This is a genomic window from Klebsiella sp. C360 (assembly GCF_048822415.1).
GTDB lineage: Bacteria > Pseudomonadota > Gammaproteobacteria > Enterobacterales > Enterobacteriaceae > Klebsiella > Klebsiella quasipneumoniae.
In genome coordinates this window covers 57,207-113,279 of the sequence record NZ_JBMEZZ010000001.1, presented here as the reverse complement: position 1 = coordinate 113,279, position 56,073 = coordinate 57,207, and the positions used below count along the sequence as shown (strand labels likewise).

Genomic DNA, 56,073 nt, shown 5'->3' with positions numbered 1-56,073 from the left:
TGCATGGATATTCTGCAGGAAGGGCGCAGCGGAATTTTACGCTTTTACGATACCCGGGTATTTCCGCTGTTGTTTACGCACATTCTCAGTGAAGAGCAGCAAGAGCCATTGATGCGTCCGGCCCTGTTCTGGGCGTGGCAGGATCTTGACGGGCAGGCGAAAGGCATCAAAGGCAGTGGTCTCCCACCGGAACGCGATGAAAAGGCGCCAAAAATAGAACTCAGCGATCGCCAGCTTGAGCATCTGATGTGTATCAGCGATGTCATCGTCCTGTTGTCACACTGTGCTCCGCCTGCGGGCATATTTGATTCAAGACAGTCGCTGTTTTCGGCCTGTTATCAGGGCATGGTGGAGGCGACACGCCAGGGCATTCTTCTGGATGACGCCCGTGAAGACTGGGTAATGAAAAAGTGGCTTGCCGACGTAAAAACCAGTGAGAGACCTTCGGAATGAAAAGCCTGGTCTGGCTGAGTTCATCCCTCTTTTCATTACCCTCAACCCGACAGGGAGAGTCCGATGCAATCTGCATTAATCAGCCCGCTGCTGGCGGGGCTGCTGCTGTTAACCGGCTGCGCACAGCCTGCCGCCCGGGCCGGAGGCGGAACAATAAAAGCCATCAACCATACAAAGTGGGCGATCAACCACTTCAGCGTCAACGGCCAGTCGGGCATCGACATTATAGGCCCGTTCCAGGGAGGCGGTGGCGGCTGCTGCTTCAGCGTGCCCGCCCGCTGGACGCCGGGTATGACGGTGCGCATTGACTGGGAAAGTGGGGAGGCATCGACTGAAGGTTTTCCTGGATTTGCTGATTACGAAAAATATAAAGCCTGGGAGAAAAAAATGAGCTCTCAGAATCGGCAGCACAGTAAAACCGTCCCGCTGCCCGACTATAACGGCCAGGAGGTGTGCGGTATTACGGTGCACTTTTTACCCTGCGATGACGTGAAGGTAACCACCAGCTGCTGGTCACCGAGAAATGCGAACTACCCGATAAAAGAGCCCGTCAGGATGAAGGAGCCGGCCGTCTGCCCGAAGTAGCTCGCCTTCGTTTCCCCGGGATGGCATCACCATTCCTTAATCACCCTCAAACCGACAGGGAGAGTCCGATGAAATCTGCATTAATCAGCCCGCTGCTGGCGGGGCTGCTGCTGTTAACCGGCTGCGCACAGCCTGCCGCCCGGGCCGGAGGCGGTGGCGGCGGCACCATTGACGCCATCAACCACACAAAGTGGGCAGTTAATCACTTCAGCGTCAACGGCCAGTCGGGCATCGATTCAATAGGCCCGTTTCAGGGGGGCGGTGGCGGCTGCTGCTTCAGCGTGCCCGTCCGCTGGACGCCGGGTATGACGGTGCGCGTTGACTGGGAAACTGGGGTGGGGTACTCCATGGACTTTCCGGGGTATCAGGATAGGCAAAAATACCTTGCCTGGAAAAAAGGAATTGATGCCCAAAAGAGGCAGCACAGCAAAACCGTCCCGCTGCCCGACTATAACGGCCAGGAGGTGTGCGGTATTACTGTGCACTTTTTACCCTGCGATGACGTGAAGGTAACCACCAGCTGCTGGTCACCGAGAAATGCGAACTACCCGATAAAAGAGCCCGTCAGGATGAAGGAGCCCCCCGTATGTCCGAAATAACCGAAACCCATGCCGCCTGGGTCCCGCCGTCGTTTCCACCGCAGGGACGTCTGCCGGGCCGGGCGCTGGAGGTTGGTCAGAACTACTATCAACAGAACAGCGACGAGCGGCGCTATCATCAGGAGCTGTGCCTGGCTGCCGGACGGCGCGTGGAGCCGCCGTGCTGCAAGACGCTTCATATCAGCCTGTTTTTCGACGGTACCGGCAATAACTTAAATCATGACTTTTTTATCGCGAACCCGAAACATCCGACCAATATCGCCCGGCTGTTTCGGGCGACTATTGGAACGGGTACGGCTGGCGGGGTGCCGTCTGATGATCAGAGCAAGCTGTTTGATGGAGACGGCGAGGGAGACGGGAAATATTTTAAATTCTATATGCCCGGCGTGGGCACCCCCTTCCCGGAAGTGAATGACCCCGACTATTCCACCATGGGTCTGGTGGGGGCAGTTAAGGGGGAGGACCGGATTAACTGGGCGCTGCTGCGCATAATCGATGTGCTGATGTTTAGTGCCACCGAAAAATGGCTGACCACCACAGAGAGTCGTCGTTCACTGAAAGAAATGAGCACCAACTGGAACCTGCTGGGGTTTGGCGGCAGCCATAACCGCTATGAAGAGTTCACTCGTTTGCTGAATGGTCTTGCCCCGAAACTGATGCCGATGCTGATTCAGCCTGAGCCGGGCAAGCCGAAACTGACAGGCATCAAACTGTATGTCTATGGTTTTTCCCGCGGCGCGGCAGCGGCGCGCACCTTTGTGCGCTGGCTGAGCGAACTGCTGCCCCCGCCGGCGGCGGAGGGTGAAAAACCGCCGCAGTGCCTGCAGACAGGCGGGATGCAGCTGCCCGTCAGCGTGGAGTTTCTCGGGCTGCTGGATACGGTGGCCTCCGTCGGGGTGGCGCATGTTGTGCCGGTTGCCGACGGGCATATGTCCTGGGCAGACGGCACGATGGAGCTGCCGGATGATGAAACCTATGGCGGGCTGATAAAAAAATGTGTTCACCTGGTCTCCGGGTATGAGCAGCGTCTCTGCTTTCCGCTGGACTCGGTGCGCCGGGCAAACGGCAAGTACCCGCCCTGTGCCACTGAGGTGGTTTACCCGGGGATGCACTCGGATATTGGTGGAGGATATCCGCCGGGGGATCAGGGGAAAGCGAATGGTGAGGATGATGCACTGTTACTCTCACAGGTAGTTTTGCATGACTTATATGCTTCGGCATTTGCTTTTGGTGCGCCACTTAAAGTCCCACCGACCACATTACCGCGAGATCTAAACCGGCAGCTTTGGCGAGCCATGTCGCCAGATTTGCAGGAAGAATTTGTAATTGATACACCACTAGTCAACCGCTTCAACGCCTGGCGCGAACTCACTCTGGGCCAAACCTCGCCGAAAACGTTCGATCCCGAAGCAGCCTCTCACTACGAACCACTTGCCGCCGGCGGCAGCCTGGAAACCGCCGTTGCTGAGCAGATGGCCTGGATCACCGCCTGGCGCATCGACCGCTATGCCAGAGGCTCGATGCTGAAAACGCCATTCTATCAGCGCGCCACGAATACCGAAGCGCTACCTGCCGCGCGGAAGGCGGCAGAAGAGATTCGTGATGAAAAACAGGCGGCGGTGCTCAGGGCTCGCCAGAACCAGATAGCAAACCAGCCTCCTGACAGGATGGATGAGCTGGTTCTGCAGCCGGGCGTGAAGGATTTTGACCCAAAGATGGATCAAACCCAACTGTTCGACGCGGCGAAGGAGTTCGGAAAGGATTACCACGACGGTTACCGTATCCCGGAGAACCTGGCGCAGCTGGTGCTGGATACCGTGCTGCAGCCGGTGATTTTCATTCTGAATACCGATGATGAAGCGCAGGAATACCGGCGCATGAAGCGTGACGGAGAGGCCCGGGTGGCCGTCCTGTTCCCCGCGGCCGGGGAGGCCAGCAACGCGGAGCAGCCTGCCGGGCTGGTGAGGGCGCTGTTTGATGACCAGGTGCATGACTCACGCGCCTGGTTTATGTATGCCGTGCTCGGCACGCGCGAGATGTGGACCGGCTACTTCCGCTACCGGATGATTTACTTCGGCGAGCGCTGCAGTAAGCCGCTCTCGCCGCTGGTGCTCGCCGGAGACCTGGTGGGTTTTGCGACCGTGACTGCGGGCGTCGTGCTCAGTTTCCGGCAAAAGTCCCTTACCGGCAAGCTGGCCGGGCTGGCCGCTACAGGCGCCGTGCGCTCGCTGGAGGTGGCGGTGCTGGACAAGATAACCGGGGAAGCGCTCCCAGAGCTGCCCGGAGGGGAGCAGTTGCGGGCCTTTACCCACGAGCCTGGGACCGTTGTCGCACAGCAAAAGGCGCGGAAAGCGGAACAGCAGATGGCGCGGGGGCAAGCCGCGCTGCCGGCCAACTGGCTTGAGGACGTTCTGACGACAACGGTCTGAACGCGGATAAGGAGGATCCGATGAATAAAGTCATCCGCAAAGGAGATACCCTGCGGGAGTATGGTGGCAGGGTGCTGATGGGGCATTATCAGTGTTTTGGTCTGGGATTCGCCTGCAAGGGCGACCCGGTCAAGTGTAACAAACACGGTATGACGACCATCGCTGAAGGCAGCGCGCGAACCACTATTGATGGCCAGCCGGTTGCGCTCCACGGTCATCGCTGCGCCTGCGGCTGCACGCTGGTCAGCTCTAACCCAGACTGCGGGGTTGATCAGTGAGGCCGGTACCGGAGTATCCCCCGTACAAAGACGCGCGACCGCCTGGTACGGCCAGGTGGCTATCGGTTTCGGCCCTGCTGGTTCTGCTTAGCGGCGGGATCAGCGCTTTACTTCCCTCGTCAGAAGGAAAAAGCGCCCTGGCCGGCACCGGGATCCTGTTGGCCCTGGCGCTGGCAGGTACCGGCTGGTTGATCCGGCTGCTGTACTACCGCATGAGCGTGCATAACGCCAGGTTCTATGACCAACTGGTGGCATACGAACAACAGCAATGGTGGGCGGAGCATCGGCAGCCGATCGGGTTACAGGACGGTCTGCTGCTGGGCCCCGCGGGCAAAACGACCACTGACTGGCTGCGGGTGCTAAGCCGTCACGAGCGTCCGCCAGAGGAAGAGAACGAGGGCGGCGGCAGGGCGCTGCGAGCACCATACCTTTCAGTTTCTGAGGCTATCGCCCGCGAAAAACGGCTGGCGGAACTACTGGTGATGGAATGGCAACGACAGCGCAGTGAAAGAACGATTACTCCGCCGCTGCGTTGCTACTGGCAGGGAACGGAACTCGCCTGGCAGGCGTTTCGTGCACAGATGACCCTCACTGTTGCGCAGATGACACTACCATCCCGCCCGCATACCTGGTGTGGGGAGGCCAGCCTCGCGGAGATAGCACACACTCTGGCCGAAGCTGACCCCCACGACACTGTGCTTATCGCCGGATGTCAGGTGGTTGTCGCCCAGACGGGGGCGGTGCAACCCGCCGGAGAGTCTGCGGTACTGTGGCTCGCCGGACGGGACGGTCCGGTGCACCTGACCAGGGGGGAAACCTATTGCGCAGAAAAAGGGGAGGCCCTGACTGCTGTAGCCGCTCGTGTGCTGGAGCAGAACGAACTGAGCGGCCCCCCGGAAGCCTGTGCGCTGTTTTTTCAGCCGGGACTGGAAGCGCTGGCGCACAGCGGTTGGGATATCAACCTGTATCGCCAGGATGCCTGTTGGGGGGACATCGGCGAGATGGAAGGCTTGACCGTTCTGTCGCTGGCGGCGATCTACGCCGCGCACTACCAACAACCGTGTGGCTGGATAGCCCGCGATCCCTTGAATACCCTCGCAATTGGAATTGTAAAACCTGATGGACAACGTCAATAAACCTGCAGCTATCTCTGTGGCGGCTACGGTTATCGTCAGTATTGCTGCGGTCACGCTTCTGGTGCTCCTGGGCGGGCTGGCATGGTGGCTGTGGGCGATGGATCATGCCACGCAGTGGGAAACGCTGCGCCCGTTTATCGCCATGGGCTTTATTATCTGGGGGATGGCGCTCAGCCTGCTGGTACTGGGGTTTATGGCCTTTCGACTGCTGATAAAAGATAAGGTTAAGCCTTCAGCAGCGCCTGTGCGGCAACCCGCCAGGCCCGATGGGCGCGAAGCCCTTTATGCCCCGCTGAAAAAGCACCTTCACGCACGTTACCGCCTGCGCTGGCGCCGCAAAGTCCGCCTGCTTTTAGTCACCGGCGACGATGCAGCAATCGAACAACTGGTTCCCGGCCTACAACGGCAGCGCTGGCTTGAAGGCAACCGCACCGTACTGATTTACGGCGGCAGCCTTGCATCGGAGCCTGACCGAGAAAAATACAACGCGCTACGCAAGCTGCGCCGCGGCCGTCCTCTGGACGGGATTGTGCGGGTGATGCCATCGTCTCTCACCCTGACGCCGCAGATAAGCGAAAACGACCTGCGCGGGCTGGAAAAAATTAGCGAACTGCTGGGCTATGCCGCCCCGGTCTGGCTGTGGAAACTGTGCGACAGTGAGTGGTCGCAGTCTGACCGCGCGGTGCAGGCGGTAGGGGTTAGCTTCCCGTTACGCGCTACCGAGGACGATGTCGCCCGTCAGCTTGCGCAGATGCTGCCCACGCTGCGGGAGCAGGGGATGCGCCAGATCGCGGAGGAGACCCGCCACGACTTCCTGCTGCGTCTGGGGCAGCAGTTTCTCGACGGGGGGATCGCGCAATGGCGCTGGCAGCTGGCGCCATGGCTGACCGCCTCGCGGCAGCGGTTTGCGCTGCGAGGCCTGATGTTTAGCCTGCCGGCGCCTCGTACCGTAGATCCTTATCAGGAGGCTGATACCTCGCCTGCGGGCCAGCCTCATCTCCTGACGCTGCCCGCCACCTGGCAGGGAATCGTCGATGACTGCCGCCGTTTACGCGGGCATCACGTGGGAATGGCGTGGGAGCGGGGCCTGGCGTGCGGTCTGATGGCCATCCTCGGCCTGTGGGCGGCGGGACTGCTGCTCTCCTTTACCCTTAATTACAGCCAGATTGTTTCGGTAGCGGGAAAAGCCCGTGACCTGGTGACCCACCCCTCTGTTTCTGACTATCAACTGACGGCCCTCCATGCCCTGCGCAATGAGGCCGGCCGTCTCGTGCACGATGGGCAGAAGGGAGCGCCCTGGTATCGGCGCTTTGGTCTGGACCATCATCAGCAACTATTAGACGCCGTCCTGCCCTGGTACGGCGTGGCAAACAACCGCCTGATACGTGACCCGGCCAATGTCGCGCTGCAGCAGGCGCTCAGCGCGCTGGTCAACTCCGCACCCAATAGCGACCAGCGAGCCCTGCTGGCGAAACCGGGCTATGACCAGCTGAAAGCCTGGCTGATGATGGCTCGTCCGGATAAAGCCGATGGCGCCTTTTTCGCGCAGACCATGAAAACGGTCCAGCCAACGCGAAAGGGGATCTCGACCGGACTGTGGCAAAGTCTGGCGCCGGATCTGTGGGCCTTTTATCTCTCCCTGCTACCCGAGCGGCCAGAGTGGAAGATCATCCCGGATGCGCAACGAGTCAGTCAGAGCCGTCAGGTTCTGTTGCAGCAGATAGGTCGCCGCAATGCCGAAAGCACCTTGTATGAGAACATGCTCAAATCCGTGCGTCGTAATTTTGCCGATGTATCTCTGGAAGACATGACCAGTGGCACCGATGCGCGCCGCCTGTTTACCACCGATGAAGTGGTCCCGGGGATGTTTACCCGCCAGGCATGGGAAGGCGGCATTCAGCATGCCATTGATAAGGCAGCCAGCTCGCGCCGGGAGGAAATCGACTGGGTGCTGAGCGATTCGCGCAAAACGGTGTCGACAGACCTGTCGCCGGAGGCGCTGAAAGCGCGTCTGACCCGACGCTACTTCACCGATTTCGCCGGCAGCTGGCTGAATTTTCTTAACAGTCTACGACTTAATCCGGCGACCAATATCGCCGATGTTACCGACCAGCTCACGCTGATAAGCGATGTCCGCCAGTCGCCGCTGATTGCCCTGATGAATACCCTTGCCTGGCAGGGGCAGGCGGGGCAACAAAGGGAGGGGCTGTCGGACAGCCTTATTAAATCGGCCAAAGATCTGGTGGGCGGAAAAGACAAGCCGGTCATCGACCAGTCGGCAGCCGGGCCGCAGGGGCCTCTGGATGACACGTTCGGCCCACTGCTCCAGCTAATGGGGAAAAACACGGGCAACAACGTCATGTCGGCCGACAGCACCCTGAGCCTGCAAACCTATCTGACCCGCATCACCCGCGTGCGCCTGCGTCTGCAGCAGGTTGCGAATGCCTCCGATCCGCAGGAGATGATGCAGACCCTGGCGCAGACCGTCTTCCAGGGGAAAAGCGTCGACCTGACCGACACGCAACAATATGGCAGTCTGATTTCGGCAAGCCTTGGCGAAGAGTGGAGTGGCTTCGGTAACACTCTGTTTGTGCAGCCGCTGACTCAGGCCTGGGAAACCGTGCTTCTGCCGTCGGCGGCCAGTCTGAATGATAAATGGCGCCGATCGGTAGTCGCCAACTGGCACACTGCCTTTGACGGCCGCTTTCCGTTTGCCGCCAGCAAAAGCGACGCCTCTCTGCCGATGCTGGCTGAGTTTGTGCGCAAAGACAGCGGGCGAATCGAACGTTTTCTTACGACGGAGCTGAACGGTGTCCTGCATAAAGAAGGCAGTCAGTGGGTGCCGGATAAGGTCAACAGCCACGGCCTGGTCTTTAATCCAGCCTTTCTGCGCGCCATCAACCAGCTAAGCCAGCTGTCCGACATTCTTTTCACCGATGGCAGCCAGGGCATCAGCTTCGAATTGCAGGCCAGGCCTGTTGCAGAGGTCGTGGAGACACAGCTGACGATAGACGGCCAAAAACTGCGCTATTTCAATCAGATGGCCGACTGGCAGACTTTTCGCTGGCCGGGGGAAACGTATAAACCCGGCGCTCTGCTGACCTGGACCACCGTCAATGCGGGCACGCGTCTGTTTGGTGACTACAGCGGAACCTGGGGTTTTATTCGCTGGCTGGAGCAGGGTAAACGCCAGCAGCTCGAACGCAGCCAGTGGATGATGAGCTTCACCGCTCCGGATGGCCGCACCCTGCAGTGGGTACTGCGCTCCCAGCTTGGGAGCGGCCCGCTGGTGCTTCTGGCGCTGCGCGGATTGACCCTGCCGGATCAGATTTTCACTGTCGATGCGGCTGAGAGCGCACAGGCCCTGACGGCGGGGGTAGGGAATAGTGACATGGATGAGATGGAAAAATGAGTATTTTACAAAATCTGGTTGCCGCCAGTCAGTTGGATGAAAGCGTACTGCGCCAGCAGGCCCGGTCACGCCAGGAAAACTGGCAGTCATGGCTTGCGCCAATCAGTGATAGCCAGCCCACCGGCAGCGAGCCGGGCTATGACGATGATTTTCAGCGTATCCGCGAGGAGGTCAATAAGATCTCCGGCGTTGATACCGAACTGATTTGCCAGCTGGCTGGACAGTTACTGGCAACAACAAAAGATATCCGGATTGTCACCTATTACTGCTGGGCCCGTTTACACCAGGACGGGGAAGCTGGCTTGGCCGATGGGCTGGAGCTGCTGGCAGGATTGCTGCAACAATATGGCATGCAGCTTCATCCGCAGCGCGACCGTAGCCGCAAAGCAGCCCTCGAGTGGTTGGGCGGTACACGTATGTTGGACAGTCTTTCACTTTTTCCAGAAGTTGTCCGGGAGGACGCAAGGCGGTCCATCGGCGCGCTGCTTCTCATTGATGATTGTCTGACGTCAGAACCCGAAACATCACGGCCAGATCTGCAAGCGCTCTGGGGCGCACTGGAGTCGCGCCTGATAAAGAGCGGGGGAGTCGAAGCGGTGGTGCCTCAGAACGTCGGAAATCGGGGGCTGGCTCAAACTGCTTCCCGCACGGCTGAATATGAAGCGCCAGTTCTCAGCAACATCTCTTCCGGTCAGGATCTGCTGGCCCAGGCGCGAGCCCTGACCGCATATCTGCGTGTTCAACCCGATGGCTGGCTTGCCGCGCATCGGCTAATGAAAAGCCTTCGTCATGACACCCTGACAATCATCCCAGCGCCTGATGCTGATGGAAAAACGCGTATCGAGCCTCCCAGAGCAGATCAGCGTGCCATGCTCAAGCGACTGTATCTTCAACAGAGCTGGTCGGAGATACTGGAACAGGCAGACAGCAACTTCTCACGTGGCGCTAATCATCTCTGGCTTGACCTGCAATGGTATATCCATCAGGCGCTGATGAAGTCGGGTCAGGATGTGCTGGCCGATATTATCATTGCCGATCTGAAAGGATTGCTGCGCCGTCTGACCGGGCTTGAAACACTGGCCTTTAACGATGGCACGCCGTTTGCCGATGAGGTCACGCTGAGCTGGATAAATCAGAATGTACTCGACGATATGTCCATCTGGCGGGATGAGCCAGTATCGGCTGCCAGCGGCGCTGATAACGACATTCTGGCCCTCGAACCTGAAGCACTTGAGAAGGCTGACACAGACGGTCTCGATGCCGCACTCCACTGGCTTCAGACTCGCCCGGGCACGGAATCCATTAAAGATAAATGGCTGTTGCGCCTGCTGATGGCCCGCGTGGCCGAACAGAAGGGGAAGAATGACCTCGCGCTCTATCTGCTGCAAGAACTTGACGATACGGCAGGATCTATCACCCTCACGCAGTGGATCCCAGCCCTGTTATTCGAGATTAAATCGCGACGGCTCAGGCTGCTGCGCATGAAAGCCACTCGCAGCGAGAGTGAAAAGTTACGGTTGCAACCGGAGATGGATCAGTTGCTGGCGCGGCTGATTGCGCTCGATCCAGCCAGTAGCGCGGTGCTTTGCGGTTAACTGAACGGAAACTGACGCCAAGGAGAACCTATGACAACTAAAGGATTTTATCTGGTGCAGGGAGACAGAACGACCTGTGGCGGAAGAATAACAACGGGCGCTGAAGATCACACTCTGTTTGATAAACCTGTTGCCCGGGAGCAGGACAGCGTCACTTGCGGAAAGCACCCGGGTCGATACAAGATTGCCGGTGGCATCGACAACGATACCATTCACGGCCGGCGAATGGCTGGAAGCCTCGACAGCTGTAGTACTTGCCCCTGTAAGGCGAAGTTTATTCCATCAATGATAAATGATACTTATGAGAAAGGAGGTGAGTGCATAACTACTTTATTTTCACTCGATGGGCTTAAGGCATCTTTACAGGATCCCGATAAGAATCTTCATCCAGAAAATAAGACTGAACGGCAATGTACTCACACAGATGGGGCGATTAAAGTTGCAGAATATATACTAAGTGAAATCAAGGCGAATGTCAGAAGCGATACGGCAGAAACAATACGATATTTAATTGACGAAGATTATCTAATAAAAAGGCTTACTGAATGGAATAAACTTCCTTTTTATGCAAAGCTGGGTCCGCCCCCTAAAAGGGATTTACTTTCTGCAATGGCTATTTGGTATCAGACCGTGAAAACAGGTTCAATCTGGGATCATAAACCGAAGATTCGCGATCGGTTTTCATCCGTTGCAGTAGCACGACCACTTCCCAGGAAAGGAAAATCATCAAAGTCTTATTACCATAAATTCAAACAGTATGATTATTTTTATGATGTGTGGTCAAACATACATTATGGTTATGTTGGACTTAGTGTCGGCTTTTCTGAAGCAATTCTCCTGAAAGGATCTACTTGGGAACAAAACATGACGCCAGGTGCAATGGGGGATGATACCCTGGATGATATTACTAGCATGAAAATAGGGTTTAATCTTTTTCATGAACATGGGAAATTTGCAGAGACGTTGACGGCAGATAATATTCTTTGCGTTTTAGAAAAAACACCTGATGCGCGCCTTCCACACTCAAGAGAAAATCATTGGTGCTGGAATACAGATAATCCAGAAAAAAGTGACGAATCATTTTGAAAAAAATAAAAACGTTAACAGCTATTGCATTATTTATGGCAGTGTCATTCATTGTTGTTCATTTTATTCCGATAAGGCCAGTCGTAGTTATTATAAATAACACCAATGAAACTATATTCGTGTATGCAGGTGAGAGTATATATAATGTCGAACCTGAGCCTGACGAAGTCGCGCGTATAGTACGATCAAAGCCTGAAATTATAGCGCCTGGAAAAAGAGTTAAAATTAAAGTTTCTTTTATATCTCTGTTTAGGAAAGATGCAGCACTCGATATTGGTTGGAGGATTGGCGGTCAATACGAATATAACGCTGCAGGTGGCGGCGGTCAAAATTTTATTCTTTCCACAAAAGAGGGCGTGTGCTACGCGTCGATTTATATAAAAGATGATTTTGTTAAAGGCATGATTAAAAATAGTCCTGGCAATAAATGTTTTAAAAAAATAAAGGCATTTAATTATAAATATTAATTCAGGTGTTATAAAGATTATTTTTTTAGTAGACAATTTCAAAATCTGATAACTGAAAGGAAATCAATATAAATATATGGACGATTTAACCCTGCGTTATTACGACGCTGAAATGCGCTACCTGCTGGAAGCGGGTGAAGAGTTTGCCCGCGCTCATCCTGAGCAGGCGGCAATGCTCAATCTTGACAAAGCGGGCGCACGCGACCCCTTTGTCGAGCGTCTGTTTGAAGGTTTTGCCTTCCTGATGGGCCGCATGCGCCAGAAGCTTGATGACGACCTGCCCGAACTCACCGAAGGCGTGGTCAGTCTGCTGTGGCCACATTATTTACGTACCATTCCTTCCCTGTCGGTCGTGGAATTCACCCCCGACTGGCAGGAAATGAAAGAGCCGATGACGATGGCCAAAGGCTTTGAAGTGCTTTCCCGGCCGATCGGTGAAAAGGGCACGCGCTGTCGGTACACCACCACCAAAGCGATCGCTCTGCAGCCGTTGTCCCTGGAGCACGCTCAGCTGACCACCGATACGGATGGCCGGTCGGTGATCACGCTGCGCTTTAACTGCAGCAGCCTGACGGACTGGCGCCGGATCGATCTCAGCCATATCCCGCTCTACTGCAACGCTGATGCGCCGCTGGCCTGCGCCATGCACGAGGCTTTGACCCTCAATGTGGCCAGGATGTGGCTGCGCGTACCCGGTGAGGAGGACAGAAAGCCGCTGGACGGGTATTTCAGCGCGCTGGGATTTGGCGAGGATGACGGCCTCTGGCCCGAAGATAGCCGCAGTTTTCGCGGCTACCAGCTGCTGCTGGAGTATTTTACCTTCCGTGAAAAGTTCATGTTCATCGACCTGCGCGGGCTGGAGACGGTGGCTTTCCCGGCCGGGATGGCGTGGTTTGAGATCGACGTCGTGCTGGCGGAACGCTGGGAACATGACTTCCGCTTCAGCGAAAAGCAGCTGCGCCTGCACTGCGTACCGGCGATCAACCTGTTCCCGCTGGAGTCCGATCCGCTGACCATCAATTCCCTGCAGACAGAATACCTGCTGCGCCCACTGCGCGTGCAGGACGGCCACACTGAAATTTACACCGTCGATTCCGTGATCTCCTCGAGCCAACAGGCTTACGCGCCGTTCTCAAGCTTTCGTCACAAAGGCGGCATGATGCGTCATGACGCGCCTGATTATTACTATCATACCCGGGTGCGCCGTGGCCCCTCCGGGTTGCATAACACCTGGCTTATCGTCGGCGGGGAAGCCTTTGACAAGCATACCGTACCGGAAGATGAAAGCCTGTCGCTCACCCTTACCGGAACCAACGGCCAGCTTCCGCGTCGTGCGCTGCAGAGCACCGTGCTCGATACGGTGATGAAAACCACCTCGGCCAGCGTCGCGGTTCGTAACCTCTGCGCGCCGACGCTCCCGTGCTATCCCCCTGCCCAGGATCGTTTTCACTGGCGGGTGCTGAGCCATCTGGGCAGCAGTTTTCTTTCCCTGATGGACAACGCTGAAGTCCTGCGCGGCACCCTGGCGCTGTATGAATGGACCGACAGCGAGATGAATCGTCGGCGTCTGGAAGCCATCCTCGAGGTGAAGCACCGCGCAACAGAGCGCTTTGCACAGGGCCATCTGGTGCGCGGCGTGCAAATTGAAGTCACCCTCGACAGCCACGGCTTTGCCGGACGAGGCGATATATGCCTGTTTGGCGAGATGCTCAGCCGCTTCTTTGCGCTCTACACCGATATCTACTTGTTCAACCGCCTGATTATCATTCTGCAACCAACCGGAGAACGACTGGAATGGGAAGAGAAGCACAGCCGACGCATTCCCGGCTGATGCCGCGTCTGGAGGCCGACCTGCCGCGGATCAATTTTTACCGCTTTTGTCAGCTTCTGGAACGACAGCACCCCGATAAGCCGCTGATGGGGGCGACCAGCCATCCGGCTGACGATCCGGTACGTTTTCATCCGCATCCGGGGATGGGATTCCCCGCCAGCGAACTCCGAGCCGTGGAATACGATGAGGCCAATGACAGCGGGCCGCCGGTCATTCGCACCACCTTTATGGGCTTGTACGGTGTCGATTCGCCGCTCCCGACGGCCTGGCTCGATGATATCGCCCAGCGCAGGGAAGGGCATGAAGCGCAGCAGGGGGTGCTGGATATCTTCAGTCACCGGATTATCACGCAGTATTACCGCATCTGGCGGAAATACTGCTGGCCCGCCACCTTTGAGCCCGGCGGTACCGACCGCCTGTCACAGTCGCTGCTGGGTCTGGCGGGGCTGGGCATCCCCGGCACGACGCGGCATATCGCCTCGCCAGCGTCGCGCTTTCTGGCGCTGACTGGCGTGCTGCGTCAGCCGGGCAAAACTCAGCAGGGGATCCAGGCGCTGGTCACGCTGCTGGCCCCGAAGACCACCGTCAGGGTGAGCCCTTACTGCCTGCGTCCGGTGGCGGTCAGCCAGCCGCTGGGCTTTTACGGCGATGATGACTTCTTACTGGACGGCAATACCCCGCTGGGTGACGAAGTGAGGGACAGCAGTAGCCAGCTCCTCGTCGCCCTTATCACCGATAATCCCGAGGAGGCGCAGGGCTGGAAGCCTGATGGCCCGCTGTTTCGGGACTTTCTCATCCTGCTGCGGGTGTATCTGGGCTGGCGATTCCGGGCCAGAATCACCCTGACCGCGCCGACCCGACTGCTGGCTGTCCCGCCGCTGGGGGACGGACCGTTCTGGCTCGGTATGAACGGCGTGCTGGGCGCTGGAGAGGGTGAGAGTCAGGATGATATCCCGCAGACATTTACCACCGAACTGGGCGCCTATACCGGCCTGCAGCCTGCCACCTCATCGCAAGGAAACCGACGTGTTACGTATAAGTTTAATTAAAACCGCCTGCCTGCTGTCCCTGCTAGCGCTTTGCCTGAGCGGATGCGGGCTCACCCAGCGCGTCTCGGAGGGAACAAAATCCGCCTTCAACGCCGTTTTTTATAAGCAAATTAATACGCTGCATCTGGATTTTACGGCGCGCGAAGCGCTCAACACTGATGCCAGAGAGAATCACTCGCTCTCCGAACCGGTGATGGTGCGCATCTATCAGCTTAAAGATCGCCGGACCTTTGACCGGCTGGTTTACCAGCAGCTGCTGGAGGAGGGGGATATTCTGCTCGCCGCCGATCTCCTCGCCAGTCGCGACGTAGTGATCAACCCCGGAGGGGACGCCAGTCTCAATATGCCGCTGGAAACGCAGGCGAAGTTCGTGGCGGTTGTCGGCCTGTTCCGCCATCCGGATACAGAAAGAAATACCTGGAAGCAGGTGCTGGCGCGTGAGGAATTGGATCCTGACAAGCCACGTATTTATACCGCCGAAACTAACCAGCTAAGGCTCAGGCCTGAAGCGGCGAAGTAACGTCGAAAACAAATTTCTGCGGCGGGTCCATCGTGGCGATTGGCCCGTAATCTTCGTTAACCAGCGAACTGGCGGTAACCATCCTCATCCAGCCTCACCGGTTTCATCACAGCACAGGGAGATAACGTGACAGCGAGGGAGCGTTTTTTTAAGAAACTGCAGCACCAGCAAAATCCGCCGCGGACAACCACCTTCGATGGGGCGGCGGCCGCGGATATTGCCATGTTTCGCCAGCAGATGGCGGCGCTCGCCCGGCAGGTGAATCAGTGGTTTGACGGAACGGGCATCGAGGTGGTGGTTTCGACCCGCCACCTCCACGATCTGAGCACCCTTGGCTACAGCCTCAATAGCGGCATCTGCCGCTACGATATCCCCACTCTCCGCCTGCAAAACGGCGAGCGCAGCGTCAATATCGTGCCGCAGCAGCTGTGGGATGGCGTGGAAAAGGGGGTCGTGACCCTGAGCCTTGAGACACCTGGCGGGGCGGGCTCCCGGGAGGTGTTTTATCTGAGCCTGGCCCCGGACGGCGGCTGGTTGATCCGTCAGGCGCGCCAGTCCCCGGAGGCGCGACAGATTCTCACCGAAGACCACTTTTTTATGGCGATCGACAGCCTGGCCTGACTGGTCAGATGGTTTGTCCGCCCGATACCTCGATCCGCTGGGCGGTCACCCAGCGGTTATCGTCGCGCAGCAGGCTAGCGATCATCGGCCCAATATCCTCGGGAACGCCCACCCGTCCCAGCGCCGTCATCGCGGCAAACTGCGCGTTAACCCCCGCGTCGTCCCGCACCAGTCCGCCGCCAAAGTCGGTGGCGATAGCGCCGGGGGCGACGGTATTGACGGTGATGCCGCGCCCGCCCAGCTCGCGGGCCATGTATACGCTCAGCATCTCCACAGCCGCTTTGGCCGCGGCGTAGGCGGAGAAGCCAGGATAAGAGATGCGGGTCAGTCCGGAGGAGAAGTTAACGATCCGTCCGCCGTCAGCCAGCAGCGGCAGCAGGGTTTGAACGAGGAAAAACACCCCCTTAACGTGGACGTTAAACAGCCCGTCGAACTGCGCCTCGCGCGTTTCGGCCAGCGGGGCAAATTCGCCGTGTCCCGCGTTATTGATCAGATGGTCGAAGGTGTCCCGTCCCCAGACGCTGCCAAGCGCAGCGCGCAGGCTGTCTGCGAAGGCCGGAAAGCTGGCGGTCTGCGCCATATCCAGCGGCAGGGCGATGGCCTTGCGGCCGAGGGCGTGAATGTCGGCCACCACCGCTTCCGCCTGTTCAATATTGCCGCGGCAGGTGACGATGACGTCCCCACCCTGGCGGGCGATATCCAGTGCGGTCTGACGGCCAAGGCCGCGGTTGGCGCCGGTGATAAGTGCAATCTTAGTCATGTTCGATCCTCTCTGGTGTGTGGAGTCCTTACAATAGGTGGTGGCTACCAGACCGGGTTGCCCAATCCTTGTTATTTTTTGCCCATTCCTCTCAATACCCTCTCTTCTGGTGGGAAATAGCGCATACTGAGGCTTTAAAACTTGCCTGAAAGGATCTTATGCGCGACGAACTCTTCGCTCTCTGCCGCCGGTATGCCGATGCTCATGTCGATAGCAGCGGGGTGGCGGTTACCCCGGTTCCCGGCATCACTCTGGTGCGGGCCCTGCACCCCGGCGACCTGCAGGCGGCCATCGCCAGGCCGCTGGTGGCCATGCTGCTGCAGGGGCGCAAAAGCGTGACCACCGGCCTGGCAAGTTTCGACTATGGTCCGGGGGAGGCGATGGTGATCGCCGCGGATGTCCCCACCACCAGCCAGATCACCGAGGCCAGTCAGCGTTTTCCCTATTACGCGCTGGTGCTGGAGCTGGATCTGGCTATCCTGCGCGAGCTGCAGGAGGTGGGACCGTCAGGGGCGGATGAGGCGCCCCGCGTCGGTATCGAACCGATGAATGCCGACGTGACGGACGCCGCTTACCGGCTGGCAAGACTGTTTGATCAACCGGGGGTGCTGGCGGTGTTAGGCGAAGGGCTGCGGCGGGAGCTGCATTACTGGCTGTTGCAGAGTGTTCACGGGGCGGCCATCCGGGCGCTGGGCGTCGCAGACAGCCATTCGGCGCGGATCCGCCGGGCGGTGGCGGTGCTGCGCCGGGATTTTATGCAGCCAGTCAGCGTCGACGCGCTGGCCGACGCCGCCGGGATGAGCGTTTCGGTCTTTCACCGTCATTTCCGCGCCATGACCACCTTATCGCCGCTGCAGTTTCAGAAGCAGTTGCGCCTGATCCACGCCCGCCGCCTGATGCTGGCGGAAGGGATGAGCATTGCGCAGGCGGCCGGCGAAGTGGGCTATATCAGCGTGTCGCAGTTCACCCGGGAATACGCTCGCCTGTACGGCGCGCCGCCGGGCCGCGACCGTCGACGGGAAAGAATGAGCGCCTGATCTGGCGCGCGGGCTGGCGGCGGCTCCTCCCTGAGCCGGATAGCGATGGTTCAGTTATCGAGTGTCGCCGTGATGTGCACTTTGTTACCCATTCGCGCCTCAATGATCCGATAGGCGGTTGCGCCCTCGCGGGTGGCCTGCTGGCGAATTTTACTTTCCGCGTGGTCCAGGGTATCGCCGGTGGCGGTGAGGGTCCTGGCGTTGACCGCCAGCGGCAGCAGGCAACTCAATACGATCAGTGGAATCAGCTTGTTCATCGTCATTCTGTCCTGTGAGAGAAAATCAGCGCGCGGCCTGCAGCCAGCCGGCAATGTCCTGGGTCGGCAGATGGTGGCGGGTATTCCAGGTGTCGCCCATCGGCCACCACACGCCATCCCCCCGGGCGAAGGCGGCGCGATAGCGCAGCATGGCGTTATCCGGGTCTGTCCGCAGCTGGTCCAGCAGGGCGGGCAGGGTGTGAACGGCTTTGCTGAACGTCTGCTGCGTCACGCGCTCCACGGTGTCCGCCAGCTGCTGGTAAGAGGTCGTTTCGCCGGCAACAAACGTCACCTCGTTGACGATCCGCGGCTGATGCAGATAAATCGCGGTGGTCAGGCGGCCAATATCCGCCGGCGAGGTGACGGTCACCTGGGTGTCCCAGCTGCCAAGGGCGTGAAGGGTTCGGGTGGATAAATTCACCACATCGAAGTCTGGCTCGAAGAGAAAGCTGGTAAACATGCCGGTGGAGATAATGACCCACTCCGTGGCCTGCTGCGCGCGCAGCAGGGTCCGGACATCATACTGCTCGTCCCAGACCGGCTGGCCGCTGCCTTTGCCGACCACATCGTAATTGACGCCAAACTGCCAGGGAAAATAGCGAGGCACTCCGGCGGCCAGCACCGCGCGGGTAATTTTCAGCTGCGTCCCCGGACCGGCGACAAAGCCCATGCAGTTAATCACGGTGCTGTACCCGCGAAACGCCCCGGTCAGGGTCTCCAGTGAATTACCGGCGATGTCGACGGCGAGAAAGGCGGCCCCGGCGTCGGCCAGCGCCCGGTGGCTTGCCGAACGCAGCTGGCCGGTTTCATCCCAGGCCGCCGGCGAGACGATCACCGAGACCGCGCCCTGGCGCTGGATCACCGCTGGCACCAGCGCATCCAGTACGGCGGCTCCCAGTTGTCCCGCTCCCAGAACTAATACCTTTTCCTCAAGATGAATATCATCAGTTTTCATTTTAACTCCTTGCTCAGTTAAGCCTTGTATTCACTGGCTACAGGCTCAGTGTAGGGGGGAGGGCATCATTCGATAAGAACAGGATTTCGGGTTAGACTGTTCGTCATAATGGGATAATAACCGTCGGGGGAGCACCAAATGGACAGACTGGATGCCATGCAGTTGTATGTTGCGGTTGTGGATGCCCACAGCTTCGCCCGGGCGGCGGAGGCGCTGGGGCAGCCGCGCTCAACGGTGTCGCGGGTAGTGAAGGAGCTGGAAGCCTGGCTTGGGGCGCAGCTTCTTCAGCGCACCACCCGCAAGCTCAGCGTGACGGCGGAGGGGCGTCGGTATTACGAAGAGTGTAAACGGCTGCTGGCCGAAATGACGGCGATGGAAGCCTCCTTTCCCGGCCGCTCGGCGCAGCCCGCCGGGCGGTTCAAGGTGGGGATGCCGCAATCTCTCGCCCGGCACTGCGTTTTGCCGAGGATCGGCGAGTTTCTGCAGCAGTATCCCGACCTGGAGCTGATCCTCTGCTCAAGCGACAACGTGGAAGATATTATCCAGGAGGGATTCGACTGCGTGATCCGTACCGGGCAAATCGAAGATTCCACCACCCTGGTGGCGCGCCCTCTGGCCCGCTACCGCTGGATGGTCCTCGCCTCGCCGGCCTGGATAGCGGCCCACGGCCGGCCGCAAAGCATCGACGATCTGCACCAGCACCGGGCGGTGGGATACCTGAACCACCGTACCGGGCGGACCATCGACTGGCTTTTCTCCCTCGATGACGGCGACTGCGCGATCCGCATGCAGGAGACGCTGGTGGTCGACGATACCGATGCCTATATCCAGGCCGGCGTTCAGGGGCTGGGCCTGATCCGCGTCGCCAGCTATCTGGCGCAACCCTGGCTGCAGAGCGGCGCGCTGGTCGCCTGTCTGGAGCAGGTCGCGTCTGATCTTCCCCTGTCGCTGGTCTATCCGCAAAACCGCTATCTGCCGCCGGCGGTGCGCGCGTTTTACGACTGGAGCAGGCGCGTTCTGCAACCCCCGCGCAGCGAGGCCTGATGACGGTGGTATTCGCTACCGCTATGGTCCGCGCATGGCCTGTTTTATCCTCGCTATCAGCCAGTTCAGCGCCGGATCCTGCGCCCGGCGTTTGTGGCGCAGTATACACAGGGTAAATTCCGGGTAGGCCACCGGCGGGGCGTCCGCGCGCAGCGCATACTGCGCCTGCCAGCGTTGCGCCAGCCCCTGGGGGACGGTGGCGAAGAGCGGCAGGGTGGTCAGCAGGAGGGGAAAGGTGGAGAAATTCTGCGTGGCGAAGCGCACGCGCCGCGCGAGTCCCTGACTGGCGAGCTGGCGATCTATTTCCCCGTGGCCGGTTTCGCGATAGGCCACCATCACATGTTCCCAGGCGACGAAATCGCCCACCGACAACGGCCCGCGGCAGGGGATCTGCTGCGGCGACCACAGGGTGGTCACCCCCATGCTCATCACCGGTTCGCTGACGATCTCCCCGCGGCTCTGCTTGTTGAGGGACACCGCGACATCAATGCGATCCGCCTCCAGCAGCTGGCGTACCTGGAAGGGGTCGGCGGCGAGTGTCTGGAGCGACACCCCGGGCGCCTCCTGCATCAGTCCGGGTAACAGCTGGGGCATCAGCCAGTGTTCGCTCCAGTCGCTGAGGCCGACGCGGAAAAGCTGCTGCGCGCTGGCGGGGGAAAACTCCCCGGCGCCAAACATTGCCGAATGCAGGTGTTCCATCAGCGGCTGCAGCTCGGTCATCAGCGCTTGCGCCCGCGGGGTCGGCAGCATGCCTCTGGCGCTGCGCACGAACAGCGGATCGTCAAACATCTCGCGCAGCCGTTTCAGCGCCCCGCTGATGGCGGGTTGGCCAAGATGCAGCGCCTCTGCGGTGCGGGTAACGCTGGCTTCGCGGTACAGCACCATCAAGACCGTCAACAAATTCAGATCGATACGACTAAAATCATTTTCAATGATTTGCTTCATTATGATAATCAATTTGAATGTGGGTTATCCCGGCAGCATAGTGAATATCACCCCGGTAAATCAACCAGCGCAATGCGCGCGGAGGGAGTGATGCAAACTTACCAGACAGGCGACAGCCTGATATTCAAAGTGCCGGAGCGCGAGATTAGCCTGCAGCCGGCGGCGCTCTATCCTGCGGCGTTCCCTGTGACGGAGGCGGACGCCGATAATCAGCCAATCGCGCTGTCAATCCACAGCTGGGTGGTACAGACTCCCCACGATCTGATCGTTATCGATACCGCCACCGGCAATGGTCGGGAGCGCGGCGGCAATCCGCTCTATCATCAACTTAATACGCCCTATCTGGAGAATCTCCGCGCCGCGGGAGTGAACCCGGAGGAGGTGACCCTGGTGTTACTGACCCACCTGCATACCGACCATGTCGGATGGAATACCGTCTGGCGGGACGATCGCTGGGCGCCGCTGTTTCCCAACGCGCGCTACCTGTGTTCGGCAAAAGAGCTCACGCGGGTGAAGAACAGCGAACGCTACCGGGCGCTGTGGCTCGACAGCCTGCTGCCGGTGATCGAGGCTGGCCAGCTGGAGACCGTGGATGTGGCGGCCAGGCCGCTGGTCGGTGGACGGATCGCCTTTATCCCTACCCCCGGCCACAGTCCGGACCATGCCGCGCTGATCCTCTCCTCTGGCGATGACTACGCCTGTTTCTCAGGCGATCTTCTTCATTCCCCGCGCCAGTTTACCCATCCGCACTGGAGCTCGGCGTTCTGCGGCGATCCCCGGCAGGCGGAACGCTCGCGACGCGAGATGATGGCGTGGTGCGCAAGCCATCATGCCCAATGGTTCACCGGGCATTTCGCCGGACCCTCCTGCGGTTGGCTGGAGGAGGACAGGCCAGGGGAGTATCGCTGGCGAGACGCCGGACAACGATCTGCTGACGAGGGAGAACGGTGATGAATAATGCCCAGAGCGTATTGGTTTTTGGCGCCACCGGCCAGCAGGGCGGCTCGGTGGCGCGGGCGCTGCTGCACCGCGGCTGGCGAGTGCGGGCGCTGGTCAGAAATCCTTTTTCCGCCGGGGCTGTCGCGCTGGCGGCGCGGGGAGCCGAGCTGGTCGTGGGCGCCTTTGAAGACCGGGCGGCAATGCGGGCGGCGATGGCCGGGGTCGACGGCGTCTTCAGCGTGCAGCCCAGCTCGCCGGGCGGGACGGTAACCGATGAGCAGGAGGTGCGCTACGGGATAACCATCGCCGACCTTGCCGTCGAGTGCGGGGTGAAGCATCTGGTGTACAGCTCCGGCAGCGCGGCGGGGGAGACGCCGACCGGCGTAGCGCATTATGACACCAAAGCGGCGATTGAGCGGCATATCCGCCGCCTGCCGCTGGCGGCGACCATCGTGCGGCCCGCCACCTTTATGGAGCTGCTGGTGATGCCCGGTTTTGGCCTTGATGAAGGTCATTTTCACTTTTTTATGCTGCCGGAGGGGAGGATGCAGGTGCTGGCGGTGGAGGATATCGGCCAGCTTGTCGCAGCGATTTTTGCCGCGCCGGCGCGGTTTGCCGGCAAGACGTTCGAGATCGCCAGCGACAGCGTGACCGGTCGTCAGCTCGAGGCGTTATTCTCCGCGGCGGCGGGACGGCCGATCCCCTATTCGCGATTTTCCGACGAGGTGCTGGCCGCCAGCCCTTTTCTGCACAAGCTGACCGGGCTGGTGGACGACGGGCGGCTGGCGGGGCACGCCGACCTCGACGCCCTGCGCCAGCTGCACCCGCAGCTGCACACCTTCGCCGGCTGGCTGGCGGGCCCCGGCCGTCCCGCCTTCGAGCGGGCGCTGACCAGCGGGACCCGCTGGGCGTTTAATCGTTAAAGACGGCTACATCCTTCCCGCCGGCGTCTCGTTGTCTGGACCGGCGGATGAGCTGCGCAGGGAAGGCCTGCAGGTCGTTAAGACAACGCACGAGGAGTCTGAGTGTAAATTATTTTGCGGTTTTTGCTGGCAACGATAGGTGAAAGTGAACGTCCAGAATTTTCAGCCGCTTAGAATGGAGGAAACTCTCTGGGATCGCCTGAATAATGACAATTTACCGATGGGCTTCGGCCTGCCTGTTAAGCATAACCTGCGCCGCTACGGCGGCGGAATTTAAAACCATCGAGGCCGATCTGCTGGCCTCCAACCGGCTGTTCTGTATGACCGGCTATGACCATAAGCCGATCGGCGTGGCGTGGGAGAGCGTCAAATCCAGCCGCTATCAGCCACAGTCGGATGGCGACCGTATTTTCAGCGACACCGTCTCCCGGCGCTTTCTGGAAGAGGAGAATAAGACCGCCTTTTACAATGGCGCCAAATATCGCGTACTGGGTAAACCCGCCAGCGCCTGCTATGACTATTCCGCCGCGCGTATTCAACGCATGGCGGGCTACCTGAAGATGTAACGACTCCGCCCGGCGGGCGCTAAAACAGCGCCAGCCGGGCGAGACGGTCCAGCGCCTTGCGCAGCGCGTCGTCCCCAGCCGTCAGACTGATGCGAATAAACCCTTCACCCCCATCGCCAAAACCAGTGCCTGGCGCCACCAGAATATGCGCCTCCTGCAGCAGCAGGCGGGCAAACTCCTGTGAACGGTACCCGGGCGGCACGCTCAGCCAGAGGAAGAAAGTGCCTTGTGCGGCACGAACCGGCCAGCGCAGTGCGGCCAGTCGACGCAGAACCCACTCCCGGCGCTGATGATACACCGCCGTCAGCTGCGCAATCCGTTCTGCCGGCAGGCTGAGCGCGGCGATCGCTGCATCCTGAATGGCGCCAAACACCGTGCTGTAGCTGTGGGTGTGCAGTTTTTTAAACGCCCGGATAATCGAGGCGTTGCCGACCGCGAAGCCGAAGCGCCAGCCGGCCATATTAAAGGTCTTGGAGAAGGTGTAGGTCTCCACTCCCCACGCTTTCGCGCCTGGCTGAGAGAAAAGGCTCAGCGGCGCATCTCTGGCCGCGCTGCCGATGGCCGCATAGGCAAAATCGTGCAGGATCGGCACCTGGTGACGTCGGGCAAACTGCAGGGCGCTGGCGAACAGCGCCGGCGTGGCGAGGGTGCCGGTGGGGTTATGCGGATAGTTAAGCACCACCAGCCCGGCCTGGTCAGCTACCTCCCGGGGGAGGTCGTTAAAATCCGGCAGGAAGTGGTTCTCAGCCCTGAGCGGCAGGCCATAAAACGCCGCCTGGGACTGCAGCGCCGCTGAGCGGTAAATGGGATAGCAGGGATCGGTGGAGATGAGGTATTGTCCGGGACGGAGCAGCGCCCGCGGGATGCCGCCAATACCGATATGCGAGCCCTGAAATACCGCGACTTCGCTGTGCGGATCGAGTTCCACATCATACTGGCGGCGATAAAAATGGGCGATCGCTTCGCGGACCTGCGGCTTGCCCCAGAACGACGGGTAGCCATGGTTTTCACGACGATGAATGGCGCTCTGCAGCGAGTCAATCACTTCCGGCGGCGTGGGCTGATCCGGACTGCCGCTGGAGAGGTCGATCAACGGCAGCGCGTCGGTGTTGACCTCCGCGGCCAGTTTTTCCAGCAGGCTGAACAGATTCTCTTCCAGGGCGTCCACCAGCGGTGAAGCAGCGAAATCAGGCATAATTTTCCCGGTTTACGTTATCAATAATCTGCCATCTTTAAGGGATTTATTGCGCCTGGCTAAATAACAATATATGCAAAGGATTATTGTTTTTAGAATATGTCGGGATGGCAAAAGTTTATGAGGAATAAGCAAAAGGAAATCCGGCGTTCTGGCTTACAACCCGCTTTCGGCTGTGATTTAATCGCTCAATATCGCCAACCTTCCAGGAAAATACCTTATGAACAAGTCAGTTGCGCTCGGAATGACGCTCGCCCTGTTATCCGCTTCCTCCTTTTACGCCACCGCCGATCAAATTATTCGCATCGGCTTTAACCCCGGGCCGTATAAAGAGCAATTTGAAAAAGGGGTCGCCCCCTATTTATTGAGTAAAGGATATAAAATCGAATATAAAGATTTCAGCGACGGTATTCAGGTCAATGACGCGGTAGCTCGCGGCGATATCGAAGCGAATATTATGCAGCATCCGGTATACCTGAAAGCGATCAATGAGCGACTGGGGATCGATAACGTCGGCATTGTGCAGGTACCCACGCCGCCGATGGGTCTGTACGGCGGCAAACTGACGACCCTGGGCACCCCGGCAGCCGGCACGGTGGTGTCGGTGCCAAACCAGCCGTCGAACGAATATCGCGCGGTACTGGTGCTGGAAAGCCTCGGCTGGGTGAAGATTAAACCGGACAGCGATCCCGCCACCTTTTCGCAGCGTAACATCGTTGCCAACCCCTATAACATCGTGCTTAAGGAGATGGACAATGCCCAGCAGGTTCGCGCGCTGCCGGACGTCGACTATGGCCTGATTCAGGGCAATTTCGCCGTCTCCAGCGGCATGGCGCTTACCTCGGCATTAAAGCTGGAGGCCGCTACCAGCCATTTTATTAACGTTGTGACCGTTGCCGGTAAAAATCAGAAGGCGCAGTTTGCCAAAGATATCATCGACGGCTATCACTCTGCCGATTTCAAAAAATATATTCTCAGCCATCCGCAGTATGATGGTTACCTGCTGCCTGATTATTTAAAATGAATAACGCGATGATAGAATTTCGCCATGTCAGTAAAACCTTTAACAGAAAAGGGCATCCGGTTCTGGCCCTGCAGGATATTAATCTCAGTATCGACCGGGGCGATATTTTCGGCATTATTGGCTATAGCGGCGCAGGAAAAAGCACCTTATTGCGGCTGATCAATCGTCTGGAAACGCCGGGTGAGGGCGAGGTGGTGCTGAACGGTGAGTCGCTCCAGGGCTGCAGCGGCCAGCGCCTGCAGGCGATCAAAAAAGATATCGGCATGATCTTTCAGAATTTTAATCTGCTGAATTCGAAAACGGTATTTCATAACATCGCTATCCCGCTTATTTTGCAGGGACGCGACAAGGCCTTTATCCAGGCGCGGGTTGCGGAGCTGCTGGCGTTTGTCGACCTGAGCGACAAAATGCACAGCTACCCGAATGAGCTGTCGGGAGGGCAAAAGCAGCGGGTCGGTATCGCCCGGGCGCTGGCCACCAACCCGTCGGTGCTGCTGTGTGATGAAGCCACCTCGGCGCTCGACCCCCATACCACGGTACAGATCTTATTGCTGCTGCAGGAGATTAATCGCCGCTATGGCATCACCATTGTGCTGATTACGCATGAAATGTCAGTGATCCAGACAATCTGTCACAAGGTGGCGGTGATGCAGGCCGGGCGCATTGTTGAGCAGGGGACGGTTTTCGATCTCTTTGCCCAGCCGCAGCATCCGGTCACCGCCAGTTTCGTGCAGTCGGTGGTGCACGATCGCCTGCCGCAGCGGGTGGCATCGCTCCTGCAGCGCGACAACGGCGCCCGGGCTTTACGCCTCGAATTTATCGGCGCGACGGCCCGGCAGCCAATCATTAACCGCCTGATCCGCGAGTATGCTGTCGAGGTGAATATCCTGTTTGCCAGCATGTCCGAAGTTCAGGGCCGGATACTGGGATTTATGATTGTGCAACTCCTCGGCGAGCCTGACGAAACCGAACGCGCCATCACCCATCTGGCCGACGCAGGAGTGAAAATCATCCATGTTTGATCTTATTGATACCGCCATTACCGGCGAGCAGTTTCTGCTGGCGCTGCATGATACCCTGATTATGGTCGCCATCTCACTGGGCTTTGGCGCGCTGCTTGGCGTCCCGCTGGGAATTGTGCTGGTGGTTTGCCGTCCTGGCGGCATCGTGGCCAACCCGGTGGTGCATCAGGCTTTGAATCCGCTGATTAACGTGCTGCGCTCGCTGCCGTTTATCATTTTGCTGATTGTGATCCTGCCCTTCACCAGGCTGCTGGTGGGCACGACTATCGGCACCGCGGGGGCCATCGTGCCGCTGATCGTTTTTGTCGCCCCCTATATTGCCCGGCTGGTGGAGAGCTCGCTGCTGGAGGTGGATGAGGGGATCCTTGAGGCCGCAGACGCCATGGGCGCTACCCCTCTGCAGACCGTCTGGCATTTCATGCTGCCGGAGGCGGCGGCGTCGTTGATTCTGGCCCTTACCACCGCGACCATCGGTCTGCTTGGCGCGACCGCCATGGCGGGAACGGTGGGCGGCGGCGGGATCGGCGACCTGGCGATCACCTACGGCTATCAGCGTTTCGACGCCTTTGCCACCCTCACCACCGCCCTGGTGCTGATTGTTATTGTCCAGCTTATTCAGACGCTGGGCACCCGCCTGGCTCGCCGACTGCGTCGCGAATAACTGCTATACCGCGCCGGGGTTGCCCCGGCCAGCGGGAAAGCGGATCAGCGTGCGCAGACCGCGGCGAAGGCGCTGGCTACCCGCGCAATATTGCCGTGGTTGAGCCCGGCCACGCAGACGCGACCGCTGGCAATCAGATAGATGCCATGCTCTTCACGCAGAACGTCTACCTGATCGGCGCTAAAGCCGGTGTAACTGAACATGCCGCGCTGGGTCAGCAGATAGGAAAAATCCACCGCCGGCAGGGCTGCCTGCAGGGCCTTCACCAGCGCGACGCGCATGGCGCTGATGCGGGTGCGCATGGCCTCCACTTCACCCTGCCACAGGGCATTCAGCTCGGGATCGTTGAGCACCTGCGACACCACCTGGGCGCCAAACCCCGGCGGGCTGGAGTAGTTGCGGCGCACGGTGGCTTTCAACTGGCCCAGCACGCGCCCGGCGGCATCGGCGTTGTCACAGACCACCGACAGGCCGCCGACACGCTCGCCGTACAGTGAAAAAATCTTCGAGAACGAGTTGCTGACCAGCGCCGTCAGCCCGGCGCTGGCGATGGCGCGTATGGCATAGGCATCTTCATCCAGCCCGCGGCCAAAACCCTGGTAGGCAATATCGAGGAACGGGATCAGCTCCCGGGCGATCAACACCTCAATCACCCGATCCCACTGCTCGGGGGCGAGATCGGCCCCCGTCGGATTATGGCAGCAAGGATGGAGCAGCACGATGCTGCGCGGCGGGAGCTGCTGGAGGGCGGCAAGCATCGCGGGGAAATTGACCCCACGGGTGGCGCTGTCGAACCAGGGATAGGTATGCACCTCGAAACCCGCCCCGGCAAAGATGGCCACATGGTTCTCCCAGGTTGGATCGCTGACCCAGACCGCGGAGTCGGGGAAGTAGCGCTTGAGGAAATCAGCACCCACCTTCAGCGCGCCGGAGCCGCCCAGCGTCTGGATGGTGGCGATGCGTCCGGCACGCAACGCCGGATGGTGTTCGCCAAACAGCAGCGTCTGGACCGCGCGGCGATAGGGAGCCAGTCCCTCCATCGGCAGATAGAGGCTGGCCTTGTGCAACTGGCTCTGCAGCCGGTCAGCGGCCTGACGGACCGCCTCCAGCTGAGGAATGATGGCCTGCTCGTTATAGTACAGCCCGATGCTAAGGTTAACTTTGTCTGCCCGGGGATCCTGTTGAAAGGCTTCCATCAGCGACAGGATAGGATCGCCCGCGTAGGCGTCAACGTTCTGGAACACAGTGGTTACTCCTGAAATGACCGTTCAAGGTGAAGCCATTACACCGCGTAGCGTCCTGGGCGGTGGTTCATGGCGATAATCGAATTCAAAATCACGGCGCCGAGGACAGAGACCAGCAGCATCGGCAGGCTAACCACCCACAGCGAGGCGGTGACGATGCAGGCGTCCACCACCATCTGGAATTTACCGGCGCGGATGCCGCTTTTATCCTGCAGATAGAGGGCCAGAATATTGACGCCGCCGAGGCTCGCTTTATGGCGGAACAGCACCACAAAGCCGATACCGACCATGATGTTGCCGAAGAGGGTGGCGTAATAGGGGTTCAGGCGATCGACATGGATAAAGTAGCCGTGCAGGTCGGAGAACAGCGACACCAGTCCGACCGCGCAGAAGGTTTTCAGCGTGAAGGCGGCGCCCATCCGCCGGACGGAGAGCCAGTAGAAGGGCAGGTTAATGGCGAAGAAAACCACGCCGAACGGCAGGTGGGTGGCGTAGTGGATCAGAAAGGCCATGCCTGCCGTCCCGCCGGTCAGGGCGCCGGCCTGGCGGAACAGGATAATGCCAAAGGAGATCATCAGCGTGCCGAACAGCAGCGCCAGGGCATCCTCCAGCCAGGTGTGGGTCAGTTTTTCAGGGGAAAGGACGTTATCCATAAATAAGCACTATCTTTTCGTTAACAAGGATAAGCTCTTGTTTGCAAAAATCGCACCAGAGGAGCGTGCCCGGGCGATTGGTTGCGGAAAAAATAGCCGTGGTTTAGCCTAACCTGTTGTTCTGTTGGAAAGAGAAAATCGCGTGGGTCGTGCGCATAATGGTTATGAAATGCGTAAGTTGTGCGAATTTACTGCTTATCACGCATTGACTGGCCCCGCATCTGCACCAGCGCAGGGCACTATGCTCCGGTTCAGCGCAGCGAGGGCGTGCCCGGCATCAGCTGGCCGTTCTCCTTCAGGCGGTTGAGCACGACGGCGGTTTTCAGATGAGCCACCCCTTTGTTTTGCGCCAGAATATGGCTGATCAAATGGCTCAGTCCGGGCAGGTCCGGGACCGTTACCCGCAGCAGATAATCGGCGTCGCCGGTGGTTTTCCAGGCGTCCAGAATGGCGTCCACTTCACTGAGCATCTGATGAAAGCTCTCCACGCATTGCGGGGTGTGATTCAGCAGGCGCACCTCAATCAGGCCAAGCATCTCCTGCCCGGCGGCATCCGGCGCCAGACGCGCATGGTAGCCGAGGATAAGCTGCGCCTGTTCAAGGGCGATACGGCGGCGCGAACACTGGGAAGCGGACAGGCCGATAAGCTCGCTAAGCTCCTGATTGGTCAAACGGCCATTGGCCTGCAGCAGGGTAAGAATTTTCAGATCATAGTCGTCGATGTTGTACATAGTGGCCACTAGCGGAACGTAAAAGTGGCTACCAGCCTAACAGTTTTTTGCCTGGCGTGAAGCCTGACCCGACGGCGGCAAACCGGATGCACCAAAACGGGTCAGCATCATGCATTAAGCCACTGGTTTTCTCATGATCTGTGCGTCATCTGGCCAATTTTCGCGCGTTATGCGCCAGGTCAGCGGCGCGATGACCAGCTTTCAGAACGAACTGGAAAATAATATTTCAATATCATTCAATGGATTAGTTTTGGTCTGACGCTCCGCGACGATCCGCTGGCCTGAAAGTTGCTACCGGCGAAAGTGACTTTTTACAGACAGGGGCAGGTCAGAGATGACAACGCAGCAAGAGCATCAGTTAAAGCGCGGGTTAAAAAACCGCCATATCCAGTTGATCGCCCTCGGGGGGGCGGTCGGCACCGGACTGTTTTTAGGTATCGCGCAAACGATCCGTATGGCAGGCCCCTCGGTCCTGCTGGGGTACGCCATCGCCGGGGTTATCGCCTTCTTTATCATGCGTCAGCTTGGCGAAATGGTGGTAGAGGAGCCGGTGGCGGGGTCGTTCAGCCATTTCGCCAACCGCTACTGGGGGCCCTTCGCCGGGTTTATGTCCGGCTGGAATTACTGGGTGTTGTACGTGCTGGTAAGCATGGCGGAGCTGACGGCGGTGGGGATCTATATTCAGTACTGGTGGCCGGAGGTACCCACCTGGCTGTCGGCGGCAATCTTCTTCGTGGCGATCAACGCCATCAACCTCACGCACGTCAAAGTGTATGGCGAGCTGGAGTTCTGGTTCTCGATTGTTAAAGTGGCCGCCATCATCAGCATGATCGCCTTTGGCTGCTATCTGTTATTTAGCGGTCACGGCGGGCCGGCGGCGACGGTGGCCAACCTGTGGCAGGACGGGGGATTTTTCCCTAACGGTATCACGGGCTTAGTGATGGCCATGGCGGTGATCATGTTCTCCTTCGGCGGGCTTGAGCTGGTGGGGATCACCGCGGCGGAAGCCGACGAACCGCATAAAACCATTCCCAAAGCCACCAACCAGGTGATCTACCGTATTCTGCTTTTTTATGTGGGGTCGCTGGCGGTCTTGCTGTCACTCTACCCGTGGCGGAACGTCGTGGAAGGGGGAAGCCCCTTTGTGCTGATCTTTCACGCCATTGACAGCAATATTGTGGCCAACGCCCTCAATCTGGTGGTGCTCACCGCCGCGCTGTCGGTCTACAACAGCTGCGTCTACTGCAACAGCCGGATGCTGTTCGGCCTGGCTCAGCAGGGCAACGCCCCGCGCGCGCTGCTGCGGGTGAACCACCGCGGGATCCCGTTGACCGCCCTGGCGGTGTCCGCCGTCGCCACGGCGCTTTGCGTGGTGATTAACTATGTGATGCCCGGGAAAGCCTTTGCCCTGCTGATGGCCCTGGTGGTGGCCGCCCTGGTCATCAACTGGGCGATGATCTGCATCACTCATCTTAAGTTCCGCCGCGCCATGCAGCGGGCCGGGAAGGTAACGGCTTTCCAGAGTTTCGCCTATCCCCTGACAAACTGGCTGTGTCTGCTGTTTCTCGCCGGGATCCTCGGGGTGATGTATCTGACCCCGGACATCCGCATCTCCGTCTGCCTGATCCCGGTATGGCTGCTGATCCTTGCCGCAGGCTATCTGCTGCGCAGGAAAAGCGCGCCGGAGCCGGTGGCGGCGCTGGAGGAGCGGTAGTCGCCGACGCCCTGCCTGGCGGCAGGGCGATATTGTTTCGACTAAAAAATCACGGGGAAATAGATAATTACGATAAATGACATCTCACGTTATCGGTCTGAAAATTGACAAAAGCGTGGGGCAGACAGCCTGGGGTTCTGGCTGGTCGTTATCCTGTTTATCGCCGGTGGGGAAGGAGAGCCGCCAGCGGGAACGAGGGCCGTGGCGGCGGAAGGGGGGAGATCAACGGCAGGCGCGTCGGCCAGGCCTTCGGTATACCGCAACAGGCTGCCTGTTAATCCACGTTAGTAAAATAATCGCGCGCGGCGGTCTCGACGCGCTTCGCGTCCAGCCCGGTCTTCTCAGTGATCTGCTCGATAAACGGTTTAAATTTTTCGTCCATCACGTTCCCTCCTTCCCAGTGGGCGACGTAGAATTTGCACTGATAGCGATAAAAATGGAGAGTGGTATCTCCTAACGTGTAGTACATGAGCTTCTCCTGTCCGGTATTGCGGTCACCGCGTCCACAGCGTCAGCAACCTTGTTCTCATCACGATCGATCTGTTCTCTATCCTCCTCCCAATTGGCTGAAATTTCCAGCGGTGCTTTAAGCAAAAAGGCAGGATAAAGAAAGGATAATCTGCTGACAGGCAGTGATTATTTCTGCAGTCGGGGTGGCGATCCGGTTACCTGCAGGCTGCGCAGATAACCGGAGTAACGACAGGCTTAGCGCAGCGCGTTGCGCTCGTCGTCGGTCAGGTCGAGGGTCTGCGCCACGCCGCTTTCTGCAGAGCGCGCCGCCGCTTCCAGGACGGCCATCACCGCCAGCGCCTGCACCGGCGGCACCGGATTGCCGATCTTGCCCTTCAGCGCGTCGCGGATCTGCATATAGTACTGGCGCTGATCGCCCGGCGGGGTAGGCTGGGTTTGGGTCTGCAGCGAGGCGTCATAGATAACCAGCCCATCCTCATCCTCGCCCCAGCCGGCGCTTCCCGGTACCACACCCGCCAGCAGCTGGCTCTCCTGCTGGTCGGCCCGCGCTTTGACAACGCTGCCTTTATCGCCATGCACCGTGAAGCGCGAGGAGCCCCCCGCGACCAGCATGCTGCAGTGGAGGATCGCTTTATGCGCCGGGTAGTTTAAGACCACATGCGCCCAGTCGTTGATCTCCGCGCCGTCGCGCAGGGTGGCGATGTTGCCCTGTACCGACTGCGGCAGACCAAACAGCTGCAGCGCCTGATCGATCAGGTGCGGCCCCAGATCGAACCATAAGCCGCTGCCGGGGACGTTCTGCTCGCGCCAGCGGACGCGGACTTCCGGGCGGAACCGGTCGAAATGGGACTCAAAATGTTTCACCGTGCCGATGGCGCCCTGCTCAATAACCTGACGGATACCGAGATAGTCGCTGTCCCAACGGCGGTTATGGAAGACGGAAAGCAGCCGCTGTTTCACCTGCGCCAGGGCGATCAGCTCCCGGGCCTCCTGCATATCAAGGGTAAAGGGTTTGTCCACCACCACATGCTTGCCGGCGTTCAGCGCCAGGCGGGCCAGCGGCGCGTGCGTGGCGTTGGGGGAGGCGATAACCACCAGATCGACATCCGGGTGCTGGACCGCCGCTTCCGGGGAAGCGATCACCGTGACGTCCGGCAGGTCGCGTTTGACTTTCTCTTCATCGCGCGAGGCGACGAAGGCCAGGTTCAGGCCCGGCACCGAACGGATAAGCGGCGCGTGGAAAGTCTTACCGACGAAGCCATAGCCAATCAGGGCGATATTTATCGTGTTGTTACTCATCAGGTTCTCCACGTTGTTAAGCGTCAGCAATATGTACAGAGAGGGCAGGATCATCCCCCAGCTCAGGCCAGGGACGATCGAGGAAAAGATGGTGAATGTCGTTGAGACCGGCCACCAGCCAGGGTTCGCAATGGTTGACTTTGGTATGGTCCGCCACCAGCCAGTGTTCCGCGCTGGCGGCGAGCATGGCGCGTTTTACGTCCGCATCGGCCTCCTGGCTGGCGCTCAGGCCCAGTTCGGCATGCAACGCGCAGGCGCCGAGAATCGCGATATCGGCGCGGTAGCGCGCCACCAGCGACAGCGTGGCGCTGCCGGCGAACAGCCGCTGTTCACTGTCCCACTGGCCGCCAAGCAGGATAAGCTGGATATCGGCGCGGTCGCTGAACAGCTGGGCGATATCCAGCGAAGCGGTGATCACGGTCATGGGGCCTTTCAGCTGGGTAGCGACGGCCAGCAGTGTGCTGCCGGCGTCGAGAAACAGCGTCGAGCCGGAGGGGATGCGCGCGGCGACCTGCTGGCCCAGACGCTGTTTCGTTCCGGGGAGCAGGGCGTTTCTTCCCTGGCGCGTCATTGCCGGGACGTTAAGCGCGATGGCGCCGCCGTGGCTTTTCTGCAGTACCCCCTGGTTTTCCAGCTCACTGAGATCCCGGCGTATGGTATCGGCCGACACCTGCAGCGCATCAACCAGTTCGCTGATGCTCAGCTGACCGGTTTCACTCAGCCGGTCAAGGATGTGTTTTTGTCGCGCGAGCTTATGCATGGCGAGGGACTCCGCAAATTGACGCAATAAACGGCATAATACAGCAAAAAGACGCAAAATAAACCGCAAAAGGTCGCAGTGAAACGCGCAAAACCTGAAGAACTTGATTTCACTACACTTTAACGTTAAATGAGGAAAGCGGGCGCGGCCCGGGGGAAAGCGCTTTTTAATGAAGCGATTAGCCTCTTTCACCGGGCAATCAACAGCGAAAAAGCGCGCTTTCGCGTACCTTATACAGAGCGCGCGCAATGCGACAGGCATGGATTAACGGAGGTTGAGTGGACGCGATTAAAGGCTCGGAGTTGCAGATACCGGACGCGATCTTCGCGTGGGTGCTCGACGGGCAGGGGGGCGTGAAGCCGCTCGCCGATGACGATATTATCGACAAAGAGAAACCCTGCTGGCTGCATCTCAACTATACCCATAGCGACAGCGCCGACTGGCTGGCGGCCACCCCGTTGCTGCCCAATAACGTGCGCGATGCCCTGGCGGGCGAGAGCACCCGACCGCGGGTGACGCGGATCGGCGACGGGGCGTTGATTACCCTGCGCTGCATCAACGGCAGCACCGATGAACGGCCAGACCAGCTGGTGGCGATGCGTCTGTATATGGATGAGCGGCTGATCGTCTCCACTCGTCAGCGCAAAGTGCTGGCGCTGGACGATGTGCTGGGCGACCTGAAGGAGGGCAATGGGCCGACGGATGGCGGCAGCTGGCTGGTGGAAGTCTGCGACGCGCTGACCGATCATGCCAGTGAGTTTATTGAACAACTGCACGACCGAATTATCGACCTCGAAGACGACCTGCTCGATCAGCAGGTGCCGCCGCGCGGTTTTCTCGCGCTACTGCGTAAGCAGCTGATTGTGATGCGCCGGTATATGGCGCCGCAGCGCGATGTTTACGCCCGGCTGGCCAGCGAACGCCTGCCGTGGATGAGCGACGATCAGCGGCGGCGGATACAGGATATCGCCGAGCGGCTGGGGCGTGGGCTGGACGAGATCGACAGCTGCATTGCCCGGACGGCGATCATGAGCGATGAGATCGCCCAGATTATGCAGGAGTCGCTGGCGCGGCGGACCTATACGATGTCGTTGATGGCGATGGTGTTTCTGCCCAGCACCTTTTTAACCGGCCTGTTCGGCGTCAACCTCGGGGGGATCCCAGGTAACAGCTGGCATCTGGGCTTTAGCCTCTTCTGCCTGATGTTAGTCGTTGTCATCGGTGGTGTTGCGTGGTGGTTACATCGCAGTAAATGGTTGTAAAGAATCGCCTTTTGGCGGCGACGATGCCGGGAAAACCCGGCAATGTTTGAGCGAAATCAATAAACCCTCTACCCATTCAGGGCAATATCTCTCTCGCAGGTGAATGCAACGTCAAGCGATGGGCGTTGCGCTCCATATTGTCTTACTTCCTTTTTTGAATTACTGCATAGCACAATTGATTCGTACGACGCCGACTTTGTTGAGTCGGCTTTTTTTTTGCGCTCTCCTGACCAGCTTCTACGCTTACTAAGACACCCGACGGTCTTCAGGCCGTTTACGCCTGCGGGTACGCCCGTATCACTTTCCGGGAGGCCACTATGCATTACGCTTCAGGGCTGACAGCCCAGTCCATCCCCATCTCGCCCGAGCCGAACGATCCGGTTCCTTTACCCGATCCGCGACCGCGCCCGCAGCCGCAGCCCGATCCGCCGCCTGATGAAGAGCCGATTAAATTGTCGCATCAGGCGCGGAGATCTGCGAGGATACGCGCCTGCAGATCGTCTGTCCTTTAATACGAGAATACATTGTGACCGCTTTTTCTACCCTGACTGTTTTACCTGCCGCCCAATTAGCCAACCTTAACGAGCTGGGTTATCTGTCGATGACGCCGGTTCAGGCCGCCGCCCTGCCGGCGATCCTCGCGGGGAAAGATGTGCGCGTGCAGGCAAAAACCGGCAGCGGAAAAACGGCCGCCTTCGGGCTGGGCCTGCTGCAGCATATCGATCCGTCGCGCTTTGAGACCCAGTCGCTGGTGCTGTGTCCGACCCGCGAACTGGCCGATCAGGTTGCCGGCGAGCTGCGCCGTCTGGCGCGCTGCCTGCCGAACATCAAGATTTTGATGCTCTGCGGCGGGCAGCCGTTTGGCGCTCAGCGCGATTCACTGCAGCACGCCCCGCATATTATCGTCGCCACCCCGGGCCGTCTGCTCGATCATCTGCAGAAGGGGACGGTCTCTCTCGACGCGCTGCAGACCCTGGTGATGGATGAAGCGGACCGCATGCTCGATATGGGCTTCAGCGACGCCATCGACGAGGTGATCCGCTTCGCGCCGGCTGACCGGCAGACGCTGCTGTTTTCCGCCACCTGGCCTGCGGCGATCGCGGCGATCAGCGGTCGGGTGCAGCGTCATCCGGAAACGATTGAGATTGACAGCGTCGATGCGTTACCGGCTATCGAACAGCAGTTCTTTGAAGTTTCCCGCCACGGCAAGATTGCGCTGCTCCAGCGTCTGCTCAGCCAGCATCAGCCGGCGTCCTGCGTGGTGTTCTGCAATACCAAGCGCGATTGCCAGGCGGTCTGCGATGCGCTCAACGCCGCCGGGCAGAGCGCATTATCGCTGCACGGTGACCTCGAGCAGCGCGACCGCGATCAAACGCTGGTGCGCTTCGCGAACGGCAGCGTCCGGGTTCTGGTGGCGACCGACGTCGCCGCCCGCGGCCTGGACATCAAATCTCTCGCGCTGGTGGTGAACTTCGAGCTGGCCTGGGATCCGGAGGTGCATGTTCACCGCATCGGCCGCACCGCCCGCGCCGGCGAACAAGGTCTGGCTATCAGCTTCTGCGCGCCGGAAGAGGCGCAGCGCGCCACCATTCTGGCCGACATGCTGCAATTATCCCTTAACTGGCTGCCGGCGCCGACGGGCAACGCTATCACGCCGCTGACGGCGGAGATGGCGACGCTGTGCATCGACGGCGGAAAAAAGGCGAAAATGCGCCCGGGGGATGTGCTGGGAGCGTTGACCGGAGATATGGGGTTTGATGGCGCTGATATCGGCAAAATTACCGTCCACCCGGCCCACGTCTATGTGGCGATCCGCCAGAATATGGCGCAGAAAGCGTATAAGCAGTTACAAAACGGCAAGATCAAAGGCAAAGCCTGTCGCGTACGACTGCTGAAGTAAGGGCAGAATAGCGCGTCTCAGGCGGCGGCCTGAGACGCTTTCGGGTTACTTCACTTCCACTACGTTCAGACGCAGCTCATCTAACCGGGTGTCCTCTTCCTCCGGCTGCCAGCCGGCAGGCTGCAGGGGAATCTCTTCCCGATCAAACGCCAGATCGCCGCCGTCCACCACCTCAGAACCGTGGGTGATGCCTTTAAAATCAAACAGATTAACGTCGCTCAGGTGCGAAGGCACCACGTTCTGCATCGCGCTAAACATGGTTTCAATGCGTCCCGGATAACGCTTATCCCAGTCGCGAAGCATATCGGCGATCACCTGGCGCTGCAGGTTAGGCTGCGACCCGCACAGGTTGCACGGAATAATCGGGAAGCCCTTGGCCTGGGAGAAACGCTCGATGTCTTTTTCACGACAGTAGGCCAGCGGGCGGATGACGATGTGTTTGCCGTCATCGCTCATCAGCTTCGGCGGCATCCCTTTCATTTTGCCGCCGTAGAACATATTCAGGAACAGCGTCTGCAGGATGTCGTCGCGATGATGGCCGAGGGCAATCTTGGTGGCGCCGAGTTCGCTGGCGGTACGGTAGAGAATGCCGCGACGCAGGCGAGAGCAGAGCGAGCAGGTGGTTTTCCCTTCCGGGATCTTCTCTTTGACGATGCCGTAGGTATTCTCTTCGACAATCTTGTATTCAACGCCCAGCTGCTCAAGATACGCCGGCAGAATATGCTCCGGGAACCCGGGCTGTTTCTGGTCGAGGTTCACCGCCACCAGCGAGAAGGAGATGGGCGCGCTTTTCTGCAGGTTACGCAGGATCTCCAGCATGGTATAGCTGTCCTTGCCGCCTGACAGACAAACCATAATGCGGTCGCCTTCTTCAATCATATTGAAGTCGGCGATCGCCTCACCGACGTTGCGGCGCAGACGTTTCTGCAGCTTATCGATGTTGTATTTCTCTTTCTTTGTAAGTTATTGATTTTCTTGCATTGTTAACATTCTCAAAATCTTAAAGGGGCATATAGGGGGCAAAACGTGTTAAAGCCCAAGCCGGGAATTCAACATAGAAACCTGGTCGCCGTTCATTTCTTCTATCCATGTACTATAAACGTCGTACACCATTTGCGCGTTTTCATGCCCCATCTGATTGGCTATAAAAGACGGGTTTGCGCCAGCCGTCAGGAGCCAGCAGGCAAAAGTATGCCGCGTATGGTACGGATTCCTGCGGCGAATGCCAGCGCGTTTTACTGCAGCTTCCCATCTGCTGCCTATGCTGCTGTGCGAGTAGCAGGGTTTTTGCTCGCCTTTCCGTCTCCGCGGCATGAAAACAAATCGCAAATTCTGTTCCTCGCTTGAGCCGTATTCCCTGTGGTGAAACGTGATAGTGGATGCCGGATGTCCAGCTGTCAGTTCATGCTGCGCTTTCAGCGCGTCCAGGGCAGGTCCGAGCAATTGTATCGTCCGGTTTCCTGCTGCTAATACCATACCGAGGCCTTTTGCTGAGGCGCTGGTGAGAGGTAACTCGCCGGAGATGTGCCGGGCGTGAGAAACCGTAAAAGCACCTGGGAAGCAATAAAATACCCGGCAATCAGTGCCGGGTTTTGGGGCTCACATAAGATTGGAAATCTGGCTGTAAGAGAGGTGTTTACTTTACTTGGCCCTAAATGATAAGTCGAAACTCCTCATTTTTTAATGGAATATAGGTGAATGGAAGCGTTATAGGGAAGGAGTAGCCCCGCGGAAGAATGGCGATGCCTCAATCCCCCGCAGAACGCAAAGCGCGCAGCTAACCCGGCTGTGATATATAATCCCCTCCATACCCGCGGGGATGTAGAAGTGGAGCCGCATCCTCCGGCGTTGCATGAAAAAGGCGTATTAGGGATCTATAGACATAAGGAAAACAACAATTGGTATCGGTTATGAAAAAAACATTACTTCTGGTTTGCGCTGTTCTTATATCAAACTTGGCACTTGCTGCAGGAAATAAAGAAGAAGTGGTGCCTGTGCGGATAAGTTGCCCTAATCCTTATTATCCAGTTTCTGCCATGGCTAATCGGATTAGTGGCACTGTAAATTACGCTGCCTCAGTAAATGAAAAAGGGGAAGTAACTTCTGTTGAGACAACTGGTGCTGAGATCTTTTTTAGAGAAACAAGATCAGCAATGAGAAAATGCAAGTATGAGCCCGGAAAGCCAGGCATTGCGCGTGGAACAATAAGATTTCGTCCATCTCAACCGTAAATACTGCTAGCCTACCTGGATTTTGTGTACTGAGAGATCTAGCAGCCTGATGCTCTTGCAATGGGAGTCGAGCCAAGTGATGTTATGTTGGCAAGCTCTAGAGATTTACCTGGCAAAATCACTGGTTAAGGGGAGCAGGTTAGTCATGGTTGGCTGAAAAAAAAATGGAGACGAGTTAGGCTCTCCTGTTCCCAGTGTGATTGCTGAAAAATTTCGTGGCTGTGAGTTTTCGAACTTTCATTCATTCGGAGAGCTTTCAGGAAGGCGGTTTCTGATACCACTGAGCTAACTGAGCGGTTTGACAAGCTAGCTTAGGGGGTATCAAGTTAGAAACATGGTCGTTCATTCGTAAAATGAGCATGTCGGGGGAAGGCTTAAACATGAATTAGAACACGCAAAAGCTATTAAAATACCGGTGATGCGTATGGTATTGAGAACTGGCGAGTTATGATGCACAAAAAGCCATGTCGAAGTTCACTAAGCAATGGTGGTTAATGATGGACAATAAAAAAAGCATTTCTGATTACACCGAATCTGAGTTTTTAGCTTTTGTGAAAAAGATATTTAATCCGGATAATACAACCGAAGATGAAGATGTGCAAAATGTTTTAGAGTTTGAACGTATCACTGAACACCCTGATGGTGCTGATGTAATTTTCTATCCTCCAAAGGGCCGAGAGGATAGTCCGGAAAGGGTTGTTAAGGAAGTGAAAGAATGGCGGGCCAGGAATGGCAAGCCTGGTTTCAAAGAGTAGCTGATCGGTACAGTTGCGTTATCTTACCTATCTTAACGTGATAATAGATGACTTCTGATTGAAACTCGCGCCGGCGGTTTTTTATTACGTTGAATTTATTATCGATGAAAGTAGTTCACAATTTTGATTTTTTATCAACCAGCCCTAAAGATGCCGTCGGAGCCTGAGCAACTTCCTTAACTTATGCGCTTTGAGGGCATTCCCGATGCAAAAGGCAATCAGAACACCAAGGTCTGCTTTCAGCATAGTGCGGGTATTATCAGGTTATTGGATTTTAATAGCCTCAATCAATTACGCCCCCTGATTCCTAACGTTGTCCACCGCTCGGAAAACGGGGTGCCATGTGAAATGATCAGCAGGTACCGCACCATCTGCAATTATCTCATTCACCTCTTTTCCTCGAATAGCCTGCCTCATCCATTCCCGGGTGGATTCAGGTGCCAGGACCAGCGGCCGGCGGTGTGGGGGGCTGGCTGTATGTAAATACAAAATAAATTCAGTTGGTTGGGGAGCACAACTTATTGATGTTGTACATTTTTGCTGATTTCTTGATTTTGCAGCATGTAATAGTGGCTCAATTCATAGTGTGGCATCAGAAGAGCACGCGTTCTGCCAGCCGCTGGACAACGTGGCGCTGTCGCGTAGCAATTAATGAGGTCTGACAGACAACCGTGGCGTGTATGGTACGGATTCAGGGGCGGAATGTCAGCATCTTTCCGGCACTTTCCGCTGCGGGCAGGGGCAGAAGTAAAAATAAAAAGCCCGCCGGGCGGCGGGCTGAGGCGTTAGCGAACGACCAGCACCGAGCACTCGGCGTGGCGGACCACCGCGGCGGCGTTGGAGCCCAGCAGATAGGTGGTAATATCCGGCCGGTGCGAAGCGATGATCACCAGGTCGGCGGGTAGCGACCTGGCGAGGGCCAGGATCTTATCCTTTGGCGACCCTTCGGCAACGTGAAAATGTTTCCGATCTTCCGGGATAGAGAACTGCTTCGCGAGCTCTTTAAGCTGCGTTTCCGTCCCTTCGCGCAGCTCATCCATACCAGGCAGTTCGGCGGTATAGGCCATTCCCAGTGAGGCATAATAAGGCAGGGAAGGGATAACGGAGAGGAAATGGACCTCAGCGTCGTCAATCCGCGCTTCCGATTCAACGTGACTGATAATGCGTTCAGTAAATTCTTTATCAGAGATATCGATGGGGACAAGAATCATTCTGCTCATAAAACCTCCTGTTTAAGTATCCCCTCATATTGTACGGCATTATGGCACGTTTTGTATCATGACCGCAGTCACACTTTGACATTAACGTGGCTTGCGTTCGGGGAATTTTCCCTTTATCACGCCGTCATAAAATCGGCCTTTTGACACCACCTGTAAAAAGTCACGAAAAATACGCGGTGGAACCCCGGTATATTGCAACGGCGGCTGGTGATAAAAACAGATTTCCAGCGTGGCGGAGGCGTCATCATAGGCGACAGAGATAATTCGGGAAGATTTTACCGGGTGATGATGCATGATGGACGTCCTCGGGCAGGCACTGACTGAGCACGACTATATCACTAAACGGACGGCTATTTTAAGCTGTGGGATATATTGTTTTGTTTTAGCTGCTGCGATGCAAAGAGAGAGAAAGCCCGCCGGAACCGGCGGGCTGGCGCATCAGAACTGGTAAACCAGGCCCAGCGCGACGATGTTGTCGGTAGAAATACCGTTGTCTTTGTAGAAGCTGTCGTTGTCATCCAGCAGGTTGATTTTGTAATCAACGTAGGTGGACATATTACGGTTGAAGTAATAGGTGGCGCCGACGTCCATATATTTGACCAGATCTTTATCGGCGTAGCTGCCGGTATTATAGAGATCTTTGCCTTTGGACTGCAGGTAGGAGATAGCCGGACGCAGACCGAAGTCGAACTGATACTGAGCAGTGACTTCGAAGTTTTGCGTCTTGTTGGCCACGCCGTCATTGCCGTACGGGGTCATGTTGCGGGTTTCAGAGTACATGGTCGCCAGGTAGATATCGTTGGCGTCGTACTTCAGACCGGCAGTCCAGGCTTCGGCTTTATCGCCGCGGGCGTTGGTCTGGGTCATCTGGTCGTTGGTACGGTCAGAAGAGGTATAGGCCGCAGCCGCGCTGATGCCCATGCCGAAGTTATAGGAGGTGGAGAGACCGAAACCGTCGCCGTTGTCAAAGCGAACATCGCTGTCGCTGCTGCGGTTGTTGGTGCCGACGTTGATATCCTGGGCGTTCTGGCCTTCGTTTTTACCCTGATACTGCAGGGCGAAGTTCAGACCATCCACCAGACCGAAGAAATCGCTGTTGCGGTAGGTCGCGACGCCGTTGGCGCGGCCTGCCATAAAGTTATCCGCATAGGTGTAAGAGTCGCCGCCGAACTCCGGCAGCATATCGGTCCAGCCTTCGACGTCGTACAGCACGCCGTAGTTACGACCATAGTCGAAAGAACCGTAATCGCCCACTTTGATACCGGCGAAGGCCAGACGGGTCCACGCCTGATCGCCGGCGCTTTCGGTATTGTTGGCCTGAACGTTGTATTCCCACTGGCCGTAACCGGTGAGCATATCGTTGATCTGGGTTTCGCCTTTAAAGCCAAAGCGAACGTAAGTTTGGTCGCCGTCTTTTTTCGAGTCGCTGGAGAAATAGTGCAGACCGTCTACCTTGCCATAGACATCTAATTTATTTCCGTCTTTATTATAAATTTCCGCCGCGTGCGCAGCGCCAGCGGCTAATAAAGCCGGAATAACGAGGGCCAGTACTTTTCTTTTCATGAAGAAATTCCTTTAACTGTTTTTATGTTCTAGCTTCCGGGAAGGAAGTGAACTCATGCTAAAGGAGCGGTCTGAGATATGGTAAGACTCAATTGTTACGATATAAGTAAAATCTAAATAAAATACGTCTGAAGTAATGGTGATAATTATGGTGAATATATCTACAAATAATATACAAAATAAAAATTATACATATTCAGTTTGATCGCGTATTATTCGCGCGTTATATGCCTTTATTGTCATGCCAAGCATTTTTATTTGCCGTCTCATTCTGCGGAATGATTTTGTTTATCGGTAAAACGACAAGCCCGAACTTTATGTTCGGGCTTTTTTTATGACTGCGGGAGGAAAAATAACCTTAGCTCTCGCTCGGTGATTTCTCCGCTTTGCCCGCCAGTTGGGCGAGGAAGTCGTAGCGCTTCTGCAGGTCGGCGGCCGCGTCTTTCCATAGTTGCTCCGCCACTTCCGGCTGCTGCGCATTCAGGCGACGGAAGCGTTGCTCATTGAGCAGCGTCTCAGTCAGGGCGTCTGACGGTGGGCGGGAGTCCAGCGCCAGCGGGATCTTACCTTCTTCCGCCCGACGCGGGTCGAAGCGGTAGAGCGGCCAGAAGCCGGTAGCGGTCAGCTGACGCATCTGATCGTGGCTGAGCGCCAGATCGTAGCCATGCTCTTCGCAAGGACTGTAGGCGATGATCAGCGACGGCCCCGGATAGGCTTCCGCTTCCTGAATCGCTTTCACCGTCTGGTTCAGCTGCGCGCCCAGCGAAATCTGCGCCACATAGACATGACCGTACATCATCATGCTGACGCCAAGATCTTTGCGCGCCTTGCGTTTACCGTGCTCGCCAAACTTAGTGACCGCTCCCAGCGGGGTGGCTTTTGACGCCTGGCCGCCGGTGTTGGAGTAACACTGGGTATCCAGCACCAGAATGTTGACATTTTCCGTCAGGCTCAGCACATGGTCCAGACCGCCGAAGCCGATATCGTAGGCCCAGCCGTCGCCGCCGATCAGCCAGACGGATTTCTCCACCAGCGCGTCGGCATCGGTCAGCAGCTCTTCAGCGCCTTGCACGCCGGCCAGCACCTGACGCAGGGCCGCCACCTGTTCGCGGCGCGCTTCCGGCGTCGCTTCGGCATGCAGCGCCGCGTTCAGCTCTGTCGGCAGCTGGTCGGCGAATTCGCTCAGCAGGCGCATCACGCGCTGGCGATGCTGGTCGACGGTTAAGCGGAAGCCGAGCCCGAATTCAGCGTTATCCTCAAACAGCGAGTTGGCCCACGCCGGGCCGCGGCCGTTGGCGTCGGTCGTGTACGGGGTCGAGGGCAGGTTGCCGCCGTAAATGGATGAGCAGCCGGTGGCATTGGCAATCAGCATCCGGTCGCCATACAGCTGGGTCAGCAGTTTGATATACGGTGTTTCGCCACAGCCCGAGCAGGCGCCGGAGTATTCAAACAGCGGGCTGATCAGCTGCGAAGTGCGGATATCAATCCGCTCCAGTTTGCTACGGTCGATTTCCGGCAGGTTGAGGAAGTAATCGTAATTCACTTTCTCCTCTTCCACATGCTCCAGGCGCGACATCATATTGATGGCCTTGATCTCCGGGTTCTGGCGATCTTTTGCCGGGCACACTTCCACGCACAGGTTGCAGCCGGTGCAGTCTTCCGGGGCGACCTGCAGAACGTATTTCTGCCCACGCATATCGCGGGATTTAACGTCCAGTGAGTGCAGACTGGCAGGGGCGTTCTCCATGTCCTCGGGCGCGACCACTTTGGCGCGGATTGCCGAGTGCGGGCAGGCGGCAACGCAGTGGTTACACTGGGTGCAAAGCGCTTCCTTCCAGATCGGGATCTCTTCGGCGATGTTGCGTTTCTCCCAGCGGGTGGTGCCCATGGGCCAGGTGCCGTCCGGCGGCAGGGCGGAGACCGGCAGCGCATCGCCGAGGCCGGCCAGCATGGCGGCGGTGACCGTTTTGACGAAATCCGGCGCGGCGTCGGAGACCACCGGCGGGCGGTTCGGACTGCTGGCATTCACCGGCTGCAGCGGCACTTCCGCCAGGGACTCGCGGGCCAGGGCCAGCGCCTGCCAGTTACGTTCCACCAGCTCCTGACCTTTGCTGCTGTAGCTTTTGGCGATGGCCGCCTGCAGTTCCGCCAGCGCGCTGTCGCCAGGCAGGATGTGAGTCAGATGGAAGAAGGCCATCTGCATCACGGTATTAATGCGCGCCCCGAGGCTGCATTCGCGGGCGATCTTCGCCGCGTTGACCACGTAAAAACGCGCTTTTTTCTGATTCAGGGTGGCCTGCACTTCCTGCGGCAGGCGGGACCAGACTTCATCGGCGCTGTACGGCGTGTTGAGCAGGAAAATGCCGCCGGGCTTCAGCCGCTCGGCCATCTGGTATTTATCGATAAACTGCAGCTGGTGGCAGCCAACGAAATCGGCCTGCGAAATCAGATACGAAGAACGAATCGGCTTTTCGCTGACCCGCAGATGGGAGACGGTCAGGCCGCCCGCCTTCTTCGAGTCATAGACAAAGTACCCCTGGGAGAACCACGGGGTGGAGTTGCCGATGATTTTGATATTGTTTTTGGTGGCCGACACGCTGCCGTCGCTGCCGAGGCCGTAGAACAGCGCTTCGAGCTTGGCCTCTGCCGGCAGGGTATTTTCGCCCAGCGGTAGCGACAGGTTGGTCACGTCGTCATAGATGCCGACGGTAAAGCGCGGCTTCGGCTGGGCGGCCTGCAGCTCATGGAATATCGCCAGCACGCATTCCGGACCGAACTCCTTGGAAGAGAGACCGTAGCGGCCGCCGATGGTCCGCGGCAGCGTCTCGCGCTCGCCGCGGTTAAAGGCTTCCGCCAGGGCGGTCATCACGTCGAGATACAGCGGCTCCGCGTGCGCGCCAGGTTCTTTGGTGCGATCCAGCACCGCCACCGCCCGGGCGCTCTCCGGCAGCGCTGCCAGCAGGTGGGCGGCGGAGAACGGACGATAGAGGCGGACCTTCAGCACGCCGACTTTCTCGCCGCGGCTCAGCAGTTCATCGACCACCTCTTCGCAGGTGCCGATGGCCGAGCCCATAATGACGATGACGCGCTCCGCCTGCGGATGGCCGTAAAACTCAAACGGTTTGTACTGGCGGCCGGTGGCGGCGGCGAAGTCATCCATCGCTTTCTCGACATGATCATAAACCCCGTCGTACCACGGGTTGGTGGCCTCCCGCGACTGGAAGTAGGTGTCAGGGTTGGCCGAGGTCCCGCGGATCACCGGGTGTTCCGGATTGAGTGCGCGCTGGCGATGCTCAGCGATTTTTTCCTGCGGCAGCAGGGCGCGAATCGTGTCATCCGCCAGCGGGGCGATTTTGTTGATTTCGTGCGAGGTGCGGAAACCATCAAAGAAATGAATAAACGGCACCCGGCTTTGCAGAGTGGCGATATGCGAGATCAGCGCGAAATCCTGCGCTTCCTGAACGCTGCTGGCGCACAGCATGGCGCACCCGGTCTGGCGGACCGCCATCACATCGGAATGGTCGCCGAAAATCGACAGCGCGTGGGTGGCGACAGTGCGGGCGGCGACGTGCAGGACAAACGGCATCAGCTGGCCGGCCAGTTTGTACAGCGTGGGGATCATCAGCAGCAGGCCCTGCGATGAGGTAAAGGAGGTGGAGAGGGCGCCGGTCTGCAGCGCGCCATGTACGGCGCCAATGGCGCCTGCCTCCGACTGCATTTCGACCACGCGGGGCACATCGCCCCAGACGTTTTTCAGCCCATTGCCGGCCCAGGCGTCGGCCTGTTCCGCCATCGTTGAACTGGGCGTGATCGGGTAGATGGCGATAACTTCACTGGTGCGAAACGCGACGGAAGCGACCGCGCCATTACCATCAATAGTAATCATAGGAAGACACCCTTACATTGCGCAAAAGAATGGACGCGTAAAACCGCGACGCGCCCTGTAATTATATAAGAGGTAGTTTAGCAAACCGTTGATGCCGCCATTTTTGCATTTGTGTCCTCAATGCGGCGGCCACCCGTGACCAGATCAATATTTTGCGCGGTTCGCGGAGAAAGTGGCTTTCCAGGGCGTGAAGGCTAGCGATTGTCCGGTGGCGAACCCGGGGGAGATCAACCTTTAGGCAGAAATTTGCTAGAAAATGTTAATGAGACGCATAAATACGTACTTCCCCTCTCGACGCCGCGCGCCACGCTGCCTATTATTCTTGGGTTTGCTTTTTAAGACGTTTCCGAGGGGAGAGAAAATGCGAGCTGCGATATTAGTGGGATGTGCGGCGCTGTTGCTGTCGGCGTGCAGTAGTGAACCCGTTCAGCAGGCCACGGCGGCGCACGTCACGCCAGGAATGCGGGCGGCGATGAGCGACGCCGGCCAGGCCAACTGCGCCATGATAGGCGGCTCGTTATCGGTGGCTCGTCAGCTCGATGGTTCGGCGATCGGCATGTGCGCGTTGCCGAACGGTAAACGCTGCAGCGAGCAGGCGCTGGCGGGCGGAAGCTGCGGCTATTAATGGCAGCCCCGCAGCGGGTTCACCACGCCGGCTAGTGCATCAGGTCGGCGAGTTTATAGACCAGCGTCTGGTCGGCGGTCGCCAGCGTCAACTGGTTTTCCGTCAGATCGACCTGCGCGCCCTCGCGCAGCATCTTACCAATGGTCGCGTCAAGGGTATTGAGCTGGGCATCGTGGCACAGCATCCGGGTCATCGCCAGCGATTTAACCTTCAGCTCGCCGTCCGACACCTTACCTTCCCCGCTGAAGCCGTTGCACATATTGCCCGAAACATACATATTGCCCGTAATAGCCATCTTCTCGCCGAAGCTCAACTCCAGCGGCCGGTCGCCCGCGTTCACCGCCTGGCCGTTGACGCTGGTCAACACGAAACGATGATGCTGTAGCTGTTCCGCGCCGGTGGACACCTTACTGTTATAGACACAGCCGGACAGCAGCAACCCTGCCGCCAGTAATGCCGCAAATTTGTTCATTTTTACTCCAAAACATTCACATTACTAATAAAACAAAGCCAGTGTAACGGTATCGCAGCGGGGATCTGTGGGGATTATCTGAATGTGCTCCCCCGGGGAGAGGAGCACAAAAGGGAAAGGAATCAGACGATAGCGTTCGGGCAGGTTTCACCGTTGGCGACCTGCTGCAGATTGCCCAGGGTGGTCTCCGAAATGCTGATCAGCGCCTCGGCGGTGAGGAACGCCTGATGGCCGGTAAACAGCACGTTGTGGCAGGCGGAGAGGCGACGGAAGACGTCGTCCTGGATCACGTCGTTGGATTTGTCTTCGAAGAACAGATCGCGTTCGTTCTCATAAACGTCCAGCCCCAGCGCGCCGATTTTCTGGTGCTTCAGGGCATCGATGGCCGCCTGGGAATCGATCAGCGCGCCGCGGCTGGTGTTAATCACCATCACCCCGTCCTTCATCTGATCGAAGGCCTCGCGATTGAGCAGATGGTAGTTTTCGTCGGTGAGCGGGCAGTGCAGGGAGATCACGTCCGACTCCTTGTACAGCGTGGCCAGGTCAACATATTCCACCCCCAGCTCCAGCGCGGCGGCGCTTGGGTACGGGTCAAAAGCCAGCAGACGCATGCCGAAGCCTTTAAGGATCCGTAGCATCGCCACGCCAATTTTCCCGGTGCCGATCACCCCGGCGGTTTTGCCGTACATGGTGAAACCGGTGAGGCCTTCGAGGGAGAAATTGGCATCACGGGTACGCTGGTAGGCGCGGTGGATGCGGCGGTTAAGCGACATCATCATGCCGATCGCATGTTCAGCGACCGCTTCCGGTGAGTAGGCCGGGACGCGCACGACGCGCAGGCCAAGCGCTTTCGCCGCCTCGAGGTCGACGTTGTTAAACCCGGCGCAGCGCAGGGCGATATACTTCACGCCGTGAGCCTTCAGCTCCTCCAGCACCGGACGGCTGCCGTCGTCATTGACGAAGATGCATACCGCTTCGCAACCGTGGGCGGTTTTGGCGGTTTTCTCTGTCAGCAGGAAGTCGAAGAATTCCAGTTCAAAGCCGTAGGTATCATTAACGTGCTGCAGGTACTTTTTATCGTACTGCTTCGTACTGTAAACCGCGATTTTCATAAGACTTTTCTCCAGTGATTATAACGTCACGGTAGTATATTTAAAATAATCGTACAATTATTAAAAAATAGTTTAAATAGCAGGTGCTTATCCTAATTCTAGAGCATATCGCGGATTTGCGGAATCTCTTTGAAAGACAAAGTTTTTTCACCACAAACTCAGGCTTAAAGCACCGGGGGAGAGTAGCAGAAACGGCCACAGCAGACCGGAGGTGACGTTAGCCAGCTGAAACGACCACAGCGGCAGGCCGCTGGCGCCGCTGACCAGGGGCAGGGTGGCGCGCAGGGGAGAGAGGAAGCGACTGAAAAAGACCGCCCACAGCCCGCGGCGCTGAAAAAAGAGTCGACTGCGGGCCAGCCGCTCGGCGGTCAGCCAGCGCAACTGCGTGAGGCGGTGACGATAGCGAACGCCTAACCACCACGAGAGCCAGAATCCGCCGATGGCGCCGAGGCTGGCGCTGGACCACATTAACAGGAAATGACCGAGGCTGGCGGAAGCGAATGTCCCCAGCAGCAGCAGGCCGGAGGTGCCCGGGATCGCCAGCGACACCAGCGCGCAGGATTTAGTGAAAGTGAGCAGGAAAACCATCAGTAATACCAATGGATAGTGGCCCTGTGCGCTCTCAATGAGCGAGATAATTAACGACACTGTCTCTCCCGCAAGCAAAACCGAACTGGCTGGAGTGTGGCAGGTAGCGCTTAAACAAAAGCTAAATAGTGACGAGCGATCGCCGCGCCGCGATACCGGCTGGCAACTATGCTTTAACAGGTCGCAAACTTTCACTCACTGGTCGAACGTGTCACAATGGGCGCCTTTCGGCTTTTACTTATGTTGAATCAGGATATTAACTGCCCATGAAGGGTAAATATAAAGCCGCCATCGCGCTGGTGTTAGCGCTGGTGTTACTGCCGCTAACCCTGCTGTTGACGCTGACCCACTGGGTGCCGACGCTGGCGGGCATCTGGCTGCCCGTGGGGACTCATATCGCTTTGCAGGAGAGCCCGCGTCTTACGCGCTCCGCCCTGCTGATCCCCGATCTGCGCTATCTGGTGGGCGACTGTGAACTCGCCCGGGTGACCGATGCCCGTCTCTCGCGCCCCAGCCGCTGGCGGCTGCATATTGGCCAGCTGGAGATCAACAGCGCCTGCCTGAGCAAACTGCCGGCCAGCGATCCCGCGCCGGGGGCGCCGCGCACCCTCGCCGAATGGCAATCAATGCTGCCCTACAGCTGGTTAACCATTGAGAACCTGCGGCTGTCGCCGTGGGAAAAATGGCAGGGGCGGCTGGTGATGTCCTTGACGCCTGCGCAGCAGGATATCGGCTTCGCCGGGAACGATTTGAGCCTGCAGGCGCGCCTGCGCGGTCAGGCGCTCACTGTCAGCCAGTTCAGCGCCCGGCTGACTGACGATCAGCCGCCGGTGAAGCTGGTGGGGACCTTCCATCTGCCGCTGGTGCCGGATGGCCTGCCGGTCGATGGCCAGATGCAGGGTACCTTCGAATTTCCGCAGACCGCAGAATGGATCGATGCCGAGCTGGCGTGGCAGCATAATCGCGGCCAGCTGCTGGTCACCCCGCGCGGCGAGGTGGAGCCCATTCTCGACCTGCCGTGGGAGATCACCCCGGAACGGATCACCATCAGCGACGGCCGCTGGCGCACCCGCTACGAGGCGTATCCGCTGAGCGGCCGCGTGGCGCTGTCGGTCGGTAACTGGCAGCAGGGCACGGAACAGATGATCGTCAGCGGCCGCTTAAACGTGCTCACCGAGGGGCATGCCGGCAAAGGCAACGCGGTGCTGAATATCGGTCCGGGCAAGTTAAGCATGGATAACAGCGACCTGCCGCTGCGGCTCACCGGCGAGGCCAAGCTGGGGGAGATGATCTTTTACGCCGCGCTGCCGGCCCAGCTCAGCGGGTCGCTGGTCAGCCCGCAGCTGGCGTTTCACCCCGGGGCGCTACTGCGTTCGCGCGGGCGGGTGATCGACGCGCTGAACATTGACGAAATCCGCTGGCCGCTGGCCGGGGTGAAGGTCACCCAGCAGGGCGTCGATGGCCGCCTGCAGGCGATCCTCCGCGCCCATGAGCAGCAGATGGGCGACTTTACGTTGCACCTGGACGGCCTGGCGAACGATTTTCTGCCCGACAGCGGCCGCTGGCAGTGGCGCTACTGGGGCGAGGGGCATTTCACGCCAATGCAGGCGCGCTGGGATGTGAAGGGCAGCGGTGAGTGGCGGGACAATGCCATTACGCTGAGCAGCCTCTCCACTGGCTTCGATAAGCTCGAGTACGGCACGATGCGGGTCAGCACGCCGCGTCTGACCCTCGAGCAGCCGATTCGCTGGCTGCGCGACGCTGAGCATCCGCGGCTGACCGGCGCGCTGTCGCTGGATGCGGCAAAAACCACCTTCTCCGGCGGCAGCTATCTCCCGGCGTCGACGCTGAAATTCGCTGTCGACGGCCGGGATCCGACGTGGTTCCAGTTCACCGGCGCGCTGCACGCCGATACCATTGGCCCGGTGCGGTTGACCGGGCGCTGGGATGGCGAACGGCTGCGCGGCCAAGCCTGGTGGCCAAAACAGTCGCTGACGGTATTCCAGCCGCTGGTGCCGCCGGACTGGAAGATGAACCTGCGCGAAGGCAGTCTCTATGCGCAGGTGGCCTTCTCGGCAGCAGCCGGGCAGGGATTTGAGGCGGGCGGTCATGGCGTCCTGAAGGGCGGCAGCGCCTGGATGCCGGATAACCAGATCAATGGCGTCGACTTCGTTCTGCCGTTCCGCTTCAGCGATGGCCACTGGCAGCTGGGCACCCGCCGTCCGGTCTCCCTGCGCATTGGCGAAATCGTCAACCAGGTCACCGCGCGCAACCTGACGGCGGACCTGCAGGGCACCTGGCCATGGAGCGAGGCCAATCCGCTGCAGCTTAGCGACGTCAGCGTCGACCTGTTAGGCGGCAAGCTGACCCTGCTGCAGCTGCGCATGCCGCAGCGCGACCCGGCGCTGATCCGTCTGCAGCACATCTCCAGCAGCGAACTGACCAGCGCGGTCAAGGTGAAGCAGTTCGCCATGTCCGGGGCGGTGAGCGGCGCGCTGCCGCTGTGGCTGGAGAATAATCAATGGATTATCCACGACGGCTGGTTGCGCAATGACGGACCGATGACGCTGCGGCTCGATAAAGACACCGCCGATGCGCTGGTGGCGGACAACGTCTCCGCCGGGGCGGCGATCAACTGGCTGCGCTATATGGAGATCTCCCGTTCATCGACGCAGATTAACCTCAACAATCTGGGCGTGCTGACGCTTAAGGCCGCCATCAACGGCACCAGCCGGGTGGACGGGAAAAGCAGTACCGTGCATTTAAACTACGCTCATGAGGAGAATATTTTCGATCTGTGGCGCAGTTTACGCTTCGGCGACAATTTACAGGCGTGGCTTGAGCAAAATGCCACGCTGCCCGTGCGGCGCTGTACGGACGGTAAGACATGTAAGGAACCTAAATGAAGAAGCTGTTACTGGCCATAGTGGCGTCGATGCTGCTCGCCGGCTGTACGCCGCGTATCGAAATTGCGGCGTCGAAAGAGCCCATCACCATCAATATGAATGTCAAAATTGAGCATGAGATCCATATCAAGGTCGATAAGGATGTGGAAAACCTGCTGAAATCCCGCAGCGATTTGTTCTGAGGCGACGATGAGAAAACGACTGTTAACCGCGGCGCTGGCGCTGACTCTGCTCAGCGCGCCCGCGCTGGCGTTGACCCTGAACGAAGCGCGCCAGCAGGGGCGGGTGGGGGAGACGCTGAACGGCTATCTGGCGCCGCTGCGTCAGGATAAAGAGACGCTGGCGCTGGTGAAGCAGATTAACGCCGCGCGCAGTGAAAGCTACCAGCAGCTGGCGGATGACAACAATCTGCCGGTGGATGAGGTAGCGAAAATGGCCGGACAGAAGCTGGTGGCCCGCGCTCAGCCCGGCGAGTACGTTCAGGGGCTGAACGGCCAATGGCTGCGCAAATAGTTAGCGGCAGCGCTTACGGTATTCGCCCGGCGAGACGCCGAAGCGCTGCTTAAAGGCGGTGGAGAAATGGCTGTGGTCGCTGAAGCCCCAGCGGTAGCCGATCCCCGCCAGCTTTTCGTCGTCATGGACGTTCTGTAACGCCCGGGCGCACAGATCCAGCCGCCGGTTCTTAATATACTGCGCCACTACCAGCCCTTTGTCGGCAAACAGCCGGTAGAGGCTGCGCACCGACATTCCCGTCTCGCTGGCCAGCCACTCCGGCCGCAGGTGTTCCGACTGAATGGACGCGTCGATTAACGCAATGATCTTCTGAAACTGCTGGTCCCGCCGGGACGGGGTCGGCTCGCGCTGGCGCAGCACCGGGCGCAACAGGCAGGCGATCGCGTCCAGCGCCGCCTCACTCTCGCTGGCGGAGAGCGTCGTGCCGCCCATACTCTCCAGCAGCAGGCGCTGACTGAGCTGCACCATCGGCAGAGACTTGTCCAGCCGGCAGGCGGTAGCGATCTCGCCCGTCGGCGCCACCCGCTGGCGCGGCAGCAACAGCGAAGCCTGACGCGAGGTCTGCTGCCAGACGATAGAGCACGGGCGGGCGGCGTCGATCAGCGTGATATCCCCCGCCGCCAGGGTCACCTGGCGATCGTCCTGTTCGATCACCGCTTCGCCGGCGAGCTGAAACACGGTATAGAACCAGGCGTCGTTATCGCGTTTGATCTCATTGCGCGTGCGGTAGAGATTGACGCCGGCGGCGGTGACCGTGCTGACCTTGAGACTGCCGGCGTAGCGGGCGTCAATGTCGCCGTGAAAGCGTCCCTCCAGCGGCCGGGCGGCGAAATGGCCGCAGACCTGATTGATCGTCGCCAGCCAGCGCTGGTAGGCCAGCCCCCCCTCAGCCGTGGTCATCATTCGCCGTTCTCCTGTAATAATAATGTTTCTGCATTGTTGCATTTATGCCGCCTCAGGCAAGGGCGCGATGGCGGGTATATGAAAGAACTATTACCTGCGGCACATTTCTGTCAGGGCAGGCGACGGAATTGCGGCGACTGTCACAGCGGCGCAAACGAATGTCACAGAGAAAAAAGCGCCAGCCGCCAACCGGACATAGACTGAAAGCACTATCCGCGAAGAATAAGGAAAGGGTATGTCCACCTCTCAGATAGCGCTGCTTGCCAGCGTCCAGCAGTTTTTAGACCGTCAGCATGGCCTGTATATCGACGGCGCTCCCTGCGCCGCGCAGAGCGAAAACCGGTTAACCGTCTGGGATCCGGCCACCGGGCAGGCGATCGCCACCACCGCCGACGCCAGCCCGGCGGATGTCGACCGGGCGGTGATGTCCGCCTGGCGCGCCTTCGTCGATCGCCGCTGGGCCGGTCGCACCCCGGCCGACCGTGAGCGCATCCTGCTGCGCTTTGCCGATCTGGTGGAGGCGCACGGCGAGGAGCTGGCGCAGCTGGAGACCCTTGAGCAGGGTAAATCCATCGCCATCTCCCGCGCCTTCGAGGTCGGCTGCACCCTGAACTGGATGCGCTACACGGCGGGGCTGACCACCAAAATCAGCGGCCGGACGCTGGACGTCTCGATCCCGTTCCCGCAAGGGGCCCGTTACCAGGCGTGGACCAAAAAAGAGCCGGTGGGGGTCGTGGCGGGCATCGTTCCGTGGAATTTCCCGCTGATGATCGGTATGTGGAAGGTGATGCCGGCGCTGGCGGCGGGCTGCTCGATCGTCATCAAACCCTCGGAAACCACCCCGCTGACCCTGCTGCGGGTGGCGGAGCTGGCGACCCAGGCGGGCATTCCTGACGGGGTGTTCAACGTGGTCACCGGCAGCGGCGCCGGCTGCGGCGCGGCGCTGACCTCGCATCCGCAGGTGGCGAAGGTGAGCTTTACCGGCTCGACGGCCACCGGGAAACAGATTGCGCGGGTGGCCGCCGACCGACTGACCCGCGTGACGCTGGAGCTGGGCGGCAAGAACCCGGCGATTGTGCTCAAAGACGCCGATCCCCAGTGGGTCATTGAGGGGCTGATGACCGGCAGCTTCCTCAACCAGGGACAGGTCTGCGCCGCCAGTTCGCGGATCTACATTGAAGCGCCGCTGTTTGACACCCTGGTCAGCGGTTTCGAGCAGGCGGTGAAATCGCTGCAGGTGGGACCGGGGATGCAGGAGACGGCGCAGATCAACCCGGTGGTCTCCCGGGCCCACTGCGACAAGGTGGCGGCCTACCTCGAAGAGGCCCGCCAGCAGAAGGCGGAGCTTATCAGCGGCAGCGCCGGGCCGGATGCCGGGGGGTACTATATTCCGCCGACGCTGGTGGTCAACCCGGACGCCGGGCTGCGCCTTACCCGCGAGGAGGTGTTTGGCCCGGTGGTGAACCTGGTGCGGGTGGCTGACGGCGAGGAGGCGCTGAGCCTGGCCAACGACAGCGATTTCGGCCTGACCGCCAGCGTCTGGACCCGCGACCTGACCCAGGCTCTCAACTATACCGACCGCCTGCAGGCCGGGACGGTATGGGTCAACAGCCATACCCTGATTGACGCCAACCTGCCGTTCGGCGGCATGAAGCAGTCCGGTACCGGTCGCGATTTCGGCCCGGACTGGCTCGACGGCTGGTGCGAAACCAAATCGGTCTGCGTGCGTTACTAGCCCTCCGTCGGGGAAGGCGCATCGCTTTTCCCGACATCCCGCTTGCCGACCTCCGCGCTTTCTCGCTACTGTGGAGGGCAATCTTTGCCCGCGCAGGGCGGTGAATGATGAGGAGGTCTTCGGCATGACAGCATTTCCTGA

Annotated in this window: 53 protein-coding genes and 3 pseudogenes (2 of these 56 running past the window's edge); 34 read left to right on the top strand and 22 right to left on the bottom strand. The window is 58.8% G+C overall.

Annotated features, from left to right (window positions below):
• The 14 genes from ACOI7D_RS00530 to ACOI7D_RS00465 all read left to right on the top strand — a co-directional run.
• Nucleotides 1-453 carry the 3' portion of a DUF4123 domain-containing protein gene (locus ACOI7D_RS00530; protein ID WP_109547451.1) on the top strand. 327 nt of this gene lie to the left of the window's left edge, so only the last 453 of its 780 coding nucleotides appear in the window; its start codon lies off the left edge, out of view; the stop codon is at nucleotides 451-453.
• A 63-nt stretch (nucleotides 454-516) separates the two neighbouring features.
• Entirely contained in the window at nucleotides 517-1,038 is a 522-nt protein-coding gene (gene tli1 / locus ACOI7D_RS00525) for a T6SS immunity phospholipase A1-binding lipoprotein Tli1-KP (RefSeq protein ID WP_109547450.1), read from the top strand.
• Nucleotides 1,039-1,106: 68 nt separating this feature from the next.
• A complete protein-coding gene (tli1, locus tag ACOI7D_RS00520) occupies nucleotides 1,107-1,637 on the top strand; it encodes a T6SS immunity phospholipase A1-binding lipoprotein Tli1-KP (protein ID WP_109547449.1) in 531 nt (176 codons plus the stop codon).
• Nucleotides 1,625-4,066, top strand: coding sequence for a T6SS phospholipase effector Tle1-like catalytic domain-containing protein (locus ACOI7D_RS00515; protein WP_109547448.1), 2,442 nt, complete (start codon nucleotides 1,625-1,627; stop codon nucleotides 4,064-4,066). The genes tli1 (ACOI7D_RS00520) and ACOI7D_RS00515 overlap by 13 nt, the downstream gene beginning before the upstream one ends.
• 20 nt (nucleotides 4,067-4,086) lie before the next feature.
• Nucleotides 4,087-4,344, top strand: a complete 258-nt coding sequence (locus ACOI7D_RS00510) for a PAAR domain-containing protein (RefSeq protein ID WP_002902252.1) — start codon at nucleotides 4,087-4,089, stop codon at nucleotides 4,342-4,344.
• Nucleotides 4,341-5,480 carry a hypothetical protein gene (locus ACOI7D_RS00505; protein WP_109547447.1) on the top strand — a complete coding sequence of 380 codons (1,140 nt, stop codon included), beginning with the start codon at nucleotides 4,341-4,343 and terminating at the stop codon, nucleotides 5,478-5,480. Before ACOI7D_RS00510 ends, ACOI7D_RS00505 begins: the two co-directional genes overlap by 4 nt.
• A complete protein-coding gene (locus ACOI7D_RS00500; RefSeq protein ID WP_109547446.1) occupies nucleotides 5,464-8,892 on the top strand; it encodes an ImcF-related family protein in 3,429 nt (1,142 codons plus the stop codon). Before ACOI7D_RS00505 ends, ACOI7D_RS00500 begins: the two co-directional genes overlap by 17 nt.
• Entirely contained in the window at nucleotides 8,889-10,487 is a 1,599-nt protein-coding gene (tssA, locus tag ACOI7D_RS00495; protein WP_109547445.1) for a type VI secretion system protein TssA, read from the top strand. The genes ACOI7D_RS00500 and tssA overlap by 4 nt, the downstream gene beginning before the upstream one ends.
• 30 nt (nucleotides 10,488-10,517) lie before the next feature.
• Entirely contained in the window at nucleotides 10,518-11,573 is a 1,056-nt protein-coding gene (locus ACOI7D_RS00490) for a polymorphic toxin type 44 domain-containing protein (RefSeq protein WP_109547444.1), read from the top strand.
• Nucleotides 11,570-12,040 (top strand): hypothetical protein, encoded by a 471-nt coding sequence (locus ACOI7D_RS00485; protein WP_077269270.1) that lies wholly within the window; start codon nucleotides 11,570-11,572, stop codon nucleotides 12,038-12,040. Before ACOI7D_RS00490 ends, ACOI7D_RS00485 begins: the two co-directional genes overlap by 4 nt.
• A 76-nt stretch (nucleotides 12,041-12,116) precedes the next feature.
• Entirely contained in the window at nucleotides 12,117-13,871 is a 1,755-nt protein-coding gene (gene tssF / locus ACOI7D_RS00480) for a type VI secretion system baseplate subunit TssF (protein ID WP_109547443.1), read from the top strand.
• The gene (gene tssG / locus ACOI7D_RS00475) at nucleotides 13,835-14,920 is read left to right on the top strand and encodes a type VI secretion system baseplate subunit TssG (RefSeq protein WP_109547442.1); all 1,086 of its coding nucleotides are present in this window, start codon (nucleotides 13,835-13,837) and stop codon (nucleotides 14,918-14,920) included. The genes tssF and tssG overlap by 37 nt, the downstream gene beginning before the upstream one ends.
• Complete coding sequence (gene tssJ / locus ACOI7D_RS00470; RefSeq protein ID WP_109547441.1) at nucleotides 14,898-15,440, top strand: type VI secretion system lipoprotein TssJ; 543 nt, start codon at nucleotides 14,898-14,900, stop codon at nucleotides 15,438-15,440. The genes tssG and tssJ overlap by 23 nt, the downstream gene beginning before the upstream one ends.
• A 126-nt stretch (nucleotides 15,441-15,566) precedes the next feature.
• Nucleotides 15,567-16,061 carry a hypothetical protein gene (locus tag ACOI7D_RS00465; RefSeq protein ID WP_109547440.1) on the top strand — a complete coding sequence of 165 codons (495 nt, stop codon included), beginning with the start codon at nucleotides 15,567-15,569 and terminating at the stop codon, nucleotides 16,059-16,061.
• Between the two features lie 4 nt (nucleotides 16,062-16,065).
• On the opposite strand, the gene ACOI7D_RS00460 is transcribed toward ACOI7D_RS00465, so the two are convergent.
• Nucleotides 16,066-16,821, bottom strand: a complete 756-nt coding sequence (locus ACOI7D_RS00460) for an SDR family NAD(P)-dependent oxidoreductase (RefSeq protein ID WP_109547439.1) — start codon at nucleotides 16,819-16,821, stop codon at nucleotides 16,066-16,068.
• A 158-nt stretch (nucleotides 16,822-16,979) separates the two neighbouring features.
• Here ACOI7D_RS00460 and ACOI7D_RS00455 point away from each other — a divergent pair, with 158 nt between their 5' ends.
• Nucleotides 16,980-17,858: an AraC family transcriptional regulator gene (locus ACOI7D_RS00455; protein ID WP_109547438.1), complete on the top strand. Its 879-nt coding sequence runs from the start codon at nucleotides 16,980-16,982 to the stop codon at nucleotides 17,856-17,858.
• Nucleotides 17,859-17,908: 50 nt separating this feature from the next.
• On the opposite strand, the gene ACOI7D_RS00450 is transcribed toward ACOI7D_RS00455, so the two are convergent.
• Complete coding sequence (locus ACOI7D_RS00450) at nucleotides 17,909-18,115, bottom strand: DUF1471 domain-containing protein (RefSeq protein ID WP_109547437.1); 207 nt, start codon at nucleotides 18,113-18,115, stop codon at nucleotides 17,909-17,911.
• A 25-nt stretch (nucleotides 18,116-18,140) separates the two neighbouring features.
• A complete protein-coding gene (locus tag ACOI7D_RS00445; RefSeq protein ID WP_109547436.1) occupies nucleotides 18,141-19,070 on the bottom strand; it encodes an aromatic alcohol reductase in 930 nt (309 codons plus the stop codon).
• 138 nt (nucleotides 19,071-19,208) lie between these two features.
• Here ACOI7D_RS00445 and ACOI7D_RS00440 point away from each other — a divergent pair, with 138 nt between their 5' ends.
• The gene (locus tag ACOI7D_RS00440; protein WP_109547435.1) at nucleotides 19,209-20,114 is read left to right on the top strand and encodes a LysR family transcriptional regulator; all 906 of its coding nucleotides are present in this window, start codon (nucleotides 19,209-19,211) and stop codon (nucleotides 20,112-20,114) included.
• Between the two features lie 21 nt (nucleotides 20,115-20,135).
• On the opposite strand, the gene ACOI7D_RS00435 is transcribed toward ACOI7D_RS00440, so the two are convergent.
• Nucleotides 20,136-21,059, bottom strand: a complete 924-nt coding sequence (locus ACOI7D_RS00435; protein WP_109547434.1) for a LysR family transcriptional regulator — start codon at nucleotides 21,057-21,059, stop codon at nucleotides 20,136-20,138.
• Between the two features lie 87 nt (nucleotides 21,060-21,146).
• Here ACOI7D_RS00435 and ACOI7D_RS00430 point away from each other — a divergent pair, with 87 nt between their 5' ends.
• The 3 genes from ACOI7D_RS00430 to ACOI7D_RS00420 all read left to right on the top strand — a co-directional run bounded on the left by ACOI7D_RS00430 (nucleotide 21,147) and on the right by ACOI7D_RS00420 (nucleotide 23,487).
• Entirely contained in the window at nucleotides 21,147-22,010 is an 864-nt protein-coding gene (locus ACOI7D_RS00430) for an MBL fold metallo-hydrolase (protein WP_072420482.1), read from the top strand.
• Nucleotides 22,010-22,921 carry an NmrA/HSCARG family protein gene (locus tag ACOI7D_RS00425; protein WP_109547433.1) on the top strand — a complete coding sequence of 304 codons (912 nt, stop codon included), beginning with the start codon at nucleotides 22,010-22,012 and terminating at the stop codon, nucleotides 22,919-22,921. The genes ACOI7D_RS00430 and ACOI7D_RS00425 overlap by 1 nt, the downstream gene beginning before the upstream one ends.
• 206 nt (nucleotides 22,922-23,127) lie before the next feature.
• Nucleotides 23,128-23,487 (top strand): hypothetical protein, encoded by a 360-nt coding sequence (locus tag ACOI7D_RS00420; RefSeq protein WP_049015170.1) that lies wholly within the window; start codon nucleotides 23,128-23,130, stop codon nucleotides 23,485-23,487.
• A gap of 19 nt (nucleotides 23,488-23,506) precedes the next feature.
• On the opposite strand, the gene ACOI7D_RS00415 is transcribed toward ACOI7D_RS00420, so the two are convergent.
• Nucleotides 23,507-24,682 (bottom strand): aminotransferase class I/II-fold pyridoxal phosphate-dependent enzyme, encoded by a 1,176-nt coding sequence (locus ACOI7D_RS00415; protein ID WP_109547432.1) that lies wholly within the window; start codon nucleotides 24,680-24,682, stop codon nucleotides 23,507-23,509.
• A gap of 220 nt (nucleotides 24,683-24,902) precedes the next feature.
• Here ACOI7D_RS00415 and ACOI7D_RS00410 point away from each other — a divergent pair, with 220 nt between their 5' ends.
• Genes ACOI7D_RS00410 through ACOI7D_RS00400 form a run of 3 tightly spaced genes read left to right on the top strand, consistent with a single transcriptional unit; the run spans nucleotide 24,903 to nucleotide 27,389 of the window.
• Nucleotides 24,903-25,706 (top strand): MetQ/NlpA family ABC transporter substrate-binding protein, encoded by an 804-nt coding sequence (locus ACOI7D_RS00410; protein ID WP_048297379.1) that lies wholly within the window; start codon nucleotides 24,903-24,905, stop codon nucleotides 25,704-25,706.
• An 8-nt stretch (nucleotides 25,707-25,714) separates the two neighbouring features.
• On the top strand, nucleotides 25,715-26,728 hold the full coding sequence (locus tag ACOI7D_RS00405; RefSeq protein WP_109548199.1) for a methionine ABC transporter ATP-binding protein: 1,014 nt from the start codon (nucleotides 25,715-25,717) through the stop codon (nucleotides 26,726-26,728).
• The gene (locus tag ACOI7D_RS00400; protein ID WP_044522560.1) at nucleotides 26,721-27,389 is read left to right on the top strand and encodes a methionine ABC transporter permease; all 669 of its coding nucleotides are present in this window, start codon (nucleotides 26,721-26,723) and stop codon (nucleotides 27,387-27,389) included. The genes ACOI7D_RS00405 and ACOI7D_RS00400 overlap by 8 nt, the downstream gene beginning before the upstream one ends.
• Nucleotides 27,390-27,433: 44 nt before the next feature.
• On the opposite strand, the gene ACOI7D_RS00395 is transcribed toward ACOI7D_RS00400, so the two are convergent.
• The 3 genes from ACOI7D_RS00395 to ACOI7D_RS00385 all read right to left on the bottom strand — a co-directional run bounded on the left by ACOI7D_RS00395 (nucleotide 27,434) and on the right by ACOI7D_RS00385 (nucleotide 30,017).
• Complete coding sequence (locus ACOI7D_RS00395) at nucleotides 27,434-28,633, bottom strand: amino acid aminotransferase (RefSeq protein ID WP_032452610.1); 1,200 nt, start codon at nucleotides 28,631-28,633, stop codon at nucleotides 27,434-27,436.
• Between the two features lie 38 nt (nucleotides 28,634-28,671).
• On the bottom strand, nucleotides 28,672-29,286 hold the full coding sequence (locus ACOI7D_RS00390; protein ID WP_004176405.1) for a YitT family protein: 615 nt from the start codon (nucleotides 29,284-29,286) through the stop codon (nucleotides 28,672-28,674).
• Between the two features lie 251 nt (nucleotides 29,287-29,537).
• Complete coding sequence (locus ACOI7D_RS00385; RefSeq protein ID WP_023289419.1) at nucleotides 29,538-30,017, bottom strand: Lrp/AsnC family transcriptional regulator; 480 nt, start codon at nucleotides 30,015-30,017, stop codon at nucleotides 29,538-29,540.
• Between the two features lie 334 nt (nucleotides 30,018-30,351).
• Here ACOI7D_RS00385 and ACOI7D_RS00380 point away from each other — a divergent pair, with 334 nt between their 5' ends.
• Nucleotides 30,352-31,731, top strand: coding sequence for an amino acid permease (locus ACOI7D_RS00380; RefSeq protein WP_043522066.1), 1,380 nt, complete (start codon nucleotides 30,352-30,354; stop codon nucleotides 31,729-31,731).
• Between the two features lie 274 nt (nucleotides 31,732-32,005).
• On the opposite strand, the gene ACOI7D_RS00375 is transcribed toward ACOI7D_RS00380, so the two are convergent.
• The 3 genes from ACOI7D_RS00375 to ACOI7D_RS00365 all read right to left on the bottom strand — a co-directional run bounded on the left by ACOI7D_RS00375 (nucleotide 32,006) and on the right by ACOI7D_RS00365 (nucleotide 34,261).
• On the bottom strand, nucleotides 32,006-32,200 hold the full coding sequence (locus ACOI7D_RS00375; protein WP_004203980.1) for a hypothetical protein: 195 nt from the start codon (nucleotides 32,198-32,200) through the stop codon (nucleotides 32,006-32,008).
• Between the two features lie 236 nt (nucleotides 32,201-32,436).
• Complete coding sequence (locus ACOI7D_RS00370) at nucleotides 32,437-33,555, bottom strand: oxidoreductase (RefSeq protein ID WP_117140744.1); 1,119 nt, start codon at nucleotides 33,553-33,555, stop codon at nucleotides 32,437-32,439.
• Nucleotides 33,518-34,261, bottom strand: coding sequence for a DeoR/GlpR family DNA-binding transcription regulator (locus tag ACOI7D_RS00365; RefSeq protein ID WP_109547431.1), 744 nt, complete (start codon nucleotides 34,259-34,261; stop codon nucleotides 33,518-33,520). The genes ACOI7D_RS00370 and ACOI7D_RS00365 overlap by 38 nt, the downstream gene beginning before the upstream one ends.
• Before the next feature lie 278 nt (nucleotides 34,262-34,539).
• On the opposite strand from ACOI7D_RS00365, the gene zntB reads away from it, so the two are divergent.
• From zntB to dbpA, 3 genes are all read left to right on the top strand, one after another.
• Complete coding sequence (gene zntB, locus ACOI7D_RS00360) at nucleotides 34,540-35,523, top strand: zinc transporter ZntB (RefSeq protein WP_109547430.1); 984 nt, start codon at nucleotides 34,540-34,542, stop codon at nucleotides 35,521-35,523.
• 335 nt (nucleotides 35,524-35,858) lie between these two features.
• Nucleotides 35,859-36,035 (top strand): hypothetical protein, encoded by a 177-nt coding sequence (locus ACOI7D_RS00355; protein WP_369707506.1) that lies wholly within the window; start codon nucleotides 35,859-35,861, stop codon nucleotides 36,033-36,035.
• A gap of 14 nt (nucleotides 36,036-36,049) precedes the next feature.
• On the top strand, nucleotides 36,050-37,423 hold the full coding sequence (gene dbpA, locus ACOI7D_RS00350; protein ID WP_044522571.1) for an ATP-dependent RNA helicase DbpA: 1,374 nt from the start codon (nucleotides 36,050-36,052) through the stop codon (nucleotides 37,421-37,423).
• A 45-nt stretch (nucleotides 37,424-37,468) separates the two neighbouring features.
• Here dbpA and ttcA read toward each other — a convergent pair.
• Nucleotides 37,469-38,386, bottom strand: a pseudogene (gene ttcA, locus ACOI7D_RS00345) (tRNA 2-thiocytidine(32) synthetase TtcA); the annotation flags it as partial.
• Nucleotides 38,387-38,452: 66 nt separating this feature from the next.
• Nucleotides 38,453-38,887: pseudogene (locus tag ACOI7D_RS00340) on the bottom strand (tyrosine-type recombinase/integrase); the annotation flags it as partial.
• Between the two features lie 446 nt (nucleotides 38,888-39,333).
• Between ACOI7D_RS00340 and ACOI7D_RS00335 the strand changes: the two are divergent.
• Nucleotides 39,334-39,654 carry a TonB family protein gene (locus ACOI7D_RS00335; RefSeq protein ID WP_109547428.1) on the top strand — a complete coding sequence of 107 codons (321 nt, stop codon included), beginning with the start codon at nucleotides 39,334-39,336 and terminating at the stop codon, nucleotides 39,652-39,654.
• Nucleotides 39,655-40,148: 494 nt separating this feature from the next.
• Complete coding sequence (locus ACOI7D_RS00330) at nucleotides 40,149-40,409, top strand: bacteriocin immunity protein (RefSeq protein WP_162543132.1); 261 nt, start codon at nucleotides 40,149-40,151, stop codon at nucleotides 40,407-40,409.
• A 291-nt stretch (nucleotides 40,410-40,700) separates the two neighbouring features.
• On the opposite strand, the pseudogene ACOI7D_RS00325 reads toward ACOI7D_RS00330, so the two are convergent.
• The 5 genes and pseudogenes from ACOI7D_RS00325 to nifJ form a co-directional block, all read right to left on the bottom strand.
• Nucleotides 40,701-40,868 (bottom strand): annotated as a pseudogene (locus ACOI7D_RS00325) (SOS response-associated peptidase); the annotation flags it as partial.
• Nucleotides 40,869-41,194: 326 nt separating this feature from the next.
• Complete coding sequence (gene uspF, locus ACOI7D_RS00320) at nucleotides 41,195-41,629, bottom strand: universal stress protein UspF (protein ID WP_023289426.1); 435 nt, start codon at nucleotides 41,627-41,629, stop codon at nucleotides 41,195-41,197.
• A gap of 81 nt (nucleotides 41,630-41,710) precedes the next feature.
• The gene (locus ACOI7D_RS00315) at nucleotides 41,711-41,923 is read right to left on the bottom strand and encodes a KTSC domain-containing protein (RefSeq protein ID WP_023289427.1); all 213 of its coding nucleotides are present in this window, start codon (nucleotides 41,921-41,923) and stop codon (nucleotides 41,711-41,713) included.
• A 144-nt stretch (nucleotides 41,924-42,067) separates the two neighbouring features.
• Entirely contained in the window at nucleotides 42,068-43,192 is a 1,125-nt protein-coding gene (gene ompK37, locus ACOI7D_RS00310) for a porin OmpK37 (protein ID WP_044522574.1), read from the bottom strand.
• A 358-nt stretch (nucleotides 43,193-43,550) separates the two neighbouring features.
• Nucleotides 43,551-47,078: a pyruvate:ferredoxin (flavodoxin) oxidoreductase gene (gene nifJ / locus ACOI7D_RS00305; RefSeq protein ID WP_109547427.1), complete on the bottom strand. Its 3,528-nt coding sequence runs from the start codon at nucleotides 47,076-47,078 to the stop codon at nucleotides 43,551-43,553.
• A 361-nt stretch (nucleotides 47,079-47,439) separates the two neighbouring features.
• Between nifJ and ACOI7D_RS00300 the strand changes: the two genes are divergently transcribed.
• Complete coding sequence (locus tag ACOI7D_RS00300; protein ID WP_008805145.1) at nucleotides 47,440-47,703, top strand: DUF333 domain-containing protein; 264 nt, start codon at nucleotides 47,440-47,442, stop codon at nucleotides 47,701-47,703.
• Between the two features lie 31 nt (nucleotides 47,704-47,734).
• Here ACOI7D_RS00300 and hslJ read toward each other — a convergent pair whose 3' ends face one another.
• From hslJ to ACOI7D_RS00285, 3 genes are all read right to left on the bottom strand, one after another.
• Nucleotides 47,735-48,175, bottom strand: coding sequence for a heat shock protein HslJ (gene hslJ, locus ACOI7D_RS00295; RefSeq protein WP_004204013.1), 441 nt, complete (start codon nucleotides 48,173-48,175; stop codon nucleotides 47,735-47,737).
• 122 nt (nucleotides 48,176-48,297) lie between these two features.
• Complete coding sequence (locus tag ACOI7D_RS00290) at nucleotides 48,298-49,287, bottom strand: 2-hydroxyacid dehydrogenase (protein WP_032452619.1); 990 nt, start codon at nucleotides 49,285-49,287, stop codon at nucleotides 48,298-48,300.
• A 147-nt stretch (nucleotides 49,288-49,434) separates the two neighbouring features.
• The gene (locus ACOI7D_RS00285) at nucleotides 49,435-49,935 is read right to left on the bottom strand and encodes a DedA family protein (RefSeq protein WP_023289432.1); all 501 of its coding nucleotides are present in this window, start codon (nucleotides 49,933-49,935) and stop codon (nucleotides 49,435-49,437) included.
• Nucleotides 49,936-50,141: 206 nt separating this feature from the next.
• On the opposite strand from ACOI7D_RS00285, the gene ACOI7D_RS00280 reads away from it, so the two are divergent.
• From ACOI7D_RS00280 to ACOI7D_RS00270, 3 genes are read left to right on the top strand one after another with little or no spacing between them, the layout of a single operon-like run.
• On the top strand, nucleotides 50,142-52,781 hold the full coding sequence (locus ACOI7D_RS00280) for a YdbH family protein (RefSeq protein ID WP_109547426.1): 2,640 nt from the start codon (nucleotides 50,142-50,144) through the stop codon (nucleotides 52,779-52,781).
• Nucleotides 52,778-52,963: a YnbE family lipoprotein gene (locus ACOI7D_RS00275; protein WP_004204017.1), complete on the top strand. Its 186-nt coding sequence runs from the start codon at nucleotides 52,778-52,780 to the stop codon at nucleotides 52,961-52,963. Before ACOI7D_RS00280 ends, ACOI7D_RS00275 begins: the two co-directional genes overlap by 4 nt.
• Before the next feature lie 7 nt (nucleotides 52,964-52,970).
• Nucleotides 52,971-53,294, top strand: coding sequence for a YdbL family protein (locus ACOI7D_RS00270; protein WP_023289434.1), 324 nt, complete (start codon nucleotides 52,971-52,973; stop codon nucleotides 53,292-53,294).
• Here ACOI7D_RS00270 and feaR read toward each other — a convergent pair whose 3' ends face one another.
• Nucleotides 53,295-54,197, bottom strand: a complete 903-nt coding sequence (gene feaR / locus ACOI7D_RS00265; protein WP_048334936.1) for a transcriptional regulator FeaR — start codon at nucleotides 54,195-54,197, stop codon at nucleotides 53,295-53,297.
• A 235-nt stretch (nucleotides 54,198-54,432) separates the two neighbouring features.
• Here feaR and ACOI7D_RS00260 point away from each other — a divergent pair, with 235 nt between their 5' ends.
• Both ACOI7D_RS00260 and ACOI7D_RS00255 read left to right on the top strand, forming a co-directional pair.
• The gene (locus ACOI7D_RS00260; RefSeq protein WP_109547425.1) at nucleotides 54,433-55,932 is read left to right on the top strand and encodes an aldehyde dehydrogenase family protein; all 1,500 of its coding nucleotides are present in this window, start codon (nucleotides 54,433-54,435) and stop codon (nucleotides 55,930-55,932) included.
• A gap of 124 nt (nucleotides 55,933-56,056) precedes the next feature.
• A protein-coding gene (locus ACOI7D_RS00255) for an oxidoreductase (RefSeq protein WP_109547424.1) crosses the window boundary here: on the top strand, nucleotides 56,057-56,073 show its 5' portion. 874 nt of this gene lie beyond the right edge of the window; 17 of the gene's 891 nt are visible here — the first part of the coding sequence; the start codon lies at nucleotides 56,057-56,059; its stop codon lies off the right edge, out of view.

Coding starts and splice junctions, on each gene's coding strand:
- tli1 (WP_109547450.1), top strand. CDS start 517: ATGCAATCTGCATTAATCAGCCCGCTGCTGGCGGGGCTGCTGCTGTTA.
- tli1 (WP_109547449.1), top strand. CDS start 1,107: ATGAAATCTGCATTAATCAGCCCGCTGCTGGCGGGGCTGCTGCTGTTA.
- ACOI7D_RS00515 (WP_109547448.1), top strand. CDS start 1,625: ATGTCCGAAATAACCGAAACCCATGCCGCCTGGGTCCCGCCGTCGTTT.
- ACOI7D_RS00510 (WP_002902252.1), top strand. CDS start 4,087: ATGAATAAAGTCATCCGCAAAGGAGATACCCTGCGGGAGTATGGTGGC.
- ACOI7D_RS00500 (WP_109547446.1), top strand. CDS start 5,464: ATGGACAACGTCAATAAACCTGCAGCTATCTCTGTGGCGGCTACGGTT.
- tssA (WP_109547445.1), top strand. CDS start 8,889: ATGAGTATTTTACAAAATCTGGTTGCCGCCAGTCAGTTGGATGAAAGC.
- ACOI7D_RS00490 (WP_109547444.1), top strand. CDS start 10,518: ATGACAACTAAAGGATTTTATCTGGTGCAGGGAGACAGAACGACCTGT.
- tssF (WP_109547443.1), top strand. CDS start 12,117: ATGGACGATTTAACCCTGCGTTATTACGACGCTGAAATGCGCTACCTG.
- tssG (WP_109547442.1), top strand. CDS start 13,835: ATGGGAAGAGAAGCACAGCCGACGCATTCCCGGCTGATGCCGCGTCTG.
- ACOI7D_RS00460 (WP_109547439.1), bottom strand. CDS start 16,821: ATGACTAAGATTGCACTTATCACCGGCGCCAACCGCGGCCTTGGCCGT.
- ACOI7D_RS00455 (WP_109547438.1), top strand. CDS start 16,980: ATGCGCGACGAACTCTTCGCTCTCTGCCGCCGGTATGCCGATGCTCAT.
- ACOI7D_RS00450 (WP_109547437.1), bottom strand. CDS start 18,115: ATGAACAAGCTGATTCCACTGATCGTATTGAGTTGCCTGCTGCCGCTG.
- ACOI7D_RS00445 (WP_109547436.1), bottom strand. CDS start 19,070: ATGAAAACTGATGATATTCATCTTGAGGAAAAGGTATTAGTTCTGGGA.
- ACOI7D_RS00440 (WP_109547435.1), top strand. CDS start 19,209: ATGGACAGACTGGATGCCATGCAGTTGTATGTTGCGGTTGTGGATGCC.
- ACOI7D_RS00435 (WP_109547434.1), bottom strand. CDS start 21,059: ATGAAGCAAATCATTGAAAATGATTTTAGTCGTATCGATCTGAATTTG.
- ACOI7D_RS00425 (WP_109547433.1), top strand. CDS start 22,010: ATGAATAATGCCCAGAGCGTATTGGTTTTTGGCGCCACCGGCCAGCAG.
- ACOI7D_RS00420 (WP_049015170.1), top strand. CDS start 23,128: ATGACAATTTACCGATGGGCTTCGGCCTGCCTGTTAAGCATAACCTGC.
- ACOI7D_RS00415 (WP_109547432.1), bottom strand. CDS start 24,682: ATGCCTGATTTCGCTGCTTCACCGCTGGTGGACGCCCTGGAAGAGAAT.
- ACOI7D_RS00410 (WP_048297379.1), top strand. CDS start 24,903: ATGAACAAGTCAGTTGCGCTCGGAATGACGCTCGCCCTGTTATCCGCT.
- ACOI7D_RS00405 (WP_109548199.1), top strand. CDS start 25,715: ATGATAGAATTTCGCCATGTCAGTAAAACCTTTAACAGAAAAGGGCAT.
- ACOI7D_RS00400 (WP_044522560.1), top strand. CDS start 26,721: ATGTTTGATCTTATTGATACCGCCATTACCGGCGAGCAGTTTCTGCTG.
- ACOI7D_RS00390 (WP_004176405.1), bottom strand. CDS start 29,286: ATGGATAACGTCCTTTCCCCTGAAAAACTGACCCACACCTGGCTGGAG.
- ACOI7D_RS00385 (WP_023289419.1), bottom strand. CDS start 30,017: ATGTACAACATCGACGACTATGATCTGAAAATTCTTACCCTGCTGCAG.
- ACOI7D_RS00380 (WP_043522066.1), top strand. CDS start 30,352: ATGACAACGCAGCAAGAGCATCAGTTAAAGCGCGGGTTAAAAAACCGC.
- ACOI7D_RS00375 (WP_004203980.1), bottom strand. CDS start 32,200: ATGTACTACACGTTAGGAGATACCACTCTCCATTTTTATCGCTATCAG.
- ACOI7D_RS00370 (WP_117140744.1), bottom strand. CDS start 33,555: ATGATCCTGCCCTCTCTGTACATATTGCTGACGCTTAACAACGTGGAG.
- ACOI7D_RS00365 (WP_109547431.1), bottom strand. CDS start 34,261: ATGCATAAGCTCGCGCGACAAAAACACATCCTTGACCGGCTGAGTGAA.
- ACOI7D_RS00335 (WP_109547428.1), top strand. CDS start 39,334: ATGAAAAAAACATTACTTCTGGTTTGCGCTGTTCTTATATCAAACTTG.
- ACOI7D_RS00330 (WP_162543132.1), top strand. CDS start 40,149: ATGATGGACAATAAAAAAAGCATTTCTGATTACACCGAATCTGAGTTT.
- uspF (WP_023289426.1), bottom strand. CDS start 41,629: ATGAGCAGAATGATTCTTGTCCCCATCGATATCTCTGATAAAGAATTT.
- ACOI7D_RS00315 (WP_023289427.1), bottom strand. CDS start 41,923: ATGCATCATCACCCGGTAAAATCTTCCCGAATTATCTCTGTCGCCTAT.
- ompK37 (WP_044522574.1), bottom strand. CDS start 43,192: ATGAAAAGAAAAGTACTGGCCCTCGTTATTCCGGCTTTATTAGCCGCT.
- nifJ (WP_109547427.1), bottom strand. CDS start 47,078: ATGATTACTATTGATGGTAATGGCGCGGTCGCTTCCGTCGCGTTTCGC.
- ACOI7D_RS00300 (WP_008805145.1), top strand. CDS start 47,440: ATGCGAGCTGCGATATTAGTGGGATGTGCGGCGCTGTTGCTGTCGGCG.
- hslJ (WP_004204013.1), bottom strand. CDS start 48,175: ATGAACAAATTTGCGGCATTACTGGCGGCAGGGTTGCTGCTGTCCGGC.
- ACOI7D_RS00290 (WP_032452619.1), bottom strand. CDS start 49,287: ATGAAAATCGCGGTTTACAGTACGAAGCAGTACGATAAAAAGTACCTG.
- ACOI7D_RS00280 (WP_109547426.1), top strand. CDS start 50,142: ATGAAGGGTAAATATAAAGCCGCCATCGCGCTGGTGTTAGCGCTGGTG.
- ACOI7D_RS00275 (WP_004204017.1), top strand. CDS start 52,778: ATGAAGAAGCTGTTACTGGCCATAGTGGCGTCGATGCTGCTCGCCGGC.
- ACOI7D_RS00270 (WP_023289434.1), top strand. CDS start 52,971: ATGAGAAAACGACTGTTAACCGCGGCGCTGGCGCTGACTCTGCTCAGC.
- feaR (WP_048334936.1), bottom strand. CDS start 54,197: ATGATGACCACGGCTGAGGGGGGGCTGGCCTACCAGCGCTGGCTGGCG.
- ACOI7D_RS00260 (WP_109547425.1), top strand. CDS start 54,433: ATGTCCACCTCTCAGATAGCGCTGCTTGCCAGCGTCCAGCAGTTTTTA.